This window comes from Bacteroidota bacterium, assembly GCA_039821555.1.
Taxonomy (GTDB): Bacteria; Bacteroidota; Rhodothermia; order Rhodothermales; family Rubricoccaceae; genus JBCBEX01.
Genome location: JBCBNX010000004.1, coordinates 56,702 through 113,976, shown reverse-complemented (window position 1 = coordinate 113,976; position 57,275 = coordinate 56,702). Strand labels below are relative to the sequence as shown.

The window sequence follows — 57,275 nt, the reverse complement described above, 5'->3', positions numbered from 1 at the left end:
TGGCGACTCAGATTCGCCGCGAGGTCGATGCAGAGGCGCTGCCGTCGGGAAGGCCTACTGGTCCCCAGGCTGGACTCGGATGAAGCCCGTGCGAGGCGCTGGGGCCGCATGGAAGCCGACGCGCGTTTCGTCGTGTGCTGTGTCCGAGATGAGGTCGCGGGCGCGCAGCGTCTCGTTGGCCGTGACGCTCAATGCGACGGGGGGCTCGTCCCACGTCAGCCCTCGGTTGGACTCACGCAACGACTGCAGCCGCAGCGAGAGGAGCCGTAGTTCCTCGTCCGACGGGGAATCCCACGCCGCTGACGCAGACCGCGACGAGGTCGAGGTCAGGCTCAGTCCCGGCTGTGCGACGCGAACGGGAACCCGGCTGACGAGGGCGTTTCCGGCCTCAGCCGTGGGAGCCCCTGCCGTAAGAGAACCTGCCGTAGGAGCCGGAGGCGGGGCGGCGGCAGCTACTTCCTCCATGTCAGCCGCCTCCATGTCGGTCGCCTCCACGTCGGTCGCCTCCACGTCGGCTGCCGCTAGGTCTGACTGCACCGGCACATCGTCGACAGTGGGCCCTACTAGTTCCGTTGTTGGTGCCACTTGCCGAGCTTGTGGGGACGGCTGCGCAACGGGGCGACCATCGCGGGCCTGGGCCTCCGTCGGGGCCTCCGTGAGCAGCGCCGCGTCCCCCTCCGCGCCTGGTGCTACTTCAGCCGAAGGCACCGCGGCAGCCATCGGAGCCGCAGATTCAGCCGGGTCAAGATTCGGCAGTTCCTCGGCTTGCTGGGCCACCAACGCGACACCAATCGCGACACAGGCGAACAGCGCGAGGACCGGTAAGGCGATCCGGGAGCGCGAACGGCGGGCTGCACGGACAGGAGCCCGATCAGAAGCGCGTGGCTTCGCAGCAGTCGTGGTAGCGGAATCCGAAGCGGTCGTGCTAGCAGCGCGCGCAGCGCTCAGCACGGCTGCGAGCGTGTCGGCGTCCGGGCCGGAACGTGGGCGCGCATCGAGGGCTGCTTTAACGGGAGCGAACGCGGCCACCTCGGCGCGCGCCGTATCGCTTAGGCTTTCGGGCGTGGGGGTCATACCGTCCGGGCGCGGCTCCTGGTAGAGCGCGCGCACCGAATCGAGCGAGTCGGGCATAGTATCAAAAACGTCTCAGAAGCGTGTCGGCTGATGGGGTGGTTGCCGTGCCGCAGAAACGGAGCACAGGCGGGTTCTCGTGCGTAGCGATCGCAAAATCGCAGTCTTACACCATCTTACCGTTTGTAAACGATGATGTTGGACGCCTCACTGCCTGTCTACGGACGGCCTTTTTTTTTAGGGTTTCTGGCTCCGGCTCGAACTCGTCATCGATCATCTTGCGGAGGTTGATGAGCGCGTAGCGCATCCGCCCAAGCGCCGTGTTGATCGACACCTCGGTGATCTCGGCGATCTCGCGGAAGGTGAGGTCGCCTTCGTGGCGCAGCATCACCACTTCGCGCTGCTCAGGCGGCAGCCGCTCGATCAGTGCTTCCAGCTCTCGCGTGATCTGCTGGTGGTGCAGTTCGTCGAACGCGTCCGGCTGCTCGGCATCGGTGAGGCGCTCCCAGAACGAGGCCCCGTCGTCCTCGTCGACCGGTGCCACGTCGGCGAACTTCTTACGGCTGCGGAGGTGGTCGAGCGCGGCGTTGCGCGCGATTCGAAGCACCCAGCCCAGCCAGCGGCCCTGCGGCTCGTAGGACCCGCGCTGCTTGTTCATCGCCTGGATGACGCGCAGGAAGGTGTCTTGGAAGAGGTCATTGGCGGTTTGTCGGTCGCGCACCATGCCCACGAGGAACCCAAAGACGCGCTCTTGATGGCGCGACATGAGGGTCGTGAACGCGCGTTCGTCGCCCTGATTGAGGTAGGCCGCAACGAGTTGCTCGTCGGTCAAGGAGGCGTGGGGTGGGTTCATGCGAGCGGCAGGGAAACGGGACGCGTCGTCAAGATAGTATGCAGGCCGCTGTGCCTACGTGCAGGGTCACGCTCCGTACCCACCACCTGCGCGAACAGCCCATCCCTCCCGCGAACGGTCGAATCCATGCACCGAACCGTCTTCGCGTCGAGCTAGGCTTCCCCGTCGACGAAGAGCACGCCGAGCTTGAGGAGGTCAACCCGCTCCGCGCTGGGGTGCGCAGCGCAAATCGATCGCCATGCGCGTCGCACGTCGTGACCCGGCTCGATGTCGTCGAATACCACGCAGGCACCTGGCGCGAGATGCGGGGCGATTTGGTGCCAGTACCGCACCGTCGCAGCTTCTTCGTGGTGGCCGTCCAGGAAGACAAGATCGAACGGGCCGTGCGCCTGTAGTACCATGGGCAGCGCCTCGTCGAAACGGCCAGTCACGACGGTCGTCGGCTGGGAAGGCGACTGGATGCCTGCCAGGTGGGCCCTCGCCATGGTCGCAAGCGTGGGATCCCCCTCGATGCTGACGAGATACCCCTGGATCCCTGCCTCGATCTCGTTGAGCGCAAGTGCGGTCTGCAGATGCCCCGCGGAGACACCAAGGTTGGTGCCCAGTTCGAGTACGCGGCGAGGCCGTAGCGCGCGAGCCAACCGGAACAACACGGAGCCCCAGGCTGGCGAGGCTGCCGCCTTGTCGTAGATCTCCGCAATGGGACGAGACTCGGGCTTCGCTTCGGTTCCGAGCACGCGGGCGCGCGTCCCCGCGCCATAGTCGCGCACCGCCACGGGCGTGGAGTCGGCGGCCAGCACCGATCGGAGGCGCACGATCGGCGCCTGGACGGCCTCCTCGCGTGCGGAGAGGGTACGGCGGACGGCATCGAGCAAGACGGCGCGGCGCTCCGGTGAGAGCGTGCGCGCCGCGCGAAGTGCAGCGTGGAGAAGCAGAGGCACCGCTAGAGATTCAGCAGCGCGGAGCAGGGAGAGCATAGCCTCATGGTCAGGACGACTTGGAAGCTACCACCCCCTCCTGTAGCGCCGCGATTTCGGACCTCCGCCTAAAAAATCGTCCATATCGTTCAGATACACTAACATGTTTATTAGCAACTTAAGCCATATGTCATATAGAAAACATCCAAAACGTCCGGAACCCCTTCCAACCTGCTCTGTTGACCTATTGCACTTCTTGATTAGCACTTCTTGCTTCTGAGTACTGCGCTGTAGACGCTCGAACGCTGAGGAATCCCGCAACCTTCGTTCGGTCCCAAGGCGTCTCCCATCTCCCAGTGGCATCTCGGAAGCACAGATCCTCAGGGTCTGTCCCAAATCAGCAGAAACCCGGCCGCCTTTCCTGGCGGCCGGGTTTTGCTTTTTGCTCGCGGCGATGGCTCGACGGGCGGCATGCGCTGACAGTTCTGGCAGCCGTCCGGGGCGCGAACACGCTCGGTCCCAATGCCTCACGCTTTGGGGGAAACCCCCATTTCTGTCTCAGGTTCCGCCACACCTCGCTTCGCATTGCTAAAGCGCCACGTCTTCAATACTTACGCCTGTGTGCTCTAAGTAGAATCTATACGAAGCCTCTCCATTTTAACCGCCCCACAATCACACACCGACGATCAATCCATCCACCATCACTAGTTCTAGAACGTCCAAATCGTTCCACTTATTCCCATGTCGATTTGATACCCCGAGGGTCTCGTCAGCCCACCCAAGGCTCTGGAATGGTTGTTGGAACAGGTGGTATGCCGGGGATCATCACCATTCCCCCTCTGTCTCACCCAACCCGTTCCCACTGCCATGCAGGTACAAGCCCTCGATCTCAACACCGCCCTCCAGGAAGCCATGAACATCGACGGCGCGCTCGGCGTCGCCATCGTCGACCTCGAGTCCGGCATCAGCCTCGGCACGCTCGGCGGCGGGGCAATGGACATGGAGCTCGCCGCGGCGGGCAACCGCGACTTCATCCTCACCAAGATGCGCATCAAGGAGCAGCTTGGCCTCGCCAGCGAGGAGTTAGAGGAGATCCTCATCACCATTTCCGGCCAGTATCACCTGATCCGTCTCGCGCGCAACCAGACGGGCCTGTTCACCTACCTCGCGCTCGACCGCCAGACCGCCAACCTCGGCCTCGCGCGCATTCAGCTTCGCCAGATCGACGAGGCGCTTTCGATCTAGCCTCCAGCCACTCCGACCGCAGCGCATTTCCTGCGCGCTGGCCGCGTCGTCCCGGCAGCCCGGGCGACGCGGCCGCATGTGGGAGCCGCGGCTAGAGCGCGAGGTCGAGCGCTTCGCTGACGCGCTGGACGGGGAGCAGTTCGAGTCCTTTCGGCGCACGGAGGTCGGACGCGGAGGGCTTCGGCAAAAGAAAGCGCTCAAACCCAAGTTGCTTCGCCTCGCCGAGGCGCTGCTCGATCCGGCTCACGGCGCGCACCTCGCCCCCGAGCCCCACCTCGCCCGCCACGACGGTCGACGAGTCGGTCGGGATGTCGCGGAACGACGAGGCGACGGCGAGCACGACGCCGAGGTCGACGGCGGGCTCGTCCACACGCACGCCACCGGCGACGTTGAGGAAGACGTCGTGTTGGGAGAAGCGGAGGCCCTCGCGCTTTTCGAGGACGGCGAGCAGGAGTTGGAGTCGCCGCGCGTCGAAGCCCGTCGCGGTGCGCTGCGGCGTGCCGTAGCTCGTCGCCGTCACGAGCGCCTGCACCTCGATGAGCAGCGGGCGCGTGCCCTCCATCGAGCAGACCACGACCGAGCCCGACTGGCCGTACGACCGCTCCGCCAGAAACAGCGCGCTCGGGCTGCCGACCTCCTTCAGCCCTCCCTCGCGCATCTCGAAGACGCCGATCTCGTTGGCGGCCCCGAAGCGGTTCTTCATCGCGCGGAGCATGCGGAAGGCGTGGTGGCGGTCGCCCTCGAAGTGGAGCACCGTGTCGACCATGTGCTCCAGCACGCGCGGCCCGGCGATGCTGCCCGACTTGGTGACGTGGCCGACCAGAAACGTGCTCGTCGGGAGCGTCTTGGTGAGGTCGAGGAGCGCGGCGGCCGATTCGCGGACCTGCGACACGGAGCCAGGTGCGCTGGTGAGGTCTGGCCGGAAGATGGTCTGGATCGAGTCGACGATCAGCACGTCGGGGCGCACGTCATAGGCGGCGGAGAGGATCGCCTCGACGTTGGTTTCGGGGAAGAGGTAGAACTGGTCGGCGTCGACGCCGAGGCGCTGGGCTCGGAGCTTGACCTGCTGCGCGGACTCCTCGCCGGTGACGTAGAGGAGCGTCGCGTCGGGCATATGGCGCCCAAGTTCGGTCATGAGCGTCGATTTGCCGATGCCGGGGTCGCCCGCGACGAGCGTGAGCGAGCCGTGCATGATACCGCCGCCCATCACCCGGTCGAACTCGGCGAGGCCCGTCACGAGGCGGCTGCGCTCGCTGACCTCGACCTCGCGGAGCCGCGCCGGGCGCGCGCCGAAGCCGCCACTGCGTCCCTTGCGCGTGAAGCCGCCACTGCTGAAGCCGTCCGCGCCGCCGTCGCCGAGTCCGCTGTCGTAGTCCGCCGCCTTCATCACGGGCGCCTTGATCGCCTCGCGGGGCTTCTCCTCGACGAACGTGTTCCAGCCCTGGCAACTCGTACACTGCCCCATCCAGCGGGGCGATGTGTTGCCGCAACTCTGGCAGACGTAGACCGTTTTCTTTTTCGCCATCGCGCGTGGGAGGTGTGAGTGTGTGCAGGTGTGGATGCGTGAACGTACCACGCGAAGCCTCGCAACCTACGCCTTGGCACTGACAGCCTCGCTTCACCCTCCTTTTCTCCATGCCTTCCAAAGACGACCCCAGCGGCGCCGAACCGACGCCTGACGAGCCGGATACGGTACGCACGGAGGAAGCGGCGACCGACGATGGTGTAGCGGATGAGGCTATGGGCGGTGAGGACGCGGGCGACCCGGCGATTCTAGAGGCGACCGTGCTGGAGGAGACGACGACGGCCTTCGGTGGCAATCCGCCGGATCTGACGCAGGAATCCGGGATGTCGATTCCGGAGGCGAAGGAACTAACGCGGCAGCGTGCGCAGGAAGCGGGCGGATTGCTCTTCGAGTACATGCGCCGCCATCTGCCGGAGCGGACGCCGCAGGTCGAGGAGGCCACCCCAACGATGCCACGGGTGAAGGGGGCGCATGCGCGGTGGCTCCCGGTGCTCCGCGCCGTACCGTGGTCTCTGGGTGCGCTGTTCTTGCTGTCGTTCGCGTGGGACTTCGCCGGCTGGGAGGCCTCGCTTTTCGGCCGCACACTCGCGTTCGAGGGCCTGCTGCGCATCCTCGCCGTAAGCGGGCTGATCGGGTTCGCCACCAACTGGCTCGCGATCACGATGCTTTTCCAGCCGCGCGAGAAGCGGCCCATCTTCGGCCAGGGCCTCGTGCCCGCGCAGCGCGAGCGCGTCGTCTACCGGCTCGCGCAGGCGATCTCGCAGGAGCTCATCAACGAGGAGATCATCAAGGAGCGCATCGCCGAGAGCGGCGTCATCGGGCGCTACCGCCAGCTCGGCGTCCGCCTCGTCCACGACACCCTCGACGATCCCGACTTCCGCGGCGAACTCAAACGCCTTGCCGAGCACACCGTGCGCGACCTGCTCGGCTCGGAGGAGATGCGCCAGAAGCTGAAGGCCATCGCGGTCCAGAAGCTGGAGCAGAACGCAGGCGAGGGCCTCGGCGGCCTCGCGCTCAAGGCCTACCGCAAGGTGCGCGGCGACGACTTCGACCGCCGCATCGAGCAAGCCATCGCCGAGTTGCCGGACGCGCTCGACCCTGTCCTCGACCGCCTCGACGCGCTGCTGGACGAGGTCCCGGCGCAGGTGGAGGCGCAGGGCGACGCCATTGAGGAGATCGCTACCCGGACGGTGCTCGGCTTCGTGGAGCGGCTCGACGTCTACGCGATGATCGTCGCCAACGCGAGCCGCTACGACGAGCAGCAGCTCGAACGGCTGCTGAAAACGACCTCAAACGAGCAACTCAACTACATCAAGTACCTCGGCGGACTGCTTGGCTTCGTAGGCGGACTCGTGATCTGGGAGCCGCTGCTGGCTCTCGGCACCTTCGGCACGCTCGGCGCGGTGCTGTGGGCACTCGACGAGGCGCTCTACCGGCGGAGGTGAGGGCCTGCGTGTTGCGTAGAAGCAACCCTTCGCTTCAATCCCCAGAACGAATGCCAGGCTCTTCACCCTTTACTCTTCACTCTCGGCGCTTTCTCGCCCGATTCTGCTCTCTGTCAGTCTGCCATCTCCCCTCCTCGTTGTCATGCGCCTCCTCCTCGCCATCTTCCTCCTGATCGCGCCCCCGGCATCGGCGCAGATCTTTCCCGGCCTCACGGGCGATGACCTCCTCGATGCGCTCGACGGCGCCTACGCGCCCAACCGCGTGCTGTCGAGCAGCCAAAGCAAAGACCGGCTCTACGACACCGTGGACGAGGTCACTGTGGGCGGCCAGCGCGGCGTGCTCGGGTTCTACACCGACTTCTTCGTGCCGTTCGACGGGCAACCGTCGTCGGACCCGTCGCAGGACGTGTTCAACAACAACGCTGGGATAAACCAGGAGCACGTCTGGCCGCGCTCGGAAGGCACGGACAACAACGATGCAGAGACAGACATGCACCACCTCGTCCCGACGCGGGTGCGGGTGAACAGCGATCGCGCGAGCCTGCCGTTCGCCGAGATCCCCGACGTGCAGGCCGTGGCGTGGTACCGCTTCGACCAGACGCAGTCGTCGACGCCCACCGCCGACCGCGACGCCTACTCGGAGCGCAGCAGTTCCGCGTTTGAGCCGCGCGAAGTCGTCAAGGGCGATGTGGCGCGGATGCTATTCTATGTCGCCACGATCTACGAGGCTGAGGTCGGCAGTGGCGGCTTGCGCTGGTTCGACCGCCAACTCGGCACCCTCCTCGACTGGCACGACGCCGATCCTGCTGATGCCGCCGAGGTCGCCCGTTCGGGGCGCGTCGCCTCGTTCCAGGGCAACGACAACCCGTTCGTCCTCGACGCCACGCTCGCCCGCCGCGCCTTCGCGCCGGCCACCGCCAGCACCAACGACGCGCAGCCCAAAGGCCTCCGCCTCGTCGGCCCATTCCCCAATCCCACGGAGGGCCGCGCGTCGATTTCGGTAGTCCTCGATGCGCCCGTGGCCGTGCAGATCGCGCTGTTCGACGCGCTTGGGCGGCGTGCGGCGCTGCTGCACGACGGCGTCCTCGGCGCCGGACCCCATGCCTTCTCGACCGCCCCGTCGCTCGCGAGCGGCACCTACATCCTGCGGGTAGTCACGCCCGACGGCATCGTGACGCGCCGCCTGACGCAGTTGGAGCGCTGAGCGCCTGGGCCAAAGGCTACCCTTGCACTTGCACCACGATCTCGTCGAGGAGCGATCGGAGGCGGCTCACCTCGCTCGCTGCCTCGTTCGCCACGTTGTGGCGCTGAGCCTTGTAGGCGGGATCGACATACGCGATGTGCGCGGCGCCTGCCTCGTCTTCGAACACGGCGATCCGCAGCAGCGCGTCGATGGCGGCGGTGCGGGAGGTTGCGGCTAGCTGCGCCGACGTCTCTGGCTGGTTGAGCAGCATGGTCAGCGCCGGGCGCCCGCCCTCGATGGTGTGGTCGTAGCGCGCGACGAGTTGGACATCTTCGCGGGTTCGGACGACCTGCGTGAGCACCCGGAAGGCGTCTTGGGCACCTTCGTCGAGGGAGGCCTGGATGATGCCCTCGTGCCGCGCTGGCAGGCCGGGGCCAGGACCGATGAGCGGCGCGTTCGACGTAGCGACCTGCACGAAGCGCTGCCAGCGCTCCTCGTACTTGTCGAGCGCCGGGAGGCCCGCCACATCATAGCGCGCCGTGAGATAATCCGCCGTGTTGTAGCCAGCCACGATGCGCTCCTCGTCGACGGTGTAGAGCAAAAGCGGCTGCGGGAATTCCAGCGCGATAAGCGGGTCCGCCGCGACGAGCGGCTGGCTCACCTCGGCGGCGTTGATGAGCGCGATGCGCGTCGGCAGCAGGTCGATGCCGTTCTGCCGGGCGGCCTCGGAGAACTCGACGCGGGTGGCGAGGAACGCCTGGCCATCGGCCTGGATGGCCGATTCGAGCGCCTCGTAGGCGCGGAAGTCGGAGTCGCGCGTGCTCGCGAGCACCAGGCCAGAGACGGTAGCTTCGAGTTCGAAGGTTTCCTCGAAGAAGGTGCAGCCGGGCGCCGTGACAAGCGTCAGCGCGAGCACGACCGCCGCGAGGAAGCGGACGAAGAGCGGAGACATAGAAGCGTGGTGGGTGCGGGGTGGTGGCGTGTGCACGCTCTCGTTTCGAACGACATTCCGCACCGCAGGCTGCCGCTTCAACCGTCTCGATTGTCTCGTATCCGCTCCTGATCTTCGCAAAGAACCCGCTCGCCTTTCCTCACCCACAGGTTCAAGTTTCGCGGGCGTGCACCTGGCGCGGCACCGCCGGGCAGTGGCTGCGACTGAGAGCGACCGTCTTAGCTGGGGACACTTTCAGCCGGAGCCAGCGCGACGGGCGTCACGTCCGGGCGCGACGGGCGTGGAAGCGAAGCGGTGATCGCTTTGGCAGCACGCGGCTGGGCGAGCGACACGCGCGGGGCGGCGTCCTCGGGCCGGAAGTTGAGCAGCACCTCCAGCACGCCCTCCCGGGTGTTGTGCTCCATGAGCTGCTGGCGGAGCAGACTCGCGCCCCGGTGGCCCTTGAAGTAGCCGCCGTACATCCGCCGCATCTCCAGCGTGCCCTTGCGCTCGCCGAGCCACTCGCACTTGAGCGTGAGGTGCTCCGCGACGACCGCCACGCGCTCGTCCCACGACGGCGGGTCCGGCACCTCGCCTGTTGCCAGGAAGGCTTTCGCGTCCCGGAAGATCCACGGGTTGCCGATGGCCCCGCGGCCGATCATCACCGCGTCCACGCCAGTCTCGTCGAACATCGCCTTGACCTTCTCCGGCGTGGTGGCGTCGCCGTTGCCAATGAGCGGGATGTCGCGAACGCCCTCTTCCTTGAGACGACGGAGCCACTGCCAACGTGCCTCGCCCTTGTACATCTGCGCGCGCGTCCGGGCGTGCACGGCCAAGGCCGCGATGCCGCTCTCTTCCAGCATGCGCGCCACGTCGAGGATTTGGATCGACTGGTCGTTCCAGCCGAGGCGCGTCTTGACGGTCACCGGACGCGTCGCCACCTCCAGCACGGCTTCGGTGATGGCTTGCATCTTCGGCAGGTTGCGGAGGATGCCCGCCCCGCCGTCCTTGCAGACGACCTTTTTGACCGGGCACCCGAAGTTGATGTCGATCAGATCGGGCTGGATGCGGTCGACGATGGCGGCGGCCTCGCGGACCTGATCTAGGTTACCGCCGAAGATCTGGATACCGACCGGGCGCTCTTCGTCGTAGATGTCGAGCTTCTGCACCGAGTCGTGCGCGTCGTAGAGCAGCCCGCCCGACGAGATGAACTCCGTCGTGACGAAGTCGGCCCCGTAGCGCTTGCAGAGCAGCCGGAACGGCGGGTCACTCACGTCCTCCATGGGCGCGAGAAACAGGGGGCGTTCGCCGAGGTCGATGGGGCCGATGCGCATGGTCAGGCGTGATGCAGGGCGGCGGTGGAGCTGTGGAAGCGTGCCGGTGAGCAACGGAACGGCCGAACGTGCGTTCCTCGGGCGGGGTGAAGCTTCGGCGGACGGGCTTTCCGGCACAGCGATCGCACGGTATGTTGACGCCCTTCTTTTGGGTGCGCGCAGTACGCTGTGGCCCCGTTGGATCGCGCTGTTGCCCCGTTCTGATCATCGCCGCTCCCTGATCGGCCCCACGATGCAAGCACCAATCGTGTCTCTGCCTCTCTCCTCCCCGGCTGTGCCTACGGTGACGGCCGTGGGCCCGGCGTCGCTCTCCAACCTCGGGCCTGGCTTCGACGCCCTCGGCCTGGCTATCACGGGCTTCTACGACGCCGTCACCCTCACGCGGCGAGAGGCCCCCGGCGTGGGCGTAGACGCTACGCACATCGGCGACCCGTGCGGAGACCTAGCGGCGACGGACCTGCCCACCTGCGACCAGAAGAACACCGCGGCGCGGGCTGCCCGGCTCGTCCTGGAGGCCCACGGGGCCGGCTTCGGTGCCACCATGGTGATCGAGAAGGGCATCCCGCTGGGCAGCGGCATCGGCGGCTCGTCGGCGAGCGCCGTCGCGGGGGCCGTCGCGGCGGCGGGCCTCCTCCGGCTTGAGGGCGTCCTCGACGCGCCGGTCGCGGAAGCCATACTCGTCGAAGCCGTCCTCGACGCCGAGTCGGTGGCGTCCGGCGGGCGCCACGGCGACAATGTGCTCCCGGCGCTCCTCGGCGGCCTCGTCCTCGTCGATTCCGCCGCGCCGACGCGCTTCCGACGCATCATCGGGCCGGCGCCATCGCTGGCGCTCGCGCTGCCGCGGGTGCAGGTGCTCACCAAGGCCGCCCGCGAGGCGCTGCCCACGGCCGTGCCGCTGCGCGACGCTGTCTGCAACGCCGCCCACCTCGCGTTCCTCCTCGATGCCTGGCGCGCGGGCGACTGGGCAGAGGTCGGCCGCGCGATGATGACCGACCGCCTCGCCGAGCCCGTACGCGCTCCGCTCGTGCCTGGCTACGCCGCCATCCGCGACGCGGCGCTGGACGCAGGCGCGCCCGGCTGCTGCCTCTCCGGTTCTGGCCCTGCGATGGTCGCCGTCTGCCGCGACGATGCCCACGCCGCCACGGTGGCCAACGCGATGCGCGCCGCGTGCCTGGCTGCGGGCCACGGTGCCTGGACCGGGCCCATCGCCGTCGACACCGTCGGAGGACGCGTCCTGTCATGACGCCACGCTACGTCAGCACCCGCACCGACCGCGCCCAGGAGCACCGTGGCGTGTCGTTTGCCGAGGCGCTCCAGACGGGGCTCGCCCCCGACGGCGGCCTCTTCGTGCCCGACGCGGTGCCCCCGCTGCCTTCCGACTGGCACAGCGCCGACAGCGTCGCCAACGTCGGCCGCCGCGTGCTGCCCGCCTGGTTGCGCACCGACATCGAATCCGATGCGCTCGCCGCGCTCGTCACCGATGCACTGAGCTTCCCGGTCCCGCTCGTCCCGCTCTCGGGCACCGGTCCCGAAGGCGTGCGCTACGACGGGATCTACGTCCTCGAACTCATCCACGGGCCGACGCTCTCGTTCAAGGACGTCGGCGCGCGGACGATGGCGCGGCTCCTCGCTTACTTCCGGCAGCAGGCCGACTCGGGCGACGACCTGACCATCCTCGTCGCGACATCCGGCGACACGGGCAGCGCCGTCGCCGATGGCTTCGCGGGGCGGCCGGGCTTGCGCGTGGTGCTCCTCTACCCTGAAGGCCAGGTCAGCCCCGTCCAGCAGCGGCAGCTCGACGTGCAGCGGCCAGGCGTACGATCGTTCGCGGTGCGCGGCACCTTCGACGACTGCCAGCGGCTCGTCAAGGCCGCCTTCGCCGATCCAGCGCTCGCGACCGTGCCGCTTTCGTCGGCCAACTCGATCAACATCGGGCGGCTGCTGCCGCAGATGCTCTACTACCCCTGGGCGTTTGCTCAGGGCGACTTCCCAGAGGCCAACGTGTGTGTGCCGAGCGGCAACCTCGGCAACCTGACGGGGGGGGTGCTCGCGAACCTCGCCGGGCTCCGGGTGCGGCGCTTCCTCGCCGCGCACAACGCCAACGGCTTCTTTCCCGACTACCTCGCCGACAATCGTGACGCGCCGGGCTTGTTTCCGCCGTCGGTCCGCACGCCGTCGAACGCGATGGACGTGGGGGCTCCGAGCAACTTCGAGCGGCTGCGCATGCTCCTGGGCGCCGAGGGTCTCCGCGAGCGCGTCTGGGGCACCAGCGTCGGCGATACCGTCACGCTCGACCGGCTGCGGCACGCCTACGAGGCAACGGGCTACCTCGCCTGTCCGCACACAGCGGTCGGCCTTGAAGCCGTCCTACGCTATCGGGCCGAAACGGGCGATACGACGCCAACGGTTGTCCTCGCCACGGCCCATCCCGCGAAGTTTCCGGAAGTCGTCCATCAGGCGCTGCCGTCGCTGCCCGCACCGACGGCCCCCGCGCTCGAAGCGCTCCTCGACACTCCGAAAGCCGTGCACCCTCTCGACGCCACGTCAGCGGCACTGCGCGCGGTGCTGCTCGCCTCGACGTAGCGCCCCAAACGCGGCGCGCCCCAGCAGCGTGTGGCTACCGGGGCGCGCTCGGGAAAGCAGATCCAGCTAGTTGCCGAGCGGGATAGCAACACCTCCGCTAATGGTGAGCGAGTCGAAGCCACCCAATGTGAATCGTCCCTGGACGAACGGGTCGCCGAAGCCCAAGGCGCCCACAAACTTAGCACCGCCGAGAAGGTTGAGGCCCACATCATCGATGTCGGCGAAGGCACCGAATCCGTTGATGTCTAGGTTGAGCGTAACGTAGGTAATTCCAACGCCAGCGTAGGGTACGACGCTGCTTGAACCTACGAAGCTTGCGATCACGTCGCCGCTGATTTGGAAAGCGCTCTGGCTAACATCTCCAACATCAGGCAAAAACACATACTCTGCAGACGGCCGAATCGAGAGGTCGAGATTTCCAAGCTCGAAAGGAGCTTTGAACTCACCCCCAATACCGATTAGCAGACCACCGGTTGTGTCGCCGTCCTCATCGAACCCGGCTTCGGTGTTGTAGCCGATGTACGGGATGATGGAGAACTGCGCAGCCGCCTGGGGTGCGGCGAAGCTGACGCATAGCGCGAGGGTGAGAGCAGTAAAAAGCTTACGCATAGATTGAGGGAGGCGGGTGTGAGGAAAAACAAGCGGGTGAGTGTGGACGGCGTCGCCAGGAATCAGTTTCGCCTAGTGCAGGGTAGTGCACGTCCACCTTCACAATACGCAACCCATGCGTTATTTAGATCACCATTTCAGGGGATTTTTCCCCACGGCACCCCTGAGCCTCTCTTTCGAAGGATTCGGGCCAAACGGACTGGACGCCCTGGAGCGTTTGCGGCAGGAGCCCCACATCGAGCAGTACCGCAAGGAGAAGGCGACGCTCAAGGCGCACATCCAGGAGCCGTTCAAGCGCTACCGCGACGACCTCGTCGTCAACTGGGTGCTGCCCCACCAGCTTCCGTTCGAGACGGAGCGCGGCGTCTTCAGCCGCATCCTCAAGAACGACTTCGGCGCGGGCGGCTCGCACCACCACCTCTGGATGGCGTTCTACCGCCCCGGACGCAAGCGCCTCACCGACGTGCAGCTCTCGCACAGCGTCTACCCCGACCGCTTCGCGTGGGGCCTCTACGTCGGGGCCTACGCCAAAGGGCTCTTCCGCGACGCCCTGGCCCGCACGCTGGACGAGGACGCCATCGCGCTGGACGTGCTCAACGTACTCATCGAGCAGGGCTACCGCCTGGCGTTTGCGCCGCGTGTCTCCCGCCCGGCCGGCCACCCCGAGTTCGACGCGCCGCTCGACGCGCTGCCGGACGGGCTCGCCAAGGCCCAGGGCATCTGGGTACGGCGAACGATCCCGCGCAACCAGGTCCTTGCCCTGGGTCCCGACCTCGTCGCTGAGGCGCTCCGCGCGCAGGAGGAGTTGTGGCCCCTGTATCGGTTCTGGGTGGACGCGGAGAACGCGTAGGCGAGCTATCAGGGGCAGATTCGTGCAGGAATTGAGTTCATTGGGGTTCGCTGAGGATACGCAGCGCATGTCCTGATCTTGTCGGTCCCCGCGTGCGCAAGGATGACTATGTTGGAACGTTGATGCCTCCAATGCACGCTCAATCGCTCGCCACGCTCCAGCATCAAACCACAGCGAACAACGCGAGCGTCCCATAGACCGCAGGCCGTTTCCACCATGCTCCAGTCTCACCGCGACGGCCCTGTCCTCACGCTCACGCTCGACCGTCCCGAGAAGCGCAACGCCCTCAACGCCAGCCTCGTCGATGCGCTGCTTGGTGCGCTCACAGAGGCCGCGACCGACGAGGCGCTGCGCGTGATCGTGCTCACGGGCGCGGGCAAGGTCTTCTCCGCCGGGGCCGACCTCGCCGCGTTGCAGGCACTCCGCACCGCCTCCGCCGAAGCGAACCTCGCCGACTCGGCGCGCCTCGGTCGTCTTTTCGACGCGCTCTATCAGCACCCGAAGCCCATCATCGCTAAGATCAACGGCCACGCCATCGCAGGCGGCTGCGGGCTCGCGGCGGTGTGCGACTTCAGCATCGTCGCAGACCACGCGATGCTTGGATTCACGGAGGTACGCATCGGGTTCGTACCCGCGCTCGTGGCTGTGTTCGTCCGACGCAAGCTCGGTGAGGCGGCAGCGCGCGACCTGATGCTGCGCGGCCACCTCATCGACGCAGCGGAGGCAACGCGCCTCGGCCTCGTGACGCGCGCCGTACCCGCTGCGAATCTCGACGAGGCCGTGCACGCGCTCGCGCGCGAGATCGCCACGCAGACGAGCGGCACCGCCGTCGCGCTCACGAAGCGGCTCCTCACCGCCGTGCCCGGCATGGGCTGGGAGGAAGCGCTCTCGTATGCGACCAACCTCAACGCGCTCGCCCGCAGCACCGACGACTGCCAGGCTGGCATCGCGGCGTTCCTCGACAAGACGGACCCGCCGTGGCGAGCGCACTAGCGGTAACAGCTCAAAGCCTGTATCGCTGCCCCTTTCGGACACAGATCCAGGTCAGATTGCGCGGGCCCTCCATGGGTTGTGCTGCTGGTCCAGACACACCTCCGTCCCTCTTACTGAGACCCGCTCATTCAAGCTCGGCCTGTATCGGGCGACGTTCAGGACAGGCGGCGAGTTCACCTCTGGCCCGCTGCATACGCCCGTACCGGCGGCACAGGTCTTTGGGAGCGCTCGTTGCTCTCCCGCCTTGCTGCGTCGGGCATCGAACAAGCGCTCAAACGAACGACCGGCCCCTCCCATGGACGCCCGGCGTACTCTCACCGCACGAGCGTGAGCTTCTGGTACGCCACCGCCCGTTCGCTCTTCTCGTCTTCGCCGCTCAGCCGCACTACGTACACGCCGTTTGCCAGACGCCCGGGATCCAGCGACACCGTGTGCCGCCCTGGCTCGAACTCGTCATCGGCGAGCCGCATCACTTCCCGCCCCAGCAGGTCGTACACCATCACGCGCACCGTCCCCTCGCGGGGCACGTCGAAGGCGATGGTCGCGGGCTGAGGACCGAACGGGTTGGGGTAGGCCGCTGCCAGCGCGAAGTCGTCCGGTGCGGACACCTCCAGGCGCACGCTCTTGCTCCAGGTGAGCCCCTCGGCTGAGGTGATGTCGAAGCGCATGACACCGGGCTTGCCGACGGGGGCGTCGGGAGCGGCTTCGAAGGCAAAGCGGGTGAGCGTCGTCGTGCCAGGCTCGAGGTCGTCAAGGGTGCGCTCAGCCGGGGTGACTGTGAGCCAGGCCGGAACGTCGGCGAGCCGAACGGTGAGCGTCGTGCTCTCGACATTGCTCATAGGGTGGGCGACCTCGAGTTCGAGGGTGTGGCCCGTCGAGGAAAAGGGCAGCGTGTGCGGCGCGGCCTCCTGCGCGAGAGCGGGGAGCGCGAGTGCCGCAGCGATAGCGAGAACGATGAGACGAGGCATAGTCGCGAGACTGGGGTTAGAGACTGGTAATAGGGGCGGCGGGCCTTGCCGGCCCCGGGTTCGGGCAGGAATTATGTTCAAGGTGATGGGGTGGTGCCTACGTGTCGAACTCAACCTCAAACCCCTCATACAACTCGCCAAACCTGGCTTGGGTATCCTCACGGCTACACCTGATAGCTCTAAGCGAAATCTCGCGGTTGAGTACTTCTGAAGTCACGCCGCCGGGAGCGTAGAAGTGTGGGTTGTTTCGCTGCCTGTATGTGACGCCCCCTTCCCAGTAGCACTGACCTTCTGAGCGCACCCTGCACAGGTCAAGATCAAAGTCAGCGCCTCTCTCTGCGAGGCTTCCAACGAGACTTATCCCATAGCGGCGGCAACCCCACATCCTAAGCCACAGTAGCCCCGTGAAGGCCTCGTTCATCGCCTCTTGCCCGATACGGTACCACCCAAGCGATGTCTCTGATATCCGCAGGTTCGAGGGACCCAAATCCACGACCCTCAAGTCCCCGTGGAGGCTAAGCGTCAACTCAGTCATGAGCGCGCTGAGGTCGGGAGACCCTATCGCATCGACTGGCGCGCTCAACTCAACGACGAGCCTCTTCGTGCTACGTGAGTCGCGTGACCCTCGGTCATCTATCTGAACGTGGCACCCATCGCGATATGACTTTGCGAGAGCCAGCAAGGCTGCACTCTCCTCTGCCAGACGGTCGCTGAACTCGCTATCCGCAGAGGGATAGGCCTTCTTCTGCTCGACGCTGACCACCCATTTCTCTTCGGTAACGACGAGGCGCAGCGATCCTCTCAGGAGGGTGTCTGCCTCCAGGAGCCATCCCGATGCCGGCACCCTCTCCTCGCGCTTCATGTCCGTCCGGGTCGCGAGACTGACGAGACGCTCAGCCAAGCGAGTGAACTTCTCGGGGCCAATGTGAGGCGAAGCGCGGAAGGTGAGGTTTCGAAACCCCCAGGCTGCTGCGTCTTCCCCCTGGACTGACCATTTCTGGGCGTCGCCGGAATGGAGGTCGATACGCAGGGCGTCGTCGAGCGCGGGCCACGCCCGCAACACCTCGAATGGGAGCGACACCGCCCCAACCGGCCCCTGAGCTAGCTCCTCGAATCCCGGTACGCGCGGGAGCCGGTTGCACAGCGTTTCGAGATCCTCAGGCCTAGGGGCAAGTATGTCTAGGCCGTGACTGGTATAGCTCATGAACTTAGTCGCGACCGTTCAAGGGGTAGAGACTCGTACTCGATCTCGATAGTTGCGAATCATATTTTTATTAATATATTTTATCTTAAATTATACCTCAAATTATATATCAATATTTCCAGCTATACTGATAGCCAGCTCTTGACTTTCTTCGCGTGAGCAGTTAAATGTATCGAAATAGATACCACGTCTCAGATAAATATCACGATATTCAGGATCTCCGTAGAAGAAAGGTGCATTGGACTGATGAAAGAACAGAGTACCCTCCCACCAGCACTCTCCTTCACTCTTCACCATCAGTGCAGTGAGTTCGAAGCTTGCCCCTAGTCCCAGGAGCCAAGTCACATCGGAGAGGCCATATGAGTGACATTTTTGAAGGACGACCCAAATCGGTCCCTTAAACACCGTATTCATAGCTTCTCGACCCCTAGAATATCCCTCTAGCGGTCTAGTCCCGTCGAGATGCACCATTGTAGCCCGCGCGTTGCCATGCAGGCAGAGGGTCGCGTCCCTGACTACATCGCCAAGCGCATAGGTTAGCCCGCGATCTGATTCGGTAGAACTCTCAAGCTTGATTGATCGGGTGACGAGGGTACTTCCAGACGAGCTTTTCTCCTCTACGAACAACTTTACTCCGCCGACGGAGTCGAATGCTCCGAGCAGCGCTACCCATTCTTGTTGCCTCTGTCTTCTTCTAGGATCGTCTAATTTAGGAGTGTAAAGTGCATGCTGAGTGATGGCAACTTCCCAGCGGCTAGCCTGGATCTGTATGCTCAGCTTGCTGTAATCAGTGTGTACAGCCAGCTCCCATTCGATCCCAGCAGGACCTGCCTCACGACTCTTCGCCTGTAGCGAATGTACCAAGGCTGAAAGCTGCTCCGGAGATGCAAATCTCGATACTTGCAGAGCAAGCCGCTCAAATCCCAAGCCGAGGGTAGATCTTGTAAGATCAGAAACTGCCTCTTCCTTTGAGTTGATACGCAGCCTTGTTCTGAGCGTATCTAGATTTGGCAGCTTATCAAAGGGAAAACTCACGTATCCCTCGCTTGGATAGCTGTTCACGACTACCCCCGGATGACCACCCACTCTATCACATAGTGATATCATATCACTCTCCGCAGGAGCCAAGATATCGAAACTGTGAGGCTTACTACACATATTTCTACTCACTAATCTCTCCCGTTGAGCGGAACAGATCTATGACTAACGATGACCGAAGTCCGTGTATTTTCGATAGCACCTTCAATGACCTGATCTGGTCGCCTACCCGATGGCCCAACTAGGACCACCTCGGCAATCTGATCAGATTCTGCTCTACGAATATGATTGACTAGCTGCCTTTGGGTGAACTCAGAACCACGTTTCATTTCATAGTACTTTCCGTCCAAAAATAGATCGATCTCGCTATTCCCCCTAACAAGCTTGCCGTTTGGTTTGAAATAGAAGAACGGATAAGGTCGGCTAGGCAGCGCATTCGGATAAGTCTCATCACTGTCTCGCACGAGCCGAGCTGAGGCCGTTAGTTCGTACAGCATCCCCTTGTCTCCAGGAGAATTTATCGCCTCCTTCGTAATTTCTCTCGTGAGCTCTCTGAAATTGTTGCGCGCCTCATCTGTTCGAAGTGCGCCCGCGAGGTCAGCCATGTCCTCGACAAATTCCGCCCGTGTGTATGCTTCTGGGGGGCCAGGTGCGTCAAAGTCATTGATCGCGAGCACGTCCTCAACTGCCTTCCAATGCAAGCGGCTGTCGTCGAGGGCCTCACCCAGCCGGAGGAGGTAATACCCCGCATCGCCGCTTGCTGTGAGGTCGTCTTTCAGCGGAGCTGAGTTGGCTAATACGCCAAGCCAGCGATAACCCGCTCTTTCACTGATCCCTCTCTCGGTCTCAGGCCCTTCCTCATTGTTCTCAACGAGAAGCTGGGCTGCATCTGAAAAATCGTCACCGTACTGCTCGTAAACGTCGCGGCCCCAACCGTACGCGTCAGGACTGGTGAACACGCGCTCGGCGAACCGAATGAACGCGGGGCGGTCGCTCAACGATATGGCGAAGGCGTGCATGTCGTCGAAGCACTCTCGTTCAACGATGGCTTTGGTAAAGCAGTCGATCAGCTCACTCTGGACTTCGCCCAAGAATTGGTCGCCGAGTTGGTCTTGGAAAGGGCCCGACTCGACGAACATCGCGATGGCGGCGTACCGCGCCAGGTAGTCCGACAAGGCACCGGCATCCACCTTCTCACGAAGCGCCAGAATGGCGCTTCCGACCCATGGCACCCGAGACGTCTTCGCGATGATGACCTCGTCGATGATGCTCCCTTCGTCGTCGACCATTCCTTCTACGAATTGAGCAAGAATGCTCGCCGCTGCGAAGGCCATCTCGTAGTTGTCTCGCTCAGGCACCGGGTCGTCGCTAAGCCACTCCAGTAGCTTTCCAGACGGCCCCCATCGAAGGTCCTGCTTGGCGATAGCGCCGATCCGGCTGAGTATTGAGTTGCCCATTGCAGCTTCGAGATACGCGTGGTACCCTTCAGCCGTGGTCACGTCTTGACCAAGGAATCCACGGAAGGTCTCCGCAAAGAAGTCGATGTCGAGCGCAATCGTTCTGCGCGGAGCCAGGTAGATCCGGGCCTCGGTAGTGTTTGGGGACGTAACTCTCGCTGTAGGCGGTTCGACCTCCACGATCTGGAACGCAATTTCCCGCTCTAGCTCATTTCCAGGCCAGGTCCCGGTGCTCTCGATAAAGAACGTGAACTCACCCTCCGGACCGATCTCCAATTCGCTGCCGGTGAGGCCTACAAGCGTGACGTAGTTGGCATCCGCGGGGTCCGTCAGTTCTACACGGTACCTCGTGAATGCCTCACCACGGACGATCACCGGAGAGGCTGCCGCCACATACGCCTGGATCTGAACCGGGCGCGACGTGCTAACACCAAGCTCTCCTTGCAAGGCCACTGGCACCGGATACTCGAGTCGTTCGTCGTAGAGCCCGCTTGTTTCTGTATCCCCTGCGATGTAGTTGTACTCGACCTCAGCGCTGAGCGGAGCCGAAGAAACGTAGTCGATCTCGTAGGCGACTAGCTTTGTGCCGACGGTCGCTGTGACCACGCCCTCGCCAACACGCGCCCCTTCGCCTTGGACGACGAGTTGCGCGGTTCCACCAGCGCTCACTATGCCTTGGGGATACGCGTCCGCGCCGGGTACTAGGTTCGATAGTGTCCAGTACACAGGAGTACCAGGCGTGGCATTCGTGTAGAGCGTGAACGTCACAGCCTCTTGCGTGGCAACATCGAGCGTGTCGCTGGTGGGATCAAGCCGCAGCGTAAGCGGAGTCGCTTCCACGAGGAGTACCTCGCTCGTCACCGTACCGGCGTGGGCTTTCACCGAAGTGCTGCCGGACAGTGGAGCCGTCAGTGTGACCGTAGCCACCCCGTCTGCATCCGTCGTCGCTACCCGCTCAATCGTACTCCCAAAACTGTCCGTCACCCAGAAGGAGACAGGCACACCGGCGACAGGATACCCTACCCCGTCATTATTCAGCGTACGATCACGGACCACGGCAGAAATCGCGCGGGTAGAGATGCCATCAGCAACGAATCCTCCGTTGTCCTGGTGCCCCAGCACGACAGTATGCGGTGCATCGACAACGACTATGCAAGGCTCCGACTGGAGCACAAGCTGCCCCTGATCGGCAACCACCTCAACTCGGTACTGACGACCGATCTCGTCCCAGTCCAGCGGGATCGCCACGGGCTCAACGAAGGCCAGTTCCGATACCGTCAGATTTGATTCAGTCACAAGAACGTCATCACGATAGACCCGGAGCTGTAGGTCACTCTGGTTCGGGAACCCACCTACATACGCATACGGCTCGCTGCCGGCGACCGCCTGGGTCGGAAACGAGAGGCCTGTATCGCCAACGTAGAAGCGGATGTCGTCCACGCGGTCATCGGGGGGGAGTGCGATGCCTTCGTCGAGTTCCAGGCGCAGCCCGGCGTAGGTCTCCTCCCATGCGATGCCCTCGATAAAGAGCACTTCGGGCACCGCTGTAACGTCCCACGTCACGGGTAGTACGACTTCGGTACCCTTGGACGCATCCGTCCACACCCGGAACTGACTTGCACCTGCTGTGACGCTCAGCGTGACAGTCCCGGTGTCGAGGTCCGGCACGACGAGGTCGATCCGTTCGAGGTCATCGTCAGCGAACCCTCCTGCGTCGTCGTAGTCAGGGACATCGTTGCCGTCGTCGTCGTCGGTGTTGTAGGCCACGAGCGCCCCAAGTCGAGCCGGGTCATTCTCGATGGCCTCGTCGGCCTCCGTGATCTGCCCGTCGTTGTCGCTGTCGATGCGCAGATCGACAGGGGCCACGTCGGCAAGCACAGTGACGGCGGCCTCTCCCGAGGCCCCGCTCATAGTGACGACCACGGCGACAGGCGTGTCGGCTTCGGGGGCTTCCTCGACCGCCTGTAAGTACACCGACCCGATCGCCCCGTAGGTCGTCGTGACGTAGGTGGTACCTGGCACCGACCCGTTTCCGTCGGCGAGATGCCCCCCGTCGCCGCGGTTGAGGAGGACGTAGAGCGTGGTCCCGGCATCAAGTGTCACGGGAGCGCCCGCGCAGTTGAGAGCGGTGACGCTGAGGGCGGACGTCTCGCCAGCGTAGAGCTCCGGTGGCGCCATCGCGACGGCGAGGCGCTGCGGCACCGTGGGGTCGCCGCACGGGGAGTCGGGGTCGTTGCTGGGCGGCGGCGTGGTCGGGCGCTGAATGACGAGGATTTCCTCGCTGTCCCCTTCGATGGGCTCACCGTCGTCGTTCTGGATCGGTGTCTCGGGTGTCGCCGTCGCGACGACGGTTTCTTCGTTTGGCGGGTCCGGCGCGTCGGGTGTGGGGTAGTACTGGATGCCAACTCCGGTGATGGTGTCCCACCCGACGAGGAGCGTCGTCCCCTGCTCCCCGGTGATCGGGTTGTAGAGCAGTCCAGCATCTACGGTGACTCGGACGTCCGTGCAGCTCGTTTGGCAGGCGTAGCCAGCGGGCGTCTCCACCCAGATCCGGAAAATACCGTCTCCGTCAGGGTCTTCTTCCCGCAGGAGGAGCTGCGCTGCGGGCCGGTAGATACGCACTGGAGCCGTGGCCTCGAGATCAGGCCCTCCGACCAAACGAGCCGTGACGGTAACGCTGTCCGCCCTAAACTCACTGGGCTGTCCGGTTCCAGCCACCGCGGTGTTCGCTTCAGATGGCCCTCCCTGGTCGCCCATCCCGCTCGTACCTGGAGCACCGACCCGGCTCAGCTGTGGCGTCTGGCTGGCCTGACTCGGCGCCAGTTTGATGCACCCCGACTCGGCGTCTGCGAGCGCAACGCCTGTCAGCGTTGGGCCTTCGCCGTAGGATGACGCACAGTCAGTGCCGTCGAACCTCGCTAAGTCGGTGTCGTCGATCTCGAAATCGACCGTTAAGTTGCTCCGGTCGAGGGTCCCGGTGCGATCGACTAGGGAAGTGGTGAGAGCAGAGCGTTCGTTGCTGCCCGCAAGGAGCGAGTCTGGCTGCGCCCGCAGGTCGAAGGCGTAGGGTCCCAGAATGACGACCGGCATCGATCCACTGATCTCTCCATCGGTCACGCTTACTTCGAGACGCGTGTCTGTCAAAGGCCCAGCGGCGGCAGGCGGGCTACCGTCTCCGGTGTTGCCGTCAGCCACGTAGCTAACCCTATACCGGGCACGGCGGTATTTCACACCGTCGGCTGTGCCGCTGCGGCTCTCCCTTCGGCACCCCATGTAGCAGTACTGCTTGTCCAGGCTCCCGTATGTGGTCGAGCTCGCCGTAAACGTCAGCGTGGTGTTATTCGCGAGCGGGGCATCCGTGCTGTCGGCATAGGCCGCCTGGACGGCGAACGAGCCCGTGCTGTACGGTTGGCCTGGCTTGTACTGAATGGAATCTCTAGCCGTGACGATCAGAATCTCTGCAGGGTCAGCCTCGAACTCCCACCGAAACTTGACTTTCCCATGGACTTCCCCCTGGCGCTGGGCCATACAATGGCAGTTCGATGGGTGATAGGGTGCCCAGGCGTAGTAGGTGTACCCGCAGTTGAGCGAGACTTCCTTCTTGTTGCGGTTCTCATTGGGCGGAGCACTAAGTCCGATGGAGTAGGTCTCGTCAAGACCAGGCCCCGTCAGACGTAGCGTTCCTGGGCTCTAGTCGCTATCAAGGCGGATCTCCGTGAGCAATCCCCCTCCGTACGTCCACTCGGTGCAGGCCGTCCAGTCTGGATCTTCAGAGGGCTCACACACGGTACGCTGACCTGTCTGTGCACCCGTCGAGGCAAGGGGCAGGACATACGACTGGCCCTTGGTGGTGGTGAGGGTGGCTGAGAGCGCAGACAGCGGATGTATCCGAAGAAGCGCACCTGGGGACAGGAAGAACTTGAGTGTGCCCCGCCCCCGCACGCTACCAGGCCAGGAGTACGCTGTAGGCCCTTGAACTACCTCCAGGCTCGCCTGAGCGCTGTCAGGATCGAGCACGATGCGTTCCTTGATGACAACCTGGCTGAGGGCCGTAGGCAGAGTCGCAAACAGGATGAGAAACAGAGCGACTATGCAGGTCAGGTTCCGTCGATTCACAGGACAGCCAGCGATAGTAGAAGCGTTAGTTTACCGAGTTCTGAGCCTACACTCATTCGTGTACCCAGTCAATATCATTCTGGCCACTTCATCAAAAAAAACAACCAAAACGTCCACATTCCTTCTTGCACGCGCACTGTGCCGTCGTAACGACTTTTCTTGCGCGGCTCCTCGTACGCATGCCGCCCTCTGATAACCGCGAGTCGGCTCACCGAGGCGCTTGGCTCACCTAAAAGCGCTGGCCTCTGAACTATGGCGTCCCGAACCGTTGCTGCTCAACGGTGACATCGTCGGGCGTGCGCTGGTCGGGGTGTGCCGTGATCGTGACAACGAAGAGGTCGCCGTAGGCGTCGTGAGCGAGGTCGGCCATCGGCGTGTCCGTGAGCGCTTCGATCATCGCCGGGATGGTGTTGCTGTGCCCCACGACCACCACCTGCTGCGGGAAGTACGCCGCTGCGATCTCACAAATAGCCCGAGCGGCAGAACCGCGCGGGTCAGCGGTGTCGAGTGGGCGCACGGCCACATCCAAACCAAGCGTGTCCGCGAGCGGCTGTGCCGTCGCCTGCGTGCGGGCGAACTGCGAGGTGTAGATGGCGGCGATGCGCCGGTCGGCGAGGAGATCCGCGAGCGCCTCGGCACGGGCCTGCCCCTCGTCGCTCAGTCCGGGATCGCGCCCTTCGCCTGTCTCTGCGTGCCGGAGCAGATAAAGCACCGTCGGCGGCGGATCGAACGTGCGCTCAGGCTGGGGGGTGCAGCCCGACGCCCCCAGCACCAGCGCGCCCGCCAGAACGAAGCGCCGCATCAGCACCGACGGCGGGGCGAGGCTCACGCCTCCTCAGGCATGCAAAAGTTGGCATAGGTCGAGCCGTCGGTCTCCTCGCGGAGGAAGGCCACGGCGTCCTCCACCATGCACGTGCTGCCGATGTAGACGGGCGTGCGCTGGTGCAGCTTGGTCGGCACCACGTCGAGGATACGCTGGCTGCCGGTGAGCGCGAGGCCTCCGGCCTGCTCGATGAGGAAGGCCATCGGGTTGGCCTCGTACATCAGCCGCAGCTTACCCTCCGGGTCGCGGTTCGAGGCGGGGTACATGTAGAGCCCGCCCTTGATGAGGTTGCGGTGGAAGTCCGAGACGAACGAGCCGATGTAGCGGCTTGTGTAGGGCCGCTTCGAGGGTGCGTGCTCCTGCTGCGCCCACTTGATGTATTCCTTGAGCCCACGCGACCACGAGTTGTAGTTGCCCTCGTTGATCGAGTAGATCTTGCCGTGCTGCGGCGAGGTGATGTTCGGGTGCGAGAGCAGGAACTCGCCGATGGACGGGTCGAGCGTGAAGCCGTTGACGCCGTTGCCGGTCGTGTAGACGAGGATCGTCGAGGAGCCGTAGACGACATAGCCCGCGGCGACCTGGTTGCGGCCGGGCTGGAGGGCGTGCTCCAGCGTCGGCTCACCCTGGTGGTCGTCCGGCATGCGGTAGATCGAGAAGATGGTCCCGATGGAGACGTTCACGTCCACGTTCGAGGACCCGTCGAGCGGGTCGAGGAGCACGATGTATTTGCCCGAGGCGTTGTCCATCGTCAGAGGGATGGCCTCGGCGTGTTCTTCGGAGCCGATCAGGCAGCACTCGCCGCCGCGCCGGAGGGCCCGGGCAAACTCCTCGTGGGCGAGCAGGTCGAGCTTTTTCTGCACCTCGCCCTGCACGTTGATGTCACCTGTCTCGCCGATGATGTCATCGATGAGGCCGGCCTTGCGCACGTCGCGGTCCACGATCTTGGCCGCGAGCGCGAGGTCGCGTAGCAGGCGCGAGAACTGCCCGGTCGTGCCCGGCACCTCGTTTTCGCGCTCAATGATGAACTGTTCGAGGGTCTTGATCTTGCCGCTGAGCGGGGCCACGAGGCCGTTCGCGGATACTGGCATCGGGGAACGTAGAAAGATGAGGGCGGATGGACGGTGCCGATATGGGGCCGAGCGCCAATTCGGGGCTGTGCCGAGAAGTTAGTGCATCGGAGCAGCGATGCTGTACGGCGTTCACCCACACGGCTGCCGGGACTGCCCGATGGCTCCGAGGCGCTACCGCAGGTCCTCGTACCGCTCACGTAGGGCTCTCAACGCGGTAGCCGTGCGCGGGGGCACCGGGGCCCCCGCGTCCATCTCGCGGCACAGCTGCTGGAGTTCGGCGGGCGTGTCCACGTCGTACCACGTCGGCAGGACGACGGGCTCGGCGGTGACCTCGGCGGCGCGGCGGAGCGTCTCCTCGAAGACGCCGTCGTGGCTGTAGGTCATGTCTGTGAAGAGGCGCGGGAAGAGGTCGTTCTGGCCGAGGAGGTAGTAGCCCCCGTCGTGCGTCGGCCCGAGGACGACCCGCAGCGGCTCCTCGCGCAGCAGTCCGAACGTCATCTCGACGTAGGCGAGCGGCAGCGTCGGGTGGTCGGTGCCAATCACGACGAGACGCTCGTGCCCCGCGCGGAAGCCATCGACGAAGGCGTGGAGCATGCGTTGGCCCAGGCCGTCGCCGTGCTGCGCGTGGACGGTCACGCCGTCGGGCACCCAGCCGTCGGGGAGCGCAGAGGCGTTGCCCTGTCCGTCGGGAGCGAGATAGAGCCGGACGGCACAGCCGAGTGCGGCGTAGGCGTCGAGCGCGTCGCGGAGCATCGCCGCGTAGAGGTCGGCGGCTTCCTCGGGGGTCAGGAGCGCTGTGAGCCTCGTCTTGACGCGCCCCGGCTCAGGTCGCTTGGCAAAGACGAGAAGCGCGGAGAGCGGAGGCGTCGGCATGAGGCGAAGGCAAAGGAAGGCAGGGCGCGTCTCGCCCGGCGCTACGGGATGGGCGACCGTGTCAGGAACGTACCGCCGACTTCGGCCCGGGGAAAACCGCGGCTCCCAATCTCCGCACCCCGGCGTCTCGACGGAACGCACCGATCAGGTTTCGTGCCTCGATGACGAACTTCGCGGGGCGCGCCTTGTAGCTTGGACGCTCCTCTGTCTGTACGGACCCTGGCCGTCTGGACGGAATCACTCGCCCCTCAACGACCTACCCGTCCCAACCTGATGCACCCCTCATCCAGCGGCCTCGTCTCCCAACGGTCGAGCGGCTACCAGATGCCCTCAGGCACGGCACTGCGCGGCGTGGACTTCTCGTCCATGTCCACGCAGGACAAGATCGACCTCCTCCACCGCATCCTGGAGCGCCGCATCCACGGTATCTCGTTCAGCCCCTACCTCGACGGGCAGGAGCCCGGTGACGAGATGAGCGAGGAGCAGATCCGCGCCCGCCTCGCGATCATCGCGCCCTACACCCACTGGATCCGCACCTTCCGCTGCATCGAGGGCAACCAGCACGTCCCCCGCATCGCCCGCGAGTTCGGCCTCAAGAACATGGTCGGCGTGGACCTCACCGAAGACCTGGAGCGCAACGAGGTCGAGCTGGCCGCGGGCATCGAGATCGCGCAGGCTGGCTACGCGGACCTCTTCGTCGTCGGCAACGAGAACCTGCTGCGCCGCGACATCACTGAGCAGCAACTCCTCGACTACATCGGCCGCGCGAAGGCCGCCGTCCCCGAGGGGCTCCCCGTCAGCTTCGTCGACGCGTACTTCCTCTTCGAGCAGCACCCGGCCGTCGTGGACGCCTGCGACGTGCTGATGGTCAACTGCTACCCCTTCTGGGAAAGCTGCCCCGCCGACTATGCCCTGCTCTACATGAAGGAGATGTACCGACGCGCCGTGCGCGCGGCCAACGGAAAGAAGGTCATCATCAGCGAAACCGGCTGGCCGACGTCCGGCACAGCGTTCGGGGACGCGGTACCCTCCTACGACAACGCGCTGGAGTACGTCATCAACACCTACACGTGGGCCGAGGAGGACGACGTCGAGATCTTCTACTTCGCGGCCTTCGACGAGGCCTGGAAGACGGGCAACGAGGGCGACGTGGGGGCCTACTGGGGCCTGTGGGACAGCCAAGGCCACCTGAAGTACGCCTGACCATGACCAACACGAAAGGCACGGTGCCCGGCATCGACGTCGGCCCCGCGATTTGCTACTCGGGGTACCGCGCGGGGCAGTCGCCCGTGACCGGGGTCTACCCCACCTACGAGCAGGTCTGCGAGGACCTCCGCCTCCTCGCGCCGACGTGGCGCTACCTGCGGCTCTACGACCCCAGCCGGCACGCCGAGTTGGTGCTCGAAGCCATCCGCGCCGAGGGCTTCCCCTTCCAGGTGCTGCTGGGCGCCGACGTGCGGGCCGAGCTCAGCAATCCCAGCTGCCCCTGGGACGCGCACTACTCCGACGAGCAATTGGCCACCAACCGCGCCGACAACGACGCCCAGATCGACCGGCTGATCGCGCTCGCGAACGCCCACCCGGAGACGGTCGTTGCCGTGTCCGTAGGCAATGAGGCGGCGGTCGAGTGGACCGACCACCTCGTGCCGGTCGAGCGTCTGGTGGACTTTGCGCGGCGTGTCAAGGCCGGGGCCACGCAGCCGGTCACGTTTTGCGAGAACTACGTCCCTTGGACCACCAAGCTCGCCCCGCTCGCTGCCGAACTGGACTTCCTCTCGGTCCACACGTATCCCGTCTGGGAGTACCAGCCCCTCGACCGCGCACTCGACTACACGCAGCAGAACTACCGCAGCGTAGCCGACCACTACCCCGACCTCCCCGTGATCATCACCGAGGCAGGGTGGACGACCGGCTCGAACGGGCGCGGCATCGAGCCGTGGAATGCGTCGCAGGAACTGCAGGCGGCCTACGTCCAGCAGCTCATGGCGTGGAGCGAGGCCCACCAGGTCCTCACCTTCGTCTTCGAGGCGTTCGACGAGCCGTGGAAGGGGTCGCCGGACCCCATGGAGCCGGAGAAGCACTGGGGGCTCTACCACGAGGACCGGACGCCCAAGCGGGCGATGCTAGAGCTTCACGCGCGCACGTAGCCCGTGCCTCACTTCTAGTTGCTCTGCGAACATGAGGAGCGAGGGATCAGCCTACTGCTCGGCTTCGATGCGGAGGCGAATGGCGGTTTGTAGGCTGTCGGCCGAGGCTTCCACGTTCACGGCGTTGCCACTGAGGTAGCCGAGCAGGCGCGGATACCAGCGGTAGGGTTTTCGGAGGCGCCCGTCTGGGCCGTAGAAGTCGTCTTGGCTGGGCACCGGCTCGATCTTCTCGTCGCTGAGGCGCACGGCCCGGTCCGTCTGGTCGATCATGAACTGGACGCGGGAGCGGTGCGCCTCGACCTGTTGGATGAAGGCCGGGTCGAGCAGGTCGACGCCCGCCTCCAGCATGGCCGTCCACGTCCTGCTCTGCCGGGCCGTCGGCAGCCAGAGCCCGTAGATCGGCGGCCGCTCGCCGCGCTCGTACGGTTGGAGCATCGGCTCCGCGTAGTTCGTCTCGAAGTACGACTGGTACCACCGCGCGAAGTCGGCGGTCTGCTCCGCTTCGGCCAGCAGCACCTCGTAGATCGCGGTGCGGCGAGCGTCGTCTTTCCGGGTCTGCTGGTAGGCGCTGAGCAGGAAGGCGGCGTACACCCCAGCGAAGACAACGACCAGTTCGAGCCCCAACATGCCAGCACGGCGCAGGACCCTAGCCTTGCGGGAAACAGACGCCTCGTCCCTTTCGAAGGGCGGCCTATCGGCGGAATCGGGCGATACAGCCTCCAGATCTGGAACGAAGTCGGTCGAGTTCCCAGGTTCATGTCGAGCGATCACGAGGCGAAGAACGGCGTGCATGTGCGCGCTGCACGGCTAAGGTAGGTCGCCGGCTACGACGAGTTAGCCTGCCTGTCGAATTCGAGGGCTGGAGCTACGCACCTCGGCTACGTGACCTCGGCTACGTGAACGCCTCCACATAGCCCCCAGCGAAGCCCTCTGCGGGCGGGATCGGCGTAATCACGTCGAGCAGAATCCCGTTGGGGTCCTCCGTGATGAAGTGACGTTGTCCGTGCGGCTCGTCACGGAGCGGAACGTGCATCGGTAGTCCTGCCGCCTGCATGGCGGCATGAACCGCATCCACGTCCTCGACCTCCATGGTCAAGATTACACCCGCAGCCGTTGCGTGACGCCACCCACCTGGCACGCTCGCGTGCCCCGGCTCGATGAACGCCAACTCGAACGGTACCGCACCCGTCGTGCGGAGACTGACGTACCAGTCGGACACGAACGTGGCCTCGAACGGTAGGTGGGTGGTGTAGAAACGAAGGGCCTCGTCCAGGTTGGTGACCGTCAGGAGAGGGTAAGAGCTCGTGATCGTCATGGCATCGACCTGTTCTCGAACATGGACTCCGACTCACTGACCGCTGCTGATACGCTCATGCGCCCAAGGCACTCGGGATTGTGGCTGACAATACAATTGTGATTGACAATACAGAGGTGGTAGGCGGTCGCAGAGCAACGACAAATGAGATGCAGAGTGACTTCAGGTGTCCTGAGCAGAGTAGCCTACGGGCCACACAACGGCAAGAAACACCGACCGCGTTCAAATCCCTAGGACGGCCTGCTCGGTCACGACCGTGCTCGCCGCGATGTCGTGGGACTCGCTGGGAAGCCGGTCCACGAGACACGCTTCGTAGACGACACACACTCGCCATGCCGTCGTCTCAGCGAGGAAGGCATCGTAGAAGCCCCGTCCGTGACCGATGCGGTGACCGCGCCGGTCGGCCCCGAACGCCGGGACGATTACCACGTCGAGGTCGGCGGGAGCCACGAGCGGGCCAGTCGGCTCCTGCAGGCCCCAGCGGTTGGTGACGAGGCGGTCTTTGCCTTCGTAGAGACGATGCACCATCCGGGGGGCGCCCTGGAAGGCTTCTACGACGGGCAACACAACCCGCTTGCCTGCTGCCTCACACGCCGCGATAAACGGACGCGTGTCTATTTCGCGGCGCGCAACGAGCGGCCAGTAGCAATGCACGGTCGTCGCTCTCTGAACTACTGGCAGCGCTTGAAGGCGGTCGCAGATCGCGGTGCTCTTGGCCGCATAGTCGGCGTCGGAGAGCGAGGCGCGGACCGCCGCGAACTGCGCCCGCCACTCGGCTTTCGACCTTCGGCTTTCGACGTTTGACCTCGGACCCATAGCTATCACCATCCGTCGGCATCGTCGCCGGTGGCTCCGATGCCTAGGTCGGCGTAGGCGACGAGGGCCGGAAACAGCGGCAGCAGAAAGCGCTGGCTCGTGACGAGGTAGGGCAGCCCACCGCCGCCGGTGCCGCTGTCGCCCGTGACATGGCGGCGTACGGTCTTGCGGTGTACCGTCAAAAAGCTATCCGTAGCGGGCTCGTGCAGGGCTGCGTCCGTCGCCGCGATCCGGTCGAGCGTAAAGGCGAGGCACGTCTGCGGGTGGCGCACATGCAGCGCGTGGGCACCGCGGCGTGCATCGGCGAGGCCGTCGCGGCGGGCGTTCTCGCTGGCAATGGCCACGTCTAGGTCGGCTCGGAACGTGGCCGTTGCGGACTCGGCGAGAGCTAGGTCGGCGTCGGTGGCGGGCGTCCCGAGCGTCGCGCTGAAACGGGCGACGCTGCGGTCGAGGTCGTCGGCGCGGAGGCGGCGCACTGCGGGGGGCGCCACGAGGCCGTCAGCCGCTGGCGCGAGGCGAGCAAGTACGGCGTGCGCGAGGTCGTCGAGGTGAGGCACGTCGGCGGCCGGGCTTGCCTCCCTCTCGTCCGTTGCTTCAGGGAAGGCCCGCGTGCGGTCGCCGCGGAGGATGAGCGGATCGCCGAGCGACACGTGCGGGCAGGGCGAGGTGGGCGTCTTCTCGTAGTGGTGGGCAAAGGTGTCGCCGGGAAAGACGCGCACGCCGAACAGCGGGCTTTTGCCGAGTGCGCGCTGGATGAGCCGGAGTTGCGCCGTCTGGAACCCGCTCGCGGGGGCCAGGGCATCGCGGAACTGCTCGTATTCGAGCGTCGAAAAGAGAACATCGTCGCCCGCACCACGCCCGACGAGTTGCATGACGACGGGCAGCAGCCGCCGCGCGCAGTGCCGGAGCCGTGCTGCCGCCGTGAGAGCAGGCCGCCAGAACGCATTCGGCCCCCGTTCGTCGGGCAGTGGCTCCAACGCCCGCGTCTCGAACGTGTCGTCGTCGGCATCGGTCAGCGCCCGGAACGTGCCTGCGAGCACGCCGAGGTCGAACGTCATCTGCTTGAACACCAGCTCGCAGAGCTGGTGAATGACGATGAACACGCGTTCGTCGGGAACCTGGGTGGCAGGCGTCTGAGCCGCCAGCAGCGCATCGAGGCCGAGGTAGGAAGCGTAGTCGAGCGGCTGCCGCCCGGCCTCATCAGGTGCGTTGACAAGCGGTTGGCCGTCAGCGTCCCGAAGCCGCGCCTGCTTAGTATCCGCTCGCACGGTCGGGTCGAGGGAAAACGTCCACCAAGGATCGGGGGAAGGCACAAGGCAGAAGGGTGAAGGCAGAAAGGGGGAGATGGCTTGCCGCGCCTATTCCCAGGCCAGGCATAGGAAGGAGGGAGCACGATGGACGGCTTAGAAAAGTAGTGCACTCCTGACCCTCCCAACTTGTCATCCTGAGCGAGCATCGCGAGCCGAAGGATCTCTGCCAGCTTCGATTCACTCAACGCGGCTTGATTGCCGACCCGCAGATCCTTCGACTCCGCCGTTCCGGCTTCGCTCAGGATGACATCTGAGTTGGAGGAACAAGTGTATGCCCCTTCCGGAAGGCTCTGAGCCTCGTCCGGCGTGCTTCGGAGTACTGCCTTCATGTCTTTCGCACGAACCCGCCTGTGCGGGCTCGGTACATTGCTCTCCTGTCCGTTCGGAACCGCCGACGGGTACAGCCGCCCACTCTGGCGCACGGAAGGCCGCACTCCCTCACGGGATCTCCAGCGGCTTGTGCCCCTCGCGGCTCCGCCCTCGGACCGGTGTCAGACCGCCTGACCCCGTTCCCCTTTCCCTCACGGCACCGACATGTTCGATACCCTCTCCGAGAAGCTCGACGCGGCCCTCAAAAACGTCAAGGGCGAAGGCCGCATCAACGAACTCAACATCGCCGAGACGATGCGCGAGGTCCGCCGCGCGCTCCTCGACGCCGATGTCAACTACGAGGTCGCGCGCGCCTTCACCACCAAGGTCAAGGAGCAGGCCCTCGAAGACAAGGTCCTCCAGGCCGTCTCGCCCGGGCAGCAGTTCATCAAGCTGATCTACGACGAACTCGTCTTCCTCCTGGGCGACGTGCACGTCGGGCTCAACAAGGCCAAGCGCCCGCCGACGGTGATCCTGGTCGCGGGCCTCCAGGGCTCGGGCAAGACCACCTTCTGCGGCAAGCTCGCCAAGCACCTCAAGGGCGAGGGCCGCAACCCGATGATCGCCGCCGCCGACGTGTACCGCCCGGCCGCTGTCGATCAGGTCGAGACCCTGGCCAAGCAGATCGGTGTGCCCGTCTACGCGGTCCGTGACGAGAGCGGCACCCCCATCAACGACGCCGTCCGCGTGGCCTCCGAGGCCGTCGCAGAAGCGCGCCGCCTGGGCCGCGACACCATCATCATCGACACGGCGGGCCGCCTGCACGTGGACGAGCAGATGATGCAGGAGGTCGCCGACATCCGCTCCGCCGTAGACCCCGACGAGATCCTCTTCGTCGTCGACGCGATGACGGGCCAGGACGCCGTCAATACGGCAAAGGCGTTCAACGAACGCCTCAACTTCGACGGCGTCGTGCTCACCAAGCTCGACGGTGACACGCGCGGCGGCGCGGCGCTCTCGATCCGCACCGTCGTCCAGAAGCCGATCAAGTTCGCCTCCACGGGCGAGAAGCTCGACGCGCTCACCGAGTTCTACCCCGACCGCATGGCCCAGCGCATCCTCGGGATGGGCGACGTGGTCACGTTCGTCGAGAAGGCGCAGGAGCAGTTCGACGAGGAGGAGGCCAAGAAGCTCGAAGAGAAGATCCGCAAGCAGACGTTTGACCTCGAGGACTTCTACGAGCAGCTCCAGCGCATCAAGAAGATGGGCTCGCTGAAAGATCTGCTGGGCATGATCCCGGGCGTCGGCAAGCAGATCAAGGACCTCGACGTCGACGACGACGCCTTTAAGCACATCGAAGCGCTCATCCAGTCGATGACACACGAAGAGCGCCGCAAGCCCGAACTCATCAACGGCAGCCGCCGCCTCCGCATCGCCAAGGGCGCGGGGCTCCAGGTGCAGGACGTGAACCAACTCCTGAAGCAGTTCCGCGAGATGCGCAAGATGATGAAGACCATGACGAAGCTCTCTGGCAAGGGCCGGGCCGCCAACCTCCAGCAACTCATGGGCGGGCGACGGTAGGTCGCTGCGCTCCCGTGTGGACGTGTGCAGGTGTGAACGTATGGACGTTCGACGCGCCTAGCACATCGCTCACACCACCCCACTTCCACACGTTCATACCCCCACACGTTCATACTTCCCAACCATGGCCGTCAAACTCCGACTCCGCCGCATGGGCCGCACCAAGCGCCCGCTCTACGCCGTCGTCGCCGCCGACACCCGCTCGCCGCGCGATGGCAAGTACATCGAAGACCTGGGCCGCTACGAGCCGGTCAAGGAGCCCGCTGAGGTCGCGCTCAAGGCCGACCGCATCATGTACTGGCTCCAGCAGGGCGCGCAGCCCTCGGACACGGTCCGCTCGCTGCTCTCGAAGGAGGGCATCATGCTGCGCCTCCACCTGACCCGCAAGGGCAAGGACGCCGAGGAGATCGAGCAGGCCGTCGCCGCGCACCGCGAGCGCATCGCCAGCAAGCCGGGTGCGATGAAGAAGACCAAGGACCAGCGCCGCCGCGAGGCCCTGGATGCGGAGCGCGCACGCGCCGCCGAGGAGCGCGAGCGTCTGGCGAAGGAGCGCAAGGAGCGCGAGGCCGAGCTGGAGCGCCAGCGCCAGGAGGAAGAGGCCGCCGCCCGCGCCGAGGCCGAAGCGAAGGCCGCTGCGGAAGCCGCCGCTGCGGAAGCCGCTGCCGCCGCAGCAGCACCCGCCGCCGAAGCTCCGGCTGAAGAAGCCCCGGCTGCCGAAGCCGAGGCCACGACCGACGTGCAGACCGCCGGTGCTCCCGCCGTTGGCCCCGACGCCAACGAGGTCGCCACGGCCGTCGAAGCCGAGATCGCCGAAGAGGCCCCAGCCTCGGAGAAAGCCCCGGCTGCCGAAGCTGCCACGGAAGAAGCACCGGCTGAGGAGGCGCCTGCCGTAGAAGCCCCCGCTGACGAGACCCCGGCTGCCGAGGAAGCACCCGCGGAAGAGGCACCTACGGAAGAAGCCAAGGCCGATGACCTGACGAAGCTCTACGGCGTCGGCAAGGTGTTCGCCACCGCGCTCACGAACGCAGGTGTCACGACGTTCGCGCAGCTCGCCGAGCAGTCGCTGGAGCAACTCCGCGGCATCATCGCCGAAGGCAGCGACACCAGCGACGCCGCCGCCAACGAGGAGACGTGGGCCAAGCAGGCTGGCTTCCTCGCCGCGGGCGACAAGGCAGGCTTCGATGCCTACGTGGACGAACTCCGCGCCGAGAAGTAAGCGTCCCGTCCAGATCGATGAGGCTCCGGGCGGCACCAGCACGTCCGGAGCCTCATGCATTTCAACGTCTCGCACTATGATGTCTGTCGACCCCGACGCCTTGCTCCTCATGGGGCGCTGCGGCCGCGCCCACGGCGTGAAGGGCGAAGTGAAGGTCTTCCCCGAAACCGACGACCCGCAGCGCTTTGACCTCCTCGACCGCGTGTTCCTCGGCAAAACGGCGAAGCGCGTCGAGGAGGCCACGATTGAGAGCGTACGCTACCAGGTCGGCAAGGGCGGGCGCGTGACGGTGCTCGCGAAGCTCGACCTCGTGCCGACCCGCGAGGACGCCGTGCGCGTGCGCAACCTCAACGTCTACGCCCACGAGGATGACCTTCCCGCACCCGAGGACGGCGAGATCCTGATCCACCAACTGATCGGCCTCGCTGTGCACGATTCAAACGACGGCGTCGTCTACGGCACCGTCCGCGACGTGCTCGAAGGGGCAGCCAACCTGCTCCTCGTCGTCGACCGCGACGGTGCGCCCGACGTGCTCGTCCCCGACGTGGACGCCATCGTCCTCGACGTCGATCTCGACGCGGGCACCATCACCATCGACCCGCCCGAAGGCCTCTTCGAATAGCGCCCCTCGTCTCGCCGCCCCCTCCGCCCTCTGTCTCGTACTCATGCGCATCGACCTGATCACAGCGCTGCCCGACCTCGTAGCGAGCCCCCTGGCACACTCGATCATCGAGCGGGCGCAGCGCAAGGGGCTGGTCGACATCCGCGTCCACGACCTCCGCGCCTTCGGCATCCCCAAGGGCAAGAGCGGTCACACGCAGATCGACGACTACCCCTACGGCGGCGGCGGCGGGATGGTGCTCAAGCCCGAACCGCTGTTCGCCTGCATTGAAGCGCTCCAGGCTGCGTTGGCGGAGCAGGGCGCGTCGTACGACGATGTCATCTTCCTCACGCCCGACGGCGTCACGCTCGACCAGCCGCTCGCCAACCGGCTCTCGCTGCACGGGAATCTGCTGCTGATCGCCGGGCACTACAAAGGCATCGATCAGCGCGTGCGCGACACCCTCGTGACGATGGAAGTGTCCATTGGCGACTACGTGCTCTCGGGCGGCGAGCTACCGGCGCTCGTCCTCATCGACGCGCTCTGCCGCATCGTCCCCGGCGTGATCGGCGACGCCCAGTCTGCGCTCTCTGACTCGTTCCAAGACGGCCTTCTCGACGCGCCCGTCTACACCCGCCCCGAGACGTTCCGCGGCCAGTCGATCCCCGAGGTGCTCCGCTCCGGGGACCACGCCAAGATCTCCGCCTGGCGCGAGACCGAGCGGCTGACGAAGACCCATGAGCGCCGGCCCGATTTGCTGGGAGAGTGAGGTGATGTGGCGGTTAAGCGGTGCGCCCGTTTTGGCCTACGACCCACCGCGATACGGCCTCACTGCAACACCACCCGACTCATTCGAAGAATCGGCAAGATGGAGCACAATCGGCGTCAAGGCGTCGTTTAGCGGGGCTCGCTGCCGTATGTTGTGAAGCTCTATTCGTCCCGAGTGGGGCTTGCTTTCGCAAGCGGAATAGCGACGCGCCTGCCCTGAATTTTTGCCGACTCCCCAACCGTACCTGCCATGTCCACCGAACTGATGAACCTCGTCGAAGGCACCCAGCTGCGCGACGACATCCCCGAGTTTGCGCCCGGTGACACCGTGGACGTGTACGTGCGCGTGATCGAGGGCAGCAAGGAGCGTATCCAGAAGTACACCGGCGTAGTGATCGCCATGCGCGGCGAGGGCTCGAAGAAGACGTTCACCGTGCGCAAGGTGTCGAACGGCGTCGGCGTGGAGCGCATCTTCCCGCTCTACTCGCCTAAGCTGGCCCGCATCGAGCGTGTCCGCGAGGGCCGCGTCCGCCGCGCCAAGCTCTACTACCTCCGCGGCCTCCGCGGCAAGGCCGCCCGCATCCGCGAGAAGCAGCGCGCCCGCTAGCAAGAACGTGGCGGTTGGTCGGTGTTGCAGTGCGGCCGTGAGTGCACCGCGACACCGCGACGCTGCTGCACCGCCTCACTCTCCCCCATGCGTTTCGCCTCCTGGCCCTACGAGCCGCTTCGCGTGCTGAGCTACGCGCTGGAGGACGGGCCGGTGAGCCAGTCCGACGCGCTCGTCCCGACGGCCGTCGCCGACGCGCTAATCCGAGGCCACGCCGACGTGGGCCTCGTGCCGACGCTTGACGTGCTGCTCAAGCCGGACCTCTACGACCTCGTACCGGGCGTCGGCGTGGTGAGCGAGCCGTGGCCGTACGCCCGCCTTGCCGTCCGCGCCCCGCTCGATCAGATCGAGGCGGTCGGCTTCGACCCACGCGACCGCCAGGAGGCACTGCTCGCCCAGACGCTGCTCCGGGAGCACTACAGCCTCCGCCCATCGTTCCGTCCTTCCGACCCGGCGAGTGAGCCTACCGCCGAGCGCTACGCCGCCCACGACGCGCTCCTGCTCGTCGGCGACAACGCCCAGGCTGTCGCGCAGGAAGTGGCAGCCGACGGCCTCGTGCTCGACCTCGGCTACGAGTGGCTCGAACTGACGCTCCGCCCGATGGTGTGGGGCCTGCTCGCTGCCCCGGCAGGCTCGCTCGACATCGCCGAGGCGCTCGCGCTCCGCGACGCCGCCCGTCACGCCGAGCAGGCCCGCAGTGAAGCTATCGCGAAGTCGGGAGGCACCCCTGACCCATCGGGTCCGCTTCGCCTCGCCGGCGTCGCCAGCTTCACGCTCGACGGCTACGCCCTCGACGGCCTCGAACAATGGATCCAGTACCTCTACTTCCACGGCACCCTCGAAGAACCGCCCGAACTCCGGTGGATCGAGCTTCCTTCGGAAAGTGAGTAAGGACGAAGTAGGAAGTTAGAGGTAGACCCCCAACGGGTTTCTTGCTGTTTCTAGCCTCCCACCTCTCACGTCAAACCTCCCACTTCTCCCTTCCCATCATGGCCGACGGCACCAAGACCATCGTCTCCAACAAGAAGGCGGGGTACGAATTCTTCCTCGAAGACAAGACCGAGGCGGGACTCGTGCTCACGGGCTCCGAGGTGAAGTCGCTGCGGCAGGGCAAGGCCAGCCTCCAGGAGTCGTTCTGCAAGGTGGACGACGACGGCACGATGCGGATCTACAACCTGCACATCGCGCCGTACGAGATGGGTGGCTACGCCAACCACGAGCCGCGCCGCCCGCGCGTGCTGCTGCTCAAGCGCCGCGAGATCGAGAAGTTCAAGAAGGCTACCGAGCAGAAGGGCTACACCATCGTACCCACGCGGCTCTACTTCAAGAACGGCTACGCGAAGCTCCAGATCGCCCTCGGCAAGGGCAAGAAGCTCCACGACAAGCGCGATACTATCGCCAAGCGCGACATGGATCGCCGCCTCCAGCGCGAAGGGCGCTGACGAGTTCAAGGCTCTTGGGTTGAGGGTCCAAAGTGCGGATCTTCTTGCTCCCAATTCAACACTGCGACACCTCTTTGGAAGACGCTTGCAAGGAACAGAGTGCCACCCACAGGCTGATGTGATACCCATAGGTTGATGTCATCCTGAGCGAGCGTTAGCGGGTCGAAGGATCTGCGGGCCAGCTTCCAGACCTTGGTCGAAGCGCCGAAATTGACAGAGATCCTTCGACGTCATCCGCTGTGCGGATTTTGCTCAGGATGACTCGAGTGAAATTCGGAGACTAGACGACCACGCATCGACATTGAATTCCCCACCCATGACCTCCACCTTCCCCTCCGTCGAAGAGCAACTCGCGACCATCCGGCGCGGTGCGGAGCAGATCCTGCCCGAAGACGCGCTCGTCGAGAAGTTGAAAAAATCCGTCGCGACCGGGCAGCCGCTCACCATCAAGCTTGGCTGTGACCCGAGCCGCCCCGACCTCCACATCGGGCACGCCGTCGTGCTGCGCAAGATGCGGCAGTTCCAGGACCTCGGCCACAAAGCCATCCTCATCATCGGCGACTTCACGGCGATGATCGGCGACCCCTCCGGCAAGTCGAAGACGCGGCCCGCGCTCACCGCCGAGGAGACGCGCACCAACGGGCAGACCTACTACGACCAGGCCGCCAAAGTCCTCGACACCAGCCCCGAGAAGCTGGAGATCCGCTACAACTCCGAGTGGCTCGGCGCGATGAGCTTCGCCGACGTGATTGGCCTCGCGGGGAAGTACACCGTCGCGCAGATGCTGGAGCGCGAGGACTTCAAGAACCGCTACGAGGGCGGCCAGCCGATCTCGATCCACGAGTTCCTCTACCCGCTCGCACAGGCACAGGACTCCGTCTTCCTCGACGCCGACGTGGAGCTCGGTGGCACCGACCAGACGTTCAACCTACTCGTCGGGCGGACGCTGATGGAGCGCAACGACCAGGAGCCGCAGGTCTGCCTCACGCTGCCCATCCTCGAAGGCACCGACGGCGTGCAGAAGATGTCGAAGTCGCTCGACAACTACATCGGCGTGAGCGAGCCGCCCGAGGAGACATACGGCAAGACACTCTCCATCCCCGACGCGCTGATCTACCGCTACGTCGAGCTCGCCACCGACGTGCCGACGGACGACCTACCAGAGTGGAAAGTCTTCGCCGAGCAGAACCCGCGCGACGCGAAGCACAAGCTCGCCTGGATCATCACACGGATCTACCACGGCGAGCAGGCCGCCGACGCTGCGCGCGCGCACTTCGAGAAGACCGTGATCCAGGGCGGCGTGCCCGAGGACCTCGGCGAGCTCACGCCCGAGGCCGAGAATAGCACGGTGAGCGTGGTGGACCTGCTACGGCAGGCGGGCTTCGCGGAGTCCAACGGGGCAGCCCGGCGCCTCATCAAGCAAGGCGGCGTCGCCATCGACAGCGAGAAGGTCACCGATCCGCATGCGGAGGTCGATCTCGCCGCGACGGCTCCGTTCGTGCTGAAGGGCGGCAAGCGGAAGTACGTGCGCGTAGTTGTTGGCTAGCGGATTCTGAGACCGAGTAGAGCCGACCGCTTTTCGCGAACGTCGTCATGACTGCATCCGTGCTCCTTCGTTTCGCGGCGTTTACCACCTCCCAGGACGGTGGCAACCCGGCTGGCGTCTGGGTGGGCGACGCTCTCCCCAGCGCCGAGGTCATGCAGCAGATTGCGCGGGACGTGGGCTACTCGGAGACGGCCTTTGTAGCCCCTGCCACGGGCCTTGACCGTACCGTGCGCTTCTTCAGTCCTGGAGTCGAAGTCCCGTTCTGCGGGCACGCGACGATTGCCACGGGCGTAGCGCTCGGTGTCACGAACGGCGCGGGCACCTACCACCTTGCGACTTCGGCAGGCGTCGTGCCCGTCGTCGTCGAGAAGCAGGACGAGCGCTGGGAGGCGTCGTTGACATCGGTGGAGCCTGAGCACGAGACAGTCTCAGGCGCGCTCGTCCAGGAGGCGCTGGCGGCGCTCGGCTGGGAGCCCGACTGCCTCGACGCAGCGATTCCGCCTGCGCGGGCCTACGCTGGAGCCTGGCACCTCGTGCTCGCGGTGGCCGACGCGCTCCGCCTCGCTGACCTCGCCTATGACTTCGAGGCGCTCAAGGCGTTCATGCTGCGCGAGGGGTTCGTGACGCTGTTACTCGTCTGGCGCGAGAGCGACACCGTATTTCACGCACGCAACCCGTTCCCCGTGGGCGGCGTGGTGGAGGACCCAGCGACGGGTGCCGCTGCGGCGGCCTTCGGAGGCTACCTGCGCGACGCAGGCTTGCTGACACCGCCAGCGACGTTCATGGTGCGTCAGGGCGAGGCGATGGGACGTCCGAGCTGCCTCGGCGTCCGCGTACTCGTCGAGGGCGGCATCGTCGTGACTGGCACGGCGGTATCCCTGGATGAGCCCAGCCACTGAACGCGTTGACTTGCGCAGAGGCCGCGCGATCGCAGCCTGGAGTGAGGCACCGTTCAGGCCTTGTGAAAACGTCCTATCAGGCGCGGGGGACGGTTCGGCGTGGGAGACGAGCGAGTGTGGCGGCGGCGTTGTATCGTGACCCTACCACTGTCTCTGCTCTTGCGTCCATGCGCCCGCTCACCCTCGTTGTGCTCGTCTGTCTCCCGCTGCTCGTCGCGGCCGAGTGGGGCGCGACCGCGCAGGCGCAGGACATCGTGCCGACCAGCGCCGACCGGCTCTACCGCCGCGCGCTCGCGCTCGACGAGGCCAACCCGCGCGCCGCGCGCCGCGCCATTGAGGAAGCCATCGCGCTCGACCCGGACAACGTGCGCTATCTGGAGGTGCGGCTCGCCCAGCTTCAGCGCGAACTGAGCGAGAGCAAGGCCGCGAGCGTCGCCGACACGCGCCGCCCACGCCTCGCCCGCAACATCCTGCGCCTCGACCCGGAGAGCGCCATCGCTCTGGAGGAACGCGGCATCGCCGCGACGCTCAACTTCGAGTGGTGGCGCGACCGGCACCAGCGCTCCGGCGCCACGTGGACGCCCGACGCGAGCCGGGGCATGGCGGGCCGCGCGAACCGCCATTGGCAGGAGGCCGAGCAGTTTCTCCGTGACGCCCTCGCCGCTGAGCCAACGCGCCGCTCGGCGCATCTCCGGCTGCTTCGCCTCTACGCCGAGACCGAGAACTACGCCGCGCTCGCCGAGGCTGCCGAACGCTTCCGGCGTGCCCGCCCGTCCGACGCCGACGTAGCCCTCTACCAGGGCCTCGCTGACTTCTACCGGCGCGACCTCGCCGCCGCCGAGCGGCACTTCGACGCGGCGCTGGACGACCTCGGCGCGCCCGACCGCGTGGCCTTCGAGACGCTCGACTGGCTGCTCGATGCCGACGAGCGCGAGCGCTGGGACGCCGCGCAGGCCGACGGCCGAGCCGCTGCCTACGCCGCGCGCTACTGGCGCAGCCAAGACCCGCGCCTACTCACGCCTCAGAACGAGCGGCAGGTCGAGCATCACGCGCGCCTCGCCCTCGCCGACCTCCTCTTCCGAGACGCCAAGGACAACCGCCGCGGCTGGCGCTCCATGCGCGGCGAGACGCTCGTCCGCTACGGCCTCCCCAACCAGCGCATCGCGTGGAGCGCCAACGATGTCCTCGCTAAGGACTTCAGCCGCTACCAGCGCTGGGTCTACGACGGCTTCGACCTGCTCTTCGAAGACCTCTTCCGCAACGGCGACTTCGAGTACGCGAGCTCTGCCCAGGGACCGGACGATGCGACCTTTGCCCGGAGCCTCCACAACCGCGCGCCTGCGCAGACGACCTACGCCCCCGAGCGCCGCGTTGGCTTCCCCTACCTCGCCAGCGCCTTCAAGGGCGACGGGCGCGACGCCGACCTCCTCGTCAGCTTTGGCCTCCCCGTCGAGCGCGACGGCGCGGCAAACCTCGTCGCTGGGGCCTTCCTCATCGACGACGCGTACCGGATTCGCGCCGAGACGCGGGAGGCCGTGTCGCCCAGCGCGCCACGACGGGCGACCAGCGACGGCACGATGCTGACCGACTACCTCCGCCTCGACGCGGCCGCAGGGACGTACGAGTTAGCCGTCGAGTTTGAACAGCGTGGACCGACCGCCGAGGCGCAGGCCGTCGGGTACCGCCGCGACCGGCTTGCCGTGCCCGACTTCCGCACGCCGGGGCTGGCGCTCTCCGACCTCCTCCTGGCCTACAATGTCGAGGAGTTGGAACCGGGTCGCCGCGCTGCGCCGGGCACCGTCGAGCGGCGCGGGCACGAGATCGCCGCCGCGCCGTGGGGCGTCTTCGAGGCCGGTCGCTCGGTCTACCTCTACGTCGAGACGTACGGCCTCACGACGCCGTTCGAGGCTGGAGCGCGGCAGTCGCGCTATGCCGTCGAGGCGCTGCTCGTGCGGCGCGACGACGCCGGGACGCTCTCGCGCTTCGCCCGCCTACTCGTCGGCAGCGACCCGCCCGAGAGCGTCGCCGTCCGCTTCGAGGCCAGCGGGACCTCCCCGGACGAGGCGCAGTACCTCGTGCTTGACACCGACGCCCTCTCGCCGGGGGCCTACCGCCTCTATTTCCGCGTCACCGACCGACACACCGGCGCCGAGGCCGAGTCGTCTCGCGACCTGTTCCTCGAAGCGCCCACCGAGCGCTAGCTCTCCCACGATTTCGCACCTTCGCCGCTCCCCCATGCGCTACTTCCTTTCGTTCCTCTTGTCCGGGCTGCTCCTCGCAGCCGCTGCGCCGGCCTGGGCGCAGCAGGACCTCGTTGCCGATGCGGAGACCGCCTTCGAAGCCGAGGAGTTCGCCGAGGCGCAACGCCTCCTCCTGCGCGCCACCTCGCAGGACGACGCGCCTGCCGAGGCCTACTACCTCCTGTCGCGGGTCTACTACGAGACGCCCATGCGCGACCTCGGCGAGGCCAACACCGCCATCAACCGCGCGCGGAGCCTCGACCCGGACAACATCGACTACATGGCCGCCGAGCTCCAGCTCATGCGCGAGGACTCGTGGAACTTCCTCTCCGAGTTCGTCAACGCCCAGAAGCGGCTCAGCCTCGCCGAGAAGATCCTCCGCGCCGACTCGACCAACTCGATCGCCCACGAGGAACTCGGCACGCAGTACATCCGCGACTACTTCGTCTACCGCAATGCCCTCGCCCTGCCCAACCTCGAGTTTCAGCGCCTTGACCGCTCTGGAGGCGCCGAGCGCGACGAGGTCGTGGCTGCTGAAAACTCGCAGGCCGTCACGGCGGGCACCCCCGGCGACGGACCCACGGAGACCGAACTCGCCGCCTCGGACTTCAGCTTCAACAGCGCCGAGAGCCTCCTCCTCGACGACCGCTTCGACATCGAGACGCTGCAGCGCCAGGGCGCCGGCACCCTCGACCTGAGCGTCCGCGCCGAGCGCGCCTACGACCGCGCCATCGGCCACCTCAATGCGGCCCTCGACTACGACCCCCGGCGCTACTCGATCTACGAGCAGCTCATGAGCCTCTACGCGCTCGCCGACGACTACGAGACCGCGCTCGACGACCTGACGGAGATGTACGTCCAGTTTCCCGAGGACACTAAGATGTGGCTCTTCCTCGGCATGGCGAACCACCGCGTCCAGCGCTTCGACGCGGCGGCCCGCTGCTTCGACCGCGCCTTCGGTCTGATGAGCGACGACGAGGAAGCCGCGTTCGAAGACCTCACGCTCATCCTCCCACCCAGCGAGGTCGCAGCCTACCAGGCCGACCCCGACGCGTTCGCCCGGCGCTTCTGGACGAGCCAGAACCCACGCCTGCTCACGCCCTACAACGAGCGCAAGCTGGAGCACTACAGCCGCCTCACCTACGCTGACCTCCTCTACCGCTCCGACGACCTCGCGCTGCGTGGCTGGCAGACCGAGCGCGGCGAGCTGCACGTCCGCTACGGCGTCCCGCAGATGGACATCGTCGTCATCGGCGACTTCGCGGAGGCCCTCGGCAACTTCGGGCGCAACACGGCCGATCCGATCTGGCAGCAGAGCCTCCGCATGGCCGAACAGGCCAACCGCTTCAACATCTGGGACTATGGCGACTTTCGGTTCGTCTTCGAAGACCCGCTCCGCAACGGCGAGTTCACGCTCTACTCCCCTCCTGCTGATGTCTTCGGAGACGCAGGCGCCGGCTTCGTAGACCGCCTCGACTACGTCATCCAGGCGCGCGAGACGGTCCGCGAAACACCCGAGCGCTACGCCTACGAACCGCCCGGCCGTCAGGTCGAACTGCCGTTCCTCGTCAACAGCTTCCGCGGCGGCGACGGGCGCAGCGACGTCTACCTCCACTACGGCATCCCGCTCGCCGCGGCGCCGGACGCGAACGCCGACGTCGTCGATCTCACCATCCGCACAGGTGCCTTCCTCGTGGACGACACCTACGACGTGGTGCACGAGCGTCGCCGCACGCTCTACGGCCTCAAGACCACGCAGGTCCGCTCGTTCGAGGGCGTCACGCTCTGGGCCGACACGCAAGCCATGGAGGCTGACCCGGGTGAGCACGAGATCTCGATCGAGTTCGAGACGGCCGCAGGCGGCGCCTCGGCCGTGCAGCGCCGTCCGCTCAGCGTGCCCGACTACACCGGCTCCGACCTTGCCCTCTCCGACCTGCTGCTCGCCTTCCGCGTCGAGGAGACCGACCCGGGCATCCAGGCCCGCACCGGCGAGATCGTCCGCCGCGACCTCGTCATCGACCCGGCGCCGTGGGCGGTCTTCCGCACTGACCAGCCCATCTACCTCTACTTCGAGGTCTACAACCTCGCACAGGAGGGTGGCCAAGCTCGCTACGAAGTCGAAGCGGGGCTAGCTCCGAAAGACACGTCGCGGGGCATCGCGCGGCTTTTCAAGAGCATCTTCGGCGGGAGCGAGCAGGGCGTTGCCGTGCAGTTCCCCGTGTCGATCAACGACAGCGACGACGGGCAGTACGTCATCCTCGACGCGAGCGAGCAGGAGGCTGGGCTCTACACCCTCGCGCTGCGCGTGCGCGACACCGTCACCGGCGAAACGGTCGAGACCGACCGCGACCTGTTCCTGGAGTAGCGTCTGCTGAAGAGAGCCTCCGCTGGTCGCATTCAGCCCTCGCGCCGAGCCGCCTCGCCCACCGCAGCGTCCATCTCAGCGACGAGGTCCTTGAGCGACTGCTTGTAGGCGACGAGCCGGTCGTGCAGCGCCGCGTCCGTCGTAGCGAGAATCTGCACGGCCAGCAGCGCCGCGTTCTTCGCCTGCCCGATGGCGACCGTGGCGACCGGCACGCCGCCCGGCATCTGCACGATCGAGAGCAGCGAGTCCATGCCTTTCAGATGCCGCGTAGGCACCGGCACACCGATGACCGGCAGCGTCGTCTCGGCGGCGATCATGCCCGGCAGATGCGCCGCGCCGCCTGCGCCCGCGATGAGCACGCGCAGGCCGCGTCCGTAGGCCTCGCGCGCATACGTCGCCATCGCGTCCGGCGTACGGTGCGCCGACAAGACGCGGGCCTCGAATGGCACGTCGAAGTCAGCGAGGATGTCGGCGGCGGCTTCCATCGTGGGCCAGTCGGACTGGCTGCCCATCGCGATGCCAACGAGCGGAGAAGTGGACATGTGAGTAGAGTGTGGTGAGCGGGGCAGAAAGCTACGCGCCGCCGCCCCACCGATTGCCGGGACTGGGTGCAGCGCCCTACTTTCACAGCACGCGGTTGCGGGACCGCGCTCACAGGCTCCAACCCAGACCTCCACGCCGATGGCTGCTCGCATGCGCCCCCGGCTCGACGTGGTGCTCCCGCGCCCGCCCGCCGACGTCCTCGCCCAGCTCCGCTTCAACCTCGCCGACCCTCAGAGCGCCTGCCAGGGCCGCGTCGAAGGGCGACACCTGCAGCTCTTCATCCGCGAGGATCAGCGACACACGTGGTCGCCCTTTCTCGACGCCGACGTGACGAAGCACCCGGACGGTGCGCACGTCGCGGGCAAGATCGGCCCGCACCCGAGCGTGTGGACGTTCTTTGTGCTGTGCTATGCCGTGAGCGCGTTCGTGGCGTTCGCCGGGCTGATCGTTGGCAGCGTGCAGGTGTCGCTGGACATGGCAGCCTGGGGCTTCGCTGTCGTGCCGGTGTGCGCGCTGCTGGCGGTAGGCACCTACGCCCTCGCGCTGATCGGACAACGCATCGGCGCGGAGCAGGTCGACGAGATCGAGCAGTTCGTGGAGGCTGCGGCCACCGACGCGGCGTTCCTGACGTAGGCTCTGCAGAGACGCTACAGACGCAGCGCCGCGGCGGCCCGCTCGGCTCGCGCACGAACATCGGCGGCCTCGCTGCCGAGTACGGTGACGTGTCCCATCTTGCGCTTCGGGCGCACGGTGGCCTTGCTGTAGAGGTGGACCCCGCTGCCTTCGACCTGGAGCGCTTCGTCGAAGCCCTGGGCCGCTACGGACTCGCTTGCGCGGTGGCCGAGCACGTTCACGAGCGCCACGTGCGGCGTGCGCAGCGACGGATCGCCGAGAGGCAGGTCGAGCACGGCCCGCGCGTGGTTGGCGAACTGCGACGTGTGGCAGCCTTCGATGGTGTAGTGTCCGCTGTTGTGGGGCCGCGGCGCGAGTTCGTTGACGAGCACCCGTCCGCCCTCCGTCTCGAACAGTTCGACCGCCGTGATGCCGACGCCACCGACGGCTTCGACAGCCCGGAGCGCCACGCGGCGTGCTTCTGCAGCCACGTCGTCGGCAATCGGCGCGGGTGCGAGACAGGCATGGAGCCGATGGTCGCGCTGTTCGGTTTCCACCACGGGATAGACGACGGTGTCACCGCCTGGCCGCCGCGCTACGAGCACGGCGAGTTCGCGCACGAAGGGCACGAATGCTTCGAGCAGCAGGCCATCGTCGGCCGCGAGATCGGCCCAGGCCTGGTCGAGGTCGTCGGGCGTGCGGACGGTCGCGTTGCCGTAGCCGTCGTACGACCCTTCGAACCGTTTTGCCACAACGGGCAAGCCAAGCGTGTCGAGGGCAGCTCGTGCGTCGTCGAGTGTGGCGCAGCGGGCGAAGGCGGGGCCGGGCAGTCCCGCTTCGGCGAGCGTTGTGCGCTGGCGCCCTTTGTGGCGGATCGACTGGAGCGTGGCGGGGGCGGGCCAGACGGGCACGTCGGGGCATGCCGCGGCGAGCAGATTAGCCGGAGCCCACTCGCTCTCGACGGTCACCGCATCGCAGCCCTCGGCGAACGCGCGCAGGACCTCTGCATCGGTCCAGTCGCCCACCGTGACATCGGCGAACGGCGCGATGGACGCAGCGGACGCGGGGACAAGGAAGCGCACGTGCACGCCCATCGGGATCGCCGCGAGCGCGGTCATACGCCCCAGTTGGCCGCCGCCAAGAATGCCGAGGATGGGGAATGGTGTCATCTGGTAAGGGGAATAGGTGCCATTTTGACGTGCAAATTACCCACCTAGTGTTGGCCCATTCTTGTGCGGTAAGGAAGCCTTCTCGTTAGCTTCCAAACCATCCACACTCTCAATCTGCCCCTCTGCCATGCTTCGAACGTGCCTCAACTGTGCGGCGCTCCTGTGCGCACTCCCCCTCTCTACGGCTGCTCAGAACGCATACGTCATCGTGGACGAGGTGTACTACCCGGCCCAGGCAGGCTTCGTCGGGGAGGAGTTAGCGTACAACGGGATCCCTGCTGCATGCCCGTGGACCATCCCGCTTCAACTCGTCCAAGCAATCGATCAGGGCGGAGTCAGCGAATCGGACGGCTGTGAAGCTCTCGCCAACGTCGGGGAAATCAGAGGGAACGTCGCCTTCATGGAGCGCGGAACGTGCTCGTTCGCTGACAAGGCGAGCCATGCTGCAGCCGCGGGAGCTGTTGCCTTTATCGTCTACCAAGACGACCGGGTACCACCCGATGACGAGACGCTCGTAACCATGGGTGGGGCATGCGAGCCGGAAAGGTGCCCCGTAGCCGGGGCCTTCGTCTCACGAGCCACCGCTTTGGAGTTGATCGACCAGGGGTTGCCCGGTGTGCGGATGCTAGCCGACGACAACGTCCTGTGTAGTGGGTGCGACTACCCAGCAGCATGGATTGGAGAGCTTACGACCGAAACCGTTTCATTCAGTGTCTACAACGACGGGTATCTGGGGTCTAATCCACGGACGCGAGGATTTGCTGGGGATCCCATTGCCACCCCGATGGCACCCGAGCGAAATGGGGCCGCTTGTTCGCCACTCCCTTCGGGGTTTCGGTACAACTTCGTCGGTGGTCTGTGGCACGCGGAGGTACTCATCGCCCAGGGTGACCGGGTAGTCTCAGCGCCACCAGGCACCGAGAGCCAGATCACTCGCGCCTCCGGTGAGGTACTCACGCTCACGCCACCATTCGATGCGCCCTTCGATCAATTTGAACAGGGCGTCGAGGCTCCGTTCCTAAGCGCGCAAACCCTCAACCTTGACGCGACCATACGTGGATACGCCCGCACCTCCGACGATTTCGTCGCCGTGGAGATCGCCGTGTCGAACCCGACCGCGGCAATGACGGAGGAGATCTACGTTGGCGTTGGTGCCGCGCTTGACGCGTGGTTCAATGCTACCCTGGAGGCGGGACTGCTCTCTGGACTTGTCTCCAGAGGGGCTATGGGCATCTTGCTGCTGAACGAAAACGAGATCTCGGGCTGGACGCTCGATCTTGCCGAGAACTCTGAAGCTGAGCTTCTGGCTGCACTTTCCTCGCCCGGAGATGCTACCATTGAGTATGCCTACCGTACGGTCCTCGGCACCGGTCCCTACACGCTCGCTCCTGGGGAAACCGTGACGGTCCCGTTCGTCTTCGTCGCGGGCGACGACGCAACAGACCTGCTCGCTAATGCCGAGCTTGCACGCAGCCTCCTGGTGGTCGACGCGGAGACGAACACGCCCGATGACCTCTTCGCTCTCGACGCGGCCTTCCCCAACCCGTTCGCCTCGACAACAGCGCTGCGCTTCGCACTGCCGACCGCACAGCAGGCACGCCTAACCGTCTACGACATACTGGGTCGCGAAGTGCGGACCCTGACCGGCGGTGTGCAGCCAGCGGGCGTGCAGACCGTCACGCTGGACGGGACAGGACTGCCCAGCGGCTCGTATGTCGTGCGCCTCCATGCGGAGATCGGCAGCCTGACTCGTAGGGTGACCGTGTTGCGGTAAGCGCGACCGCGACTTGCCTCAGGCCGCGACGGGCACAGCAACGGGACTCATCACGCGGAGCGGGGTTGGGCGGAACGAGAACAGCGGCAGATGCGCCGGGAGGTTCTCAAACGTGAGCCGACGCAGGGCCGACGGGCGCATCCCGTTGTAGGCGTCGGCGGCGCGGTTGTAGGCGACCTCGGCATCGCGGACCCGCTCCGGCGTGGCGGCGAGCGTGTGGAGCAGCTTGGTGACCTCGGGCTGCTGCGCCATCGGGTAGACGCGGAGGTAGTCCGCGTACGCGCTCAGCGCGCGGCCGTACGCCTCGTCGGCCTTCGCGAGATCAACGACCAGTTCGGGGCACTCGGGGCGCAGGAAGGCGTCGAGGGCCGTCTGTGTGGCGAGCCCGCGGGCGTCCACGAAGGCCGTCATCACCGCGTCGTCGTGGGCGAGGTGGGCCTGGGTGGCACGCAGAAGCTTGAGGCCCAGGTTGTATCGACGGTCCAACTCCGCTTCGAGGCGGAGAAACGCGTTCAGCGCGGTGCGTCGCAAGGAAACCAGATAGGCCGCGAAGACGAGGGCACCGCCGACGGTCGCGGCGGTGGCGCAGAGGAGCAAGGTCATGAGCACGGAGGGGGTACGGCGGTCAGAACGAACGCCGTGCGTTCAAGCCTCGCTCCAAGCAAGAGCGGCGGGCTACAAACGAGGACGGTGTAATGTAGGGGTTCCTGGGCCTAGTGCCAAACACAAAAAACCTAGGGGAATGCCCCCCTACGACCCGGGCGCGTCTCGGTCCGCACGCAACACGGCGTCGAGATCCATCTCCGTCGCCACGAGCACGGCGCGCGCCTTCGAGCCCTCAAACGGGCCGACGATGCCTGCGTCCTCCAACTGGTCCACGAGCCGCGCGGCGCGGGTGTAGCCGACGGAGAGCTTGCGCTGGAGCAGGGACACCGAACCCTGCTGGCTGCGCACAATCACGCGGGCGGCGTCCTCGAAGAGATCGTCGCGGTCGGTCGCGCCGTCACGCTCTTGGAGCGTGGGGCCGCTCGTGTCTTCGGCCTCCATCGGCGGGAGGAAATACGGTCCCGCGCCCTCCTGCTCAGCGATGTGGCCTACGACCTCGCCGACCTCGTCCACGCTCACGAACGGGCCCTGGATGCGCGTCACGCGGCTGCCATTCATGTAGAGCATGTCGCCGTTGCCGACAAGCTGCTGCGCGCCGCCCCGGTCGAGGATCGTCCGGCTGTCGATGCGGCTGGCGACCTGGAAGGCGGCACGGCTGGGAAAGTTAGCCTTGATGAGGCCCGTGATCACGTCCACGCTCGGCCGCTGCGTGGCGATGACGAGGTGAATGCCAACGGCGCGCGCCATCTGCGCTAGCCGCGCGATCGGCGGTTCGACTTCCTTGCCGCTCGTCATCATGAGGTCGGCCAACTCGTCGATCACGACGACGATGTAGGGCAGGTGCCGGTGGCCCGTCTCCTTCTCCAGCAGCCCGGAGGCGACCTTCTTGTTGTAGTCCTGGATACCACGCACACCCGCGTCGGCGAGGAGATCATAGCGCTGCTCCATCTCGCGCTCGCAGCTACGCAGCACCGAGGCCGCCTTCAGGAAGTCGGTGATGATCGGCTCCTCGGCGTCCTCCGGCATCGCGATGAAGTGGTCCAGGAGGTCGGCGTAGGTGTTGAGCTCGATCTTCTTCGGGTCGACGAGGACGAACTTGAGGTCGGCGGGGTGGCAGGCGTAGAGCAGCCCGACGATGAGCGTGTTGATGCCGACCGACTTGCCCGAGCCGGTCGCGCCCGCCACGAGGAGGTGCGGCATCTTCGCAAGGTCCTGCAGAAACACCTCGCCCTCGATGGTTTTGCCGAGCGCGACGGGCAGCGCCATCGAGCCCTGGGCGCCCTGCACGTTTTTTTGGGCAGCGTCGCGGAAGCGAGCCGTGGCGAGCATCGAGCGCAGGCGTACCATCTCGCGGTGGCGGTTCGGGATCTCGACGCCGACGGCACTCTTGCCCGGGATCGGGGCGATGATGCGGATGCCGGGCGCGGCCATCGCCATCGCGAGGTCGTCCTCCAGCGAGGTGATCTTGCTGATCTTGATGCCTGGCGCGGGCGTGAGCTCATACCGCGTGACCGTCGGCCCGACGACCGCCTCGATGCTGACGATCTCGATCCGGTACGTCTCCAGCTTATCGAGCAGCACGCGCTTGTTCTCCTCGATCTCCGCCATGTCGACGCTCTGGCGCGGGTCGTGCGCTTCGAGCAGTTCAATCGAGGGGAAGTCGTAGGGCAAGTCGGCGGCGCTGACCGTCACGATCCGCGCGTCGAGGTCGGCGGTCGCCTCCTCCACCGGGCCGCGGACGTGCACCTCGGGCTCGGCGGCGTCGGATGCAGCGGGCTGTTGTATAGCAGGCGTTGACGAGGAGGGAGACGCGGCGCTGGACGTCGGCGTTGGGGCCCGCGACGGCGTTGGGGCGGGGGGCATGTCGAGCGCAGACGGCGGCGGCAGGTCGGGGCGTGCCGGCTTCGTCGAGGGCCGGACGGGGCCGGTCATCTGCTTCGCGCGCTCGGCGGCGGCGGCCTGCTTGGCAGCCTCAGAAGCGCGCTTCTCCTGCGCCTTGGCCTCCTTCACCTTGGCCTTGCGCTCGGCGTCGCGGGTCTTGCGGCGCTCCTCGCGGACGGCGGCCCGCTCGGCCTTGCGCGTGCGCTGCCCGCTGCGGAAGCCCGACCACCACGTCACGAGACGTTGGCGCAGCGCGCCGAATCCGTCCTCGACGCGGTCGAGCGTGCGCTGGATGTCGCGGTCGACGAGCAGCAGCACCGTCACGAGCGCGGCCACGACGAGCAGGATGATCGAGCCGACGCGGCCGACAACCTGCTGCATCCAACCCGCGACGCCTTGGCCGACGTCCCCGCTCCAACGGGCGAGGTCGGCGTCCGTCTGGAGGTCCACCCAGCCGATCAGGCAGGCCACGATGACCGTCGCTACGAGGCTGAGCACGCTCACGAGCGGCAGGAACAGGGCCTTCTTCTGACGGAAGAACACATAGCCCCACGCGAACACGACGCCCGTGAGCGCGAGCGTCGGATAGCCGAGGAAGTTGGGGACGAGCGCGTAGGCGAGCGCGGCCCCGACGAGGCCGAGCGCGTTGGCCGCGCGGCTCGTGCGCGGGTCGAAGGCGTCGCGCCAGGAGAAGTCGCGCGCGAGTAGGTCGTCGCTCGGCGTATAGGTAAGGAGCGCGAGCGCGACGAGCACAGCAACCGTCATCAGGATGAGCCCGAGGATCTCCTGCTTGCGGTGGCTTGGCACGCCGGACGGGGCGGCCTTCTTGGAGGCGGTCTTCTTGGTGGAGCGACGCTTGGTCGTGCTCACGGCGGCGGCGGCGCTGGTGGGCGGGGCGGTGCGTCGAAGATACGCGGACCGCGCGCCGAGAACGGGGCTCCCTACAGCACGTAGTCGAACGCGGCCAGCCCGCCGAAGCAGAACGAGGCCCCGACGAGCACGATGGCGAGCGCACTCAGCAGAAGCCCGCCCGCGAGTTGCTTGCGCTCAGTGAACAGCAGAGCAACACCACCAATCAGCAGCAGGCCGCTATGCACCGCGCCATACCCCAGCAGCACGATGCCATACACGAAGGGGTAGTACGGATCTGGAGTGTTCCCGTCCGTTGCTACGACATAGGTAAACGCGACCATGACATAGGTAAACGCGACCATGTTCACTACGAGCAGGGTAGCGACGATGCGGCCGAGCGCAGGACGGCGCCGTCGCATAGTCTACACCGTGTTGAACACCCATATGCCGCCGAAGCAAAAGGAAGAGCCGATCACCAGCACCGCGAGCGCGCTGAGGAGTAGTCCCAGCCCTACCTCTCGGTAGCGCCGAACGAACACGAGCACCAGTCCGCCTAGCAGCGCGGTCGCGGCGTGCACGGCCACGATCGCAAGGTTAAAAATCACGAACGCGCCCTCGGCGCTGTACTCATCCAGGGACGCGTAGCCTAGCGCAACCACGTTCAGGCCTACGAGCACGAGCAGGTTGATTCCCACCACGCGACCGATGCTAGGCGTGGACGTGTTCTCCGCAGCGTCGTAGGGTTCCATGGGCCAGGTCGGTCAGTGCATCGGGCCGAGTGAGAACGTGTTGAGGCAGTACGTCGTGCCGATGGTGAGCACCAGCAGCCCGCTGAGCAGCAACGCCAGCCCCGTGCGCCTGTACGCCTCGATGAACAGCAGCACCAGCCCAGCGAGTCCAGCAATGCCAGCATGGAATACCGCGAGGACGAAGACCATGAACGAGGCGTCCGAGGTGGATCCGGGACTGGCATGGAACAGCATGCTCAGCGCACCGAAGCCGAGCAGGTTGTAGCCCACGACTCGGCCGAAGCTTGGGCCCGACGATGGCGACGTATCCGGAAGCGGGTCGGTCATGCAATCCCTGCCGCAGCAAGTTCGGGGATGCGCGCCTCCATCGCGGCGTCGCGGTAGAAAAGGTTCATCGTCTCGAACGGGATGATGCGGCCGTCGGGGTGGACGATGTGCACGCACGACTTCTTGACGGCGCGCACGTCGAAGTCATACGCGTCCATGAAACGCATCAGGATGATGCGGAAGAGGTTATCGTATGACAGCTCGGGAGCCTGCACGGGCGGGAGGCAGCAGAGGAGGCTGTGGAGGTCGCCCGCCGCCGCTTCGGGGCCGCAGCCGGTGCTGAAGAGGCGCAGCAGGTGGTCCTTGAGGATCGGGTCGCGCTCGTAGACGATGGTGTTGCGGCTCTCGTCGAGCAGCGCATCGGGGTCCACGAAGCGCGTCAGCGGCAGCACCTCACGTTCGCCATCGGGCCCATCAATCTTGAGCGCGTAGGCCATCGCGAGCGAGTCGGGGTTGCAGGGGACCGGAATGAGGTCATTCGGCTGGAAGAGCGGGTGCTGGTCCAAAATGGCCTGGCGTACCTCCGTGAGCGTGAGGCGGTCAGTGGCCGGGTCGAAGCCCTCAGTGCGGCCCGCGACTTGGGTAGGCTGGAACGTGACGCCGCGCACGCAGCGCTGCTTCAGCGCGAAATCCAGCAGCGTCCCGATCTCGTCGTCGTTGACGCCCTTCGCGAGCGTGACCACGAGCGTGGTCGAGAGGTTGAGCGCGTTGAGCCGGTCGAGCGCGCGCAGGCGGATGTCGGTGAGGTCGACCCCGCGCAGCCGCCGGAGCGCGTCGGGGCGGAGGCTGTCGAACTGGAGGTAGACCTCGAAGCCCGGTGCGTAGGTCGCCAGCCGCTCGGCAAAGCCTTCGTCGCGCGCGATGCGGATCCCGTTGGTGTTGAGCATCAGGTGCTGGATCGGCCGCGCCTTCGCCGCATCCATGATGGCGAAAAAGTCGGGGTGGACGGTCGGCTCGCCGCCGGAGAGCTGCACCACGTCGGGCTCGCGCTCGCTGCGCACGAGCACATCCAGTATCGCCTCGATCTCGTCGAGCGTCCGGTGCCGCCCGTGCGTCGGCGAGGACGAGGCGTAGCACGTTGGACACGTGAGGTTGCAGCGGTCGGTCACCTCGATGAGCGCCAGGCACGAGTGCTGCTCGTGGTCGGTGCAGAGCCCGCAGTCGTACGGGCAGCCGCGCTCGACGCGCGTGCCGAAGCGGTGCGGCATCTCACTCGGCTTCATGTAGTTGCGCACGCGGCGGTAGTACGCCTCGTCGGTGGCCACGAGCACCTTTTGCCGCCCGTGCTCGGGGCAGCGCTTGAGGAAGTACACGTTGCCGTTCTCGAACACGACCTTCGCCTCGACACGCCGCAGACACTCGGGGCAGAGGCTGATGGTATAGTCGTAGTAGGTGTAGTTCCGAACAGGCATGGGGGCGGGAGCAGTCAGAAGGAAGCAGTGGACATAGTAGTCCGTCGGCGGCGTATCGCCAACCACCCGTAGTAGATCAGCCCACCGAGGCACCCGAGTTGGATCGCCGTGAGCAGGCCGAGGAGGGGTTTTCCAGGCTGCAGAAACCCGATCCCGAGCCGCCACACGAGGTAGGCAACCATGAACGCCTGGAAGCGGAGCCCCTCACCGAACGGCCGCCGTCGCTCGCGCAGCACCAGGCCGAGCGCAATCAGCCCGAGCACGAGGATCTCGTAGAGCGCTGTCGGGTGACGCGGGATGCCGTCGCCGAGGTCGAGGCCCCACGGCAACGACGTAGGGGCGCCATAGGTCGGCTCGTAGACGCCCGTGAGCAAGCACCCGACACGCCCGATCGCAATGGCGAGGATGAGTGGATACGTGAACAGGTCGCCCGACGAGCGCGTCACGCCGAGCCCTTTCTTCGTGGCCTCCACGCCGATGAGGCCGCCCAGCAAGCCGCCGACGATGGTCTTGCTCTGGAAGACGAGCAACCACCACCGCGCGTCGTCAAACACGGCCGGGTGCTGGAGCGCGCCGAGCACGCGCGAGCCGAGCAGCGCTCCCGCAGCGGCTCCGACGAGAATCCAGACGCGGTGCTCGTCGGAGATCGGGTCCTGCTGGCGACCGCGCAACGCGACGTAGAGCCGGTAGCCAAGGAAAAAGGCCGCGACCTCGAAGAACAGGTGCGCCGGGAGCGCGAACGGCCCGAGCCGGAATACGACGGGGAAGTCGAACAGGAGCATCATGCGGCAAGAAACCACCGCACGGGCTCAGCGCGCACACGTACCGTGGGCCTCTCCCCTACTCAACGCCACGGTCTCGACCCCGGCGTACCGTAGCAGCGAGGTTCAGAGGTTGACGCTCAGGCTGAGGAAGTGCGCGAGGCTGTTGCCGAAGGGTTCGAGTTGCGCGGCATAGTCGAAGCGCGCGTCGAGCTCGCCGATCTGCTGGCGCAGCGCAAAGCCCAGGCTCGGCGTGGACTCTCCGAACTCGCCTGCGCCGAGGCGGTCGTAGCCCGCGCGGACGCCGAAGGGCTCGGCGATCCAGTACTCCCCGCCCAG

At 65.9% G+C, this 57,275-nt stretch carries 50 protein-coding genes (1 of these 50 cut by a window edge); 22 read left to right on the top strand and 28 right to left on the bottom strand.

Going from position 1 to position 57,275, the window contains the following annotated elements:
* Positions 1-54 precede the first annotated feature (54 nt).
* The 3 genes from AAFU51_06515 to AAFU51_06505 form a co-directional block, all read right to left on the bottom strand.
* Positions 55-1,131: a hypothetical protein gene (locus AAFU51_06515; GenBank protein ID MEO1570905.1), complete on the bottom strand. Its 1,077-nt coding sequence runs from the start codon at positions 1,129-1,131 to the stop codon at positions 55-57.
* A 106-nt stretch (positions 1,132-1,237) separates the two neighbouring features.
* On the bottom strand, positions 1,238-1,924 hold the full coding sequence (locus AAFU51_06510) for a sigma-70 family RNA polymerase sigma factor (GenBank protein MEO1570904.1): 687 nt from the start codon (positions 1,922-1,924) through the stop codon (positions 1,238-1,240).
* A 152-nt stretch (positions 1,925-2,076) separates the two neighbouring features.
* Positions 2,077-2,901, bottom strand: a complete 825-nt coding sequence (locus AAFU51_06505; protein MEO1570903.1) for a class I SAM-dependent methyltransferase — start codon at positions 2,899-2,901, stop codon at positions 2,077-2,079.
* An 807-nt stretch (positions 2,902-3,708) separates the two neighbouring features.
* Here AAFU51_06505 and AAFU51_06500 point away from each other — a divergent pair.
* The gene (locus tag AAFU51_06500) at positions 3,709-4,086 is read left to right on the top strand and encodes a hypothetical protein (GenBank protein ID MEO1570902.1); all 378 of its coding nucleotides are present in this window, start codon (positions 3,709-3,711) and stop codon (positions 4,084-4,086) included.
* A 91-nt stretch (positions 4,087-4,177) separates the two neighbouring features.
* On the opposite strand, the gene radA is transcribed toward AAFU51_06500, so the two are convergent.
* Complete coding sequence (gene radA, locus AAFU51_06495) at positions 4,178-5,611, bottom strand: DNA repair protein RadA (GenBank protein MEO1570901.1); 1,434 nt, start codon at positions 5,609-5,611, stop codon at positions 4,178-4,180.
* Positions 5,612-5,721: 110 nt separating this feature from the next.
* Here radA and AAFU51_06490 point away from each other — a divergent pair, with 110 nt between their 5' ends.
* Entirely contained in the window at positions 5,722-7,056 is a 1,335-nt protein-coding gene (locus AAFU51_06490) for a DUF445 family protein (GenBank protein MEO1570900.1), read from the top strand.
* A 142-nt stretch (positions 7,057-7,198) separates the two neighbouring features.
* The gene (locus AAFU51_06485; protein ID MEO1570899.1) at positions 7,199-8,260 is read left to right on the top strand and encodes an endonuclease; all 1,062 of its coding nucleotides are present in this window, start codon (positions 7,199-7,201) and stop codon (positions 8,258-8,260) included.
* A 16-nt stretch (positions 8,261-8,276) separates the two neighbouring features.
* Here the strand turns inward: AAFU51_06485 and AAFU51_06480 are convergent, their stop codons facing one another.
* Both AAFU51_06480 and dusB read right to left on the bottom strand, forming a co-directional pair.
* The gene (locus AAFU51_06480; GenBank protein ID MEO1570898.1) at positions 8,277-9,191 is read right to left on the bottom strand and encodes a hypothetical protein; all 915 of its coding nucleotides are present in this window, start codon (positions 9,189-9,191) and stop codon (positions 8,277-8,279) included.
* Positions 9,192-9,409: 218 nt separating this feature from the next.
* Positions 9,410-10,504: a tRNA dihydrouridine synthase DusB gene (dusB, locus tag AAFU51_06475; GenBank protein MEO1570897.1), complete on the bottom strand. Its 1,095-nt coding sequence runs from the start codon at positions 10,502-10,504 to the stop codon at positions 9,410-9,412.
* Between the two features lie 247 nt (positions 10,505-10,751).
* Between dusB and AAFU51_06470 the strand changes: the two genes are divergently transcribed.
* Together AAFU51_06470 and thrC are read left to right on the top strand one after the other, a co-directional pair.
* Positions 10,752-11,747, top strand: a complete 996-nt coding sequence (locus AAFU51_06470) for a homoserine kinase (GenBank protein ID MEO1570896.1) — start codon at positions 10,752-10,754, stop codon at positions 11,745-11,747.
* Positions 11,744-13,087, top strand: coding sequence for a threonine synthase (gene thrC, locus AAFU51_06465; protein ID MEO1570895.1), 1,344 nt, complete (start codon positions 11,744-11,746; stop codon positions 13,085-13,087). Before AAFU51_06470 ends, thrC begins: the two co-directional genes overlap by 4 nt.
* A gap of 66 nt (positions 13,088-13,153) precedes the next feature.
* Here thrC and AAFU51_06460 read toward each other — a convergent pair whose 3' ends face one another.
* The gene (locus AAFU51_06460) at positions 13,154-13,696 is read right to left on the bottom strand and encodes an outer membrane beta-barrel protein (GenBank protein MEO1570894.1); all 543 of its coding nucleotides are present in this window, start codon (positions 13,694-13,696) and stop codon (positions 13,154-13,156) included.
* A 217-nt stretch (positions 13,697-13,913) separates the two neighbouring features.
* Here AAFU51_06460 and AAFU51_06455 point away from each other — a divergent pair, with 217 nt between their 5' ends.
* Together AAFU51_06455 and AAFU51_06450 are read left to right on the top strand one after the other, a co-directional pair.
* On the top strand, positions 13,914-14,546 hold the full coding sequence (locus AAFU51_06455) for a hypothetical protein (protein ID MEO1570893.1): 633 nt from the start codon (positions 13,914-13,916) through the stop codon (positions 14,544-14,546).
* A gap of 216 nt (positions 14,547-14,762) precedes the next feature.
* Positions 14,763-15,539, top strand: a complete 777-nt coding sequence (locus AAFU51_06450; GenBank protein ID MEO1570892.1) for an enoyl-CoA hydratase-related protein — start codon at positions 14,763-14,765, stop codon at positions 15,537-15,539.
* A gap of 314 nt (positions 15,540-15,853) precedes the next feature.
* On the opposite strand, the gene AAFU51_06445 is transcribed toward AAFU51_06450, so the two are convergent.
* From AAFU51_06445 to AAFU51_06415, 7 genes are all read right to left on the bottom strand, one after another.
* Positions 15,854-16,507: a T9SS type A sorting domain-containing protein gene (locus AAFU51_06445; GenBank protein MEO1570891.1), complete on the bottom strand. Its 654-nt coding sequence runs from the start codon at positions 16,505-16,507 to the stop codon at positions 15,854-15,856.
* A 97-nt stretch (positions 16,508-16,604) separates the two neighbouring features.
* Positions 16,605-17,711: a hypothetical protein gene (locus AAFU51_06440; protein ID MEO1570890.1), complete on the bottom strand. Its 1,107-nt coding sequence runs from the start codon at positions 17,709-17,711 to the stop codon at positions 16,605-16,607.
* Positions 17,712-17,813: 102 nt separating this feature from the next.
* Entirely contained in the window at positions 17,814-18,773 is a 960-nt protein-coding gene (locus tag AAFU51_06435; protein ID MEO1570889.1) for a hypothetical protein, read from the bottom strand.
* Positions 18,774-18,880: 107 nt separating this feature from the next.
* On the bottom strand, positions 18,881-23,734 hold the full coding sequence (locus tag AAFU51_06430) for an Ig-like domain-containing protein (protein MEO1570888.1): 4,854 nt from the start codon (positions 23,732-23,734) through the stop codon (positions 18,881-18,883).
* 838 nt (positions 23,735-24,572) lie between these two features.
* Positions 24,573-25,151, bottom strand: coding sequence for a histidine phosphatase family protein (locus AAFU51_06425; protein ID MEO1570887.1), 579 nt, complete (start codon positions 25,149-25,151; stop codon positions 24,573-24,575).
* A complete protein-coding gene (fbp, locus tag AAFU51_06420; GenBank protein MEO1570886.1) occupies positions 25,148-26,233 on the bottom strand; it encodes a class 1 fructose-bisphosphatase in 1,086 nt (361 codons plus the stop codon). The genes AAFU51_06425 and fbp overlap by 4 nt, the downstream gene beginning before the upstream one ends.
* 153 nt (positions 26,234-26,386) lie before the next feature.
* Complete coding sequence (locus AAFU51_06415; GenBank protein MEO1570885.1) at positions 26,387-27,088, bottom strand: TIGR04282 family arsenosugar biosynthesis glycosyltransferase; 702 nt, start codon at positions 27,086-27,088, stop codon at positions 26,387-26,389.
* 366 nt (positions 27,089-27,454) lie between these two features.
* Here AAFU51_06415 and AAFU51_06410 point away from each other — a divergent pair, with 366 nt between their 5' ends.
* The gene (locus AAFU51_06410; protein ID MEO1570884.1) at positions 27,455-28,291 is read left to right on the top strand and encodes a glycosyl hydrolase family 17 protein; all 837 of its coding nucleotides are present in this window, start codon (positions 27,455-27,457) and stop codon (positions 28,289-28,291) included.
* Positions 28,292-28,293: 2 nt separating this feature from the next.
* A complete protein-coding gene (locus AAFU51_06405) occupies positions 28,294-29,235 on the top strand; it encodes a glycosyl hydrolase family 17 protein (protein MEO1570883.1) in 942 nt (313 codons plus the stop codon).
* A 51-nt stretch (positions 29,236-29,286) separates the two neighbouring features.
* On the opposite strand, the gene AAFU51_06400 is transcribed toward AAFU51_06405, so the two are convergent.
* The 4 genes from AAFU51_06400 to AAFU51_06385 all read right to left on the bottom strand — a co-directional run bounded on the left by AAFU51_06400 (position 29,287) and on the right by AAFU51_06385 (position 32,634).
* A complete protein-coding gene (locus AAFU51_06400) occupies positions 29,287-29,862 on the bottom strand; it encodes a hypothetical protein (protein MEO1570882.1) in 576 nt (191 codons plus the stop codon).
* Between the two features lie 265 nt (positions 29,863-30,127).
* A complete protein-coding gene (locus AAFU51_06395) occupies positions 30,128-30,550 on the bottom strand; it encodes a VOC family protein (protein ID MEO1570881.1) in 423 nt (140 codons plus the stop codon).
* A 222-nt stretch (positions 30,551-30,772) separates the two neighbouring features.
* Complete coding sequence (locus AAFU51_06390; protein ID MEO1570880.1) at positions 30,773-31,366, bottom strand: 5-formyltetrahydrofolate cyclo-ligase; 594 nt, start codon at positions 31,364-31,366, stop codon at positions 30,773-30,775.
* A gap of 5 nt (positions 31,367-31,371) precedes the next feature.
* Positions 31,372-32,634 carry a hypothetical protein gene (locus tag AAFU51_06385; GenBank protein ID MEO1570879.1) on the bottom strand — a complete coding sequence of 421 codons (1,263 nt, stop codon included), beginning with the start codon at positions 32,632-32,634 and terminating at the stop codon, positions 31,372-31,374.
* A gap of 576 nt (positions 32,635-33,210) precedes the next feature.
* Here AAFU51_06385 and ffh point away from each other — a divergent pair.
* The 11 genes from ffh to AAFU51_06330 all read left to right on the top strand — a co-directional run bounded on the left by ffh (position 33,211) and on the right by AAFU51_06330 (position 46,250).
* On the top strand, positions 33,211-34,566 hold the full coding sequence (ffh, locus tag AAFU51_06380) for a signal recognition particle protein (protein ID MEO1570878.1): 1,356 nt from the start codon (positions 33,211-33,213) through the stop codon (positions 34,564-34,566).
* A gap of 124 nt (positions 34,567-34,690) precedes the next feature.
* Positions 34,691-35,782 (top strand): 30S ribosomal protein S16, encoded by a 1,092-nt coding sequence (gene rpsP, locus AAFU51_06375; GenBank protein ID MEO1570877.1) that lies wholly within the window; start codon positions 34,691-34,693, stop codon positions 35,780-35,782.
* Between the two features lie 76 nt (positions 35,783-35,858).
* The gene (rimM, locus tag AAFU51_06370; protein MEO1570876.1) at positions 35,859-36,404 is read left to right on the top strand and encodes a ribosome maturation factor RimM; all 546 of its coding nucleotides are present in this window, start codon (positions 35,859-35,861) and stop codon (positions 36,402-36,404) included.
* Positions 36,405-36,447: 43 nt separating this feature from the next.
* Entirely contained in the window at positions 36,448-37,152 is a 705-nt protein-coding gene (trmD, locus tag AAFU51_06365) for a tRNA (guanosine(37)-N1)-methyltransferase TrmD (protein MEO1570875.1), read from the top strand.
* 249 nt (positions 37,153-37,401) lie between these two features.
* A complete protein-coding gene (rplS, locus tag AAFU51_06360) occupies positions 37,402-37,758 on the top strand; it encodes a 50S ribosomal protein L19 (GenBank protein ID MEO1570874.1) in 357 nt (118 codons plus the stop codon).
* Positions 37,759-37,845: 87 nt separating this feature from the next.
* Complete coding sequence (locus AAFU51_06355; protein ID MEO1570873.1) at positions 37,846-38,649, top strand: MqnA/MqnD/SBP family protein; 804 nt, start codon at positions 37,846-37,848, stop codon at positions 38,647-38,649.
* Positions 38,650-38,747: 98 nt separating this feature from the next.
* A complete protein-coding gene (gene smpB / locus AAFU51_06350; GenBank protein MEO1570872.1) occupies positions 38,748-39,200 on the top strand; it encodes an SsrA-binding protein SmpB in 453 nt (150 codons plus the stop codon).
* Positions 39,201-39,516: 316 nt separating this feature from the next.
* On the top strand, positions 39,517-40,746 hold the full coding sequence (gene tyrS, locus AAFU51_06345) for a tyrosine--tRNA ligase (protein MEO1570871.1): 1,230 nt from the start codon (positions 39,517-39,519) through the stop codon (positions 40,744-40,746).
* A 47-nt stretch (positions 40,747-40,793) separates the two neighbouring features.
* Positions 40,794-41,645, top strand: coding sequence for a PhzF family phenazine biosynthesis protein (locus AAFU51_06340; protein MEO1570870.1), 852 nt, complete (start codon positions 40,794-40,796; stop codon positions 41,643-41,645).
* A 167-nt stretch (positions 41,646-41,812) separates the two neighbouring features.
* Entirely contained in the window at positions 41,813-43,846 is a 2,034-nt protein-coding gene (locus AAFU51_06335; GenBank protein MEO1570869.1) for a GWxTD domain-containing protein, read from the top strand.
* A 34-nt stretch (positions 43,847-43,880) separates the two neighbouring features.
* Positions 43,881-46,250 carry a GWxTD domain-containing protein gene (locus AAFU51_06330; protein MEO1570868.1) on the top strand — a complete coding sequence of 790 codons (2,370 nt, stop codon included), beginning with the start codon at positions 43,881-43,883 and terminating at the stop codon, positions 46,248-46,250.
* A 32-nt stretch (positions 46,251-46,282) separates the two neighbouring features.
* Here AAFU51_06330 and purE read toward each other — a convergent pair whose 3' ends face one another.
* Complete coding sequence (purE, locus tag AAFU51_06325) at positions 46,283-46,792, bottom strand: 5-(carboxyamino)imidazole ribonucleotide mutase (protein ID MEO1570867.1); 510 nt, start codon at positions 46,790-46,792, stop codon at positions 46,283-46,285.
* Positions 46,793-46,931: 139 nt separating this feature from the next.
* Between purE and AAFU51_06320 the strand changes: the two genes are divergently transcribed.
* Complete coding sequence (locus tag AAFU51_06320) at positions 46,932-47,426, top strand: hypothetical protein (GenBank protein ID MEO1570866.1); 495 nt, start codon at positions 46,932-46,934, stop codon at positions 47,424-47,426.
* Positions 47,427-47,440: 14 nt separating this feature from the next.
* On the opposite strand, the gene AAFU51_06315 is transcribed toward AAFU51_06320, so the two are convergent.
* On the bottom strand, positions 47,441-48,574 hold the full coding sequence (locus AAFU51_06315; GenBank protein MEO1570865.1) for a 5-(carboxyamino)imidazole ribonucleotide synthase: 1,134 nt from the start codon (positions 48,572-48,574) through the stop codon (positions 47,441-47,443).
* Between the two features lie 784 nt (positions 48,575-49,358).
* On the opposite strand from AAFU51_06315, the gene AAFU51_06310 reads away from it, so the two are divergent.
* Positions 49,359-50,348 (top strand): T9SS type A sorting domain-containing protein, encoded by a 990-nt coding sequence (locus AAFU51_06310; GenBank protein ID MEO1570864.1) that lies wholly within the window; start codon positions 49,359-49,361, stop codon positions 50,346-50,348.
* An 18-nt stretch (positions 50,349-50,366) separates the two neighbouring features.
* Here the strand turns inward: AAFU51_06310 and AAFU51_06305 are convergent, their stop codons facing one another.
* The 8 genes from AAFU51_06305 to AAFU51_06270 all read right to left on the bottom strand — a co-directional run.
* Complete coding sequence (locus AAFU51_06305; GenBank protein ID MEO1570863.1) at positions 50,367-50,951, bottom strand: LemA family protein; 585 nt, start codon at positions 50,949-50,951, stop codon at positions 50,367-50,369.
* Positions 50,952-51,098: 147 nt separating this feature from the next.
* The gene (locus AAFU51_06300) at positions 51,099-53,705 is read right to left on the bottom strand and encodes a DNA translocase FtsK 4TM domain-containing protein (protein ID MEO1570862.1); all 2,607 of its coding nucleotides are present in this window, start codon (positions 53,703-53,705) and stop codon (positions 51,099-51,101) included.
* Positions 53,706-53,776: 71 nt separating this feature from the next.
* A complete protein-coding gene (locus AAFU51_06295) occupies positions 53,777-54,106 on the bottom strand; it encodes a hypothetical protein (GenBank protein ID MEO1570861.1) in 330 nt (109 codons plus the stop codon).
* Positions 54,107-54,109: 3 nt separating this feature from the next.
* Positions 54,110-54,436 carry a hypothetical protein gene (locus AAFU51_06290; GenBank protein ID MEO1570860.1) on the bottom strand — a complete coding sequence of 109 codons (327 nt, stop codon included), beginning with the start codon at positions 54,434-54,436 and terminating at the stop codon, positions 54,110-54,112.
* Between the two features lie 12 nt (positions 54,437-54,448).
* The gene (locus tag AAFU51_06285) at positions 54,449-54,763 is read right to left on the bottom strand and encodes a hypothetical protein (protein ID MEO1570859.1); all 315 of its coding nucleotides are present in this window, start codon (positions 54,761-54,763) and stop codon (positions 54,449-54,451) included.
* Entirely contained in the window at positions 54,760-56,175 is a 1,416-nt protein-coding gene (locus AAFU51_06280; protein MEO1570858.1) for a radical SAM protein, read from the bottom strand. Before AAFU51_06280 ends, AAFU51_06285 begins: the two co-directional genes overlap by 4 nt.
* Before the next feature lie 14 nt (positions 56,176-56,189).
* The gene (locus AAFU51_06275) at positions 56,190-56,960 is read right to left on the bottom strand and encodes a prolipoprotein diacylglyceryl transferase family protein (GenBank protein MEO1570857.1); all 771 of its coding nucleotides are present in this window, start codon (positions 56,958-56,960) and stop codon (positions 56,190-56,192) included.
* Positions 56,961-57,062: 102 nt separating this feature from the next.
* Positions 57,063-57,275, bottom strand: partial view of a PorV/PorQ family protein gene (locus tag AAFU51_06270; GenBank protein MEO1570856.1) — the final stretch only. The gene runs 810 nt beyond the window's last position; 213 of the gene's 1,023 nt are visible here — the last part of the coding sequence; the start codon falls outside the window, past its right edge; it ends in the stop codon at positions 57,063-57,065.

Excerpts from the sequence above, each read along its gene's own strand:
- AAFU51_06515 (MEO1570905.1), bottom strand. The coding sequence starts at position 1,131 with ATGCCCGACTCGCTCGATTCGGTGCGCGCGCTCTACCAGGAGCCGCGC.
- AAFU51_06510 (MEO1570904.1), bottom strand. The coding sequence starts at position 1,924 with ATGAACCCACCCCACGCCTCCTTGACCGACGAGCAACTCGTTGCGGCC.
- AAFU51_06505 (MEO1570903.1), bottom strand. The coding sequence starts at position 2,901 with ATGCTCTCCCTGCTCCGCGCTGCTGAATCTCTAGCGGTGCCTCTGCTT.
- AAFU51_06500 (MEO1570902.1), top strand. The coding sequence starts at position 3,709 with ATGCAGGTACAAGCCCTCGATCTCAACACCGCCCTCCAGGAAGCCATG.
- radA (MEO1570901.1), bottom strand. The coding sequence starts at position 5,611 with ATGGCGAAAAAGAAAACGGTCTACGTCTGCCAGAGTTGCGGCAACACA.
- AAFU51_06490 (MEO1570900.1), top strand. The coding sequence starts at position 5,722 with ATGCCTTCCAAAGACGACCCCAGCGGCGCCGAACCGACGCCTGACGAG.
- AAFU51_06485 (MEO1570899.1), top strand. The coding sequence starts at position 7,199 with ATGCGCCTCCTCCTCGCCATCTTCCTCCTGATCGCGCCCCCGGCATCG.
- AAFU51_06480 (MEO1570898.1), bottom strand. The coding sequence starts at position 9,191 with ATGTCTCCGCTCTTCGTCCGCTTCCTCGCGGCGGTCGTGCTCGCGCTG.
- dusB (MEO1570897.1), bottom strand. The coding sequence starts at position 10,504 with ATGCGCATCGGCCCCATCGACCTCGGCGAACGCCCCCTGTTTCTCGCG.
- thrC (MEO1570895.1), top strand. The coding sequence starts at position 11,744 with ATGACGCCACGCTACGTCAGCACCCGCACCGACCGCGCCCAGGAGCAC.
- AAFU51_06460 (MEO1570894.1), bottom strand. The coding sequence starts at position 13,696 with ATGCGTAAGCTTTTTACTGCTCTCACCCTCGCGCTATGCGTCAGCTTC.
- AAFU51_06450 (MEO1570892.1), top strand. The coding sequence starts at position 14,763 with ATGCTCCAGTCTCACCGCGACGGCCCTGTCCTCACGCTCACGCTCGAC.
- AAFU51_06445 (MEO1570891.1), bottom strand. The coding sequence starts at position 16,507 with ATGCCTCGTCTCATCGTTCTCGCTATCGCTGCGGCACTCGCGCTCCCC.
- AAFU51_06440 (MEO1570890.1), bottom strand. The coding sequence starts at position 17,711 with ATGAGCTATACCAGTCACGGCCTAGACATACTTGCCCCTAGGCCTGAG.
- AAFU51_06430 (MEO1570888.1), bottom strand. The coding sequence starts at position 23,734 with ATGGCCCAGCGCCAGGGGGAAGTCCATGGGAAAGTCAAGTTTCGGTGG.
- fbp (MEO1570886.1), bottom strand. The coding sequence starts at position 26,233 with ATGCCAGTATCCGCGAACGGCCTCGTGGCCCCGCTCAGCGGCAAGATC.
- AAFU51_06415 (MEO1570885.1), bottom strand. The coding sequence starts at position 27,088 with ATGCCGACGCCTCCGCTCTCCGCGCTTCTCGTCTTTGCCAAGCGACCT.
- AAFU51_06410 (MEO1570884.1), top strand. The coding sequence starts at position 27,455 with ATGTCCACGCAGGACAAGATCGACCTCCTCCACCGCATCCTGGAGCGC.
- AAFU51_06405 (MEO1570883.1), top strand. The coding sequence starts at position 28,294 with ATGACCAACACGAAAGGCACGGTGCCCGGCATCGACGTCGGCCCCGCG.
- AAFU51_06400 (MEO1570882.1), bottom strand. The coding sequence starts at position 29,862 with ATGTTGGGGCTCGAACTGGTCGTTGTCTTCGCTGGGGTGTACGCCGCC.
- AAFU51_06395 (MEO1570881.1), bottom strand. The coding sequence starts at position 30,550 with ATGACGATCACGAGCTCTTACCCTCTCCTGACGGTCACCAACCTGGAC.
- AAFU51_06390 (MEO1570880.1), bottom strand. The coding sequence starts at position 31,366 with ATGGGTCCGAGGTCAAACGTCGAAAGCCGAAGGTCGAAAGCCGAGTGG.
- ffh (MEO1570878.1), top strand. The coding sequence starts at position 33,211 with ATGTTCGATACCCTCTCCGAGAAGCTCGACGCGGCCCTCAAAAACGTC.
- rpsP (MEO1570877.1), top strand. The coding sequence starts at position 34,691 with ATGGCCGTCAAACTCCGACTCCGCCGCATGGGCCGCACCAAGCGCCCG.
- rimM (MEO1570876.1), top strand. The coding sequence starts at position 35,859 with ATGATGTCTGTCGACCCCGACGCCTTGCTCCTCATGGGGCGCTGCGGC.
- trmD (MEO1570875.1), top strand. The coding sequence starts at position 36,448 with ATGCGCATCGACCTGATCACAGCGCTGCCCGACCTCGTAGCGAGCCCC.
- rplS (MEO1570874.1), top strand. The coding sequence starts at position 37,402 with ATGTCCACCGAACTGATGAACCTCGTCGAAGGCACCCAGCTGCGCGAC.
- AAFU51_06355 (MEO1570873.1), top strand. The coding sequence starts at position 37,846 with ATGCGTTTCGCCTCCTGGCCCTACGAGCCGCTTCGCGTGCTGAGCTAC.
- smpB (MEO1570872.1), top strand. The coding sequence starts at position 38,748 with ATGGCCGACGGCACCAAGACCATCGTCTCCAACAAGAAGGCGGGGTAC.
- tyrS (MEO1570871.1), top strand. The coding sequence starts at position 39,517 with ATGACCTCCACCTTCCCCTCCGTCGAAGAGCAACTCGCGACCATCCGG.
- AAFU51_06340 (MEO1570870.1), top strand. The coding sequence starts at position 40,794 with ATGACTGCATCCGTGCTCCTTCGTTTCGCGGCGTTTACCACCTCCCAG.
- AAFU51_06335 (MEO1570869.1), top strand. The coding sequence starts at position 41,813 with ATGCGCCCGCTCACCCTCGTTGTGCTCGTCTGTCTCCCGCTGCTCGTC.
- AAFU51_06330 (MEO1570868.1), top strand. The coding sequence starts at position 43,881 with ATGCGCTACTTCCTTTCGTTCCTCTTGTCCGGGCTGCTCCTCGCAGCC.
- purE (MEO1570867.1), bottom strand. The coding sequence starts at position 46,792 with ATGTCCACTTCTCCGCTCGTTGGCATCGCGATGGGCAGCCAGTCCGAC.
- AAFU51_06320 (MEO1570866.1), top strand. The coding sequence starts at position 46,932 with ATGGCTGCTCGCATGCGCCCCCGGCTCGACGTGGTGCTCCCGCGCCCG.
- AAFU51_06315 (MEO1570865.1), bottom strand. The coding sequence starts at position 48,574 with ATGACACCATTCCCCATCCTCGGCATTCTTGGCGGCGGCCAACTGGGG.
- AAFU51_06310 (MEO1570864.1), top strand. The coding sequence starts at position 49,359 with ATGGCACCCGAGCGAAATGGGGCCGCTTGTTCGCCACTCCCTTCGGGG.
- AAFU51_06305 (MEO1570863.1), bottom strand. The coding sequence starts at position 50,951 with ATGACCTTGCTCCTCTGCGCCACCGCCGCGACCGTCGGCGGTGCCCTC.
- AAFU51_06295 (MEO1570861.1), bottom strand. The coding sequence starts at position 54,106 with ATGCGACGGCGCCGTCCTGCGCTCGGCCGCATCGTCGCTACCCTGCTC.
- AAFU51_06290 (MEO1570860.1), bottom strand. The coding sequence starts at position 54,436 with ATGGAACCCTACGACGCTGCGGAGAACACGTCCACGCCTAGCATCGGT.
- AAFU51_06285 (MEO1570859.1), bottom strand. The coding sequence starts at position 54,763 with ATGACCGACCCGCTTCCGGATACGTCGCCATCGTCGGGCCCAAGCTTC.
- AAFU51_06280 (MEO1570858.1), bottom strand. The coding sequence starts at position 56,175 with ATGCCTGTTCGGAACTACACCTACTACGACTATACCATCAGCCTCTGC.
- AAFU51_06275 (MEO1570857.1), bottom strand. The coding sequence starts at position 56,960 with ATGATGCTCCTGTTCGACTTCCCCGTCGTATTCCGGCTCGGGCCGTTC.